The sequence below is a fragment of the Aestuariivirga sp. genome (genome assembly GCF_046093005.1).
In the GTDB taxonomy this organism is placed as follows: Bacteria; Pseudomonadota; Alphaproteobacteria; order Rhizobiales; family Aestuariivirgaceae; genus Aestuariivirga.
In genome coordinates, this window is sequence record NZ_JBJTER010000028.1 from 53,479 (window position 1) to 109,661 (window position 56,183).

General features: G+C 65.3%; 52 protein-coding genes and 2 tRNA genes (2 of these 54 only partly in view). 28 read left to right on the forward strand and 26 right to left on the reverse strand.

Annotated elements, in window-relative coordinates:
- The 3 genes from ACKOED_RS02070 to ACKOED_RS02080 form a co-directional block, all read left to right on the forward strand.
- Window positions 1-583 carry the 3' portion of a Maf family nucleotide pyrophosphatase gene (locus ACKOED_RS02070; protein WP_408914911.1) on the forward strand. 41 nt of this gene lie to the left of the window's left edge, so only the last 583 of its 624 coding nucleotides appear in the window; its start codon lies off the left edge, out of view; its stop codon occupies window positions 581-583.
- A 1-nt stretch (window position 584) separates the two neighbouring features.
- On the forward strand, window positions 585-779 hold the full coding sequence (gene yacG / locus ACKOED_RS02075) for a DNA gyrase inhibitor YacG (RefSeq protein ID WP_408914913.1): 195 nt from the start codon (window positions 585-587) through the stop codon (window positions 777-779).
- Window positions 780-979: 200 nt separating this feature from the next.
- Complete coding sequence (locus ACKOED_RS02080) at window positions 980-1,996, forward strand: LacI family DNA-binding transcriptional regulator (protein ID WP_408914914.1); 1,017 nt, start codon at window positions 980-982, stop codon at window positions 1,994-1,996.
- A 6-nt stretch (window positions 1,997-2,002) separates the two neighbouring features.
- On the opposite strand, the gene ACKOED_RS02085 is transcribed toward ACKOED_RS02080, so the two are convergent.
- Window positions 2,003-3,481: a leucyl aminopeptidase gene (locus ACKOED_RS02085; protein ID WP_408914915.1), complete on the reverse strand. Its 1,479-nt coding sequence runs from the start codon at window positions 3,479-3,481 to the stop codon at window positions 2,003-2,005.
- Window positions 3,482-3,741: 260 nt separating this feature from the next.
- Between ACKOED_RS02085 and ACKOED_RS02090 the strand changes: the two genes are divergently transcribed.
- Genes ACKOED_RS02090 through rsmA form a run of 4 tightly spaced genes read left to right on the forward strand, consistent with a single transcriptional unit; the run spans window position 3,742 to window position 8,831 of the window.
- Window positions 3,742-5,949, forward strand: a complete 2,208-nt coding sequence (locus ACKOED_RS02090; protein ID WP_408914916.1) for an LPS-assembly protein LptD — start codon at window positions 3,742-3,744, stop codon at window positions 5,947-5,949.
- Window positions 5,946-6,962, forward strand: a complete 1,017-nt coding sequence (locus tag ACKOED_RS02095; protein ID WP_408914917.1) for a SurA N-terminal domain-containing protein — start codon at window positions 5,946-5,948, stop codon at window positions 6,960-6,962. The genes ACKOED_RS02090 and ACKOED_RS02095 overlap by 4 nt, the downstream gene beginning before the upstream one ends.
- Entirely contained in the window at window positions 6,925-7,962 is a 1,038-nt protein-coding gene (gene pdxA / locus ACKOED_RS02100) for a 4-hydroxythreonine-4-phosphate dehydrogenase PdxA (protein WP_408914918.1), read from the forward strand. Before ACKOED_RS02095 ends, pdxA begins: the two co-directional genes overlap by 38 nt.
- Window positions 7,959-8,831 (forward strand): 16S rRNA (adenine(1518)-N(6)/adenine(1519)-N(6))-dimethyltransferase RsmA, encoded by an 873-nt coding sequence (gene rsmA, locus ACKOED_RS02105; RefSeq protein WP_408914919.1) that lies wholly within the window; start codon window positions 7,959-7,961, stop codon window positions 8,829-8,831. Before pdxA ends, rsmA begins: the two co-directional genes overlap by 4 nt.
- On the opposite strand, the gene gmk is transcribed toward rsmA, so the two are convergent.
- The 10 genes from gmk to ACKOED_RS02155 form a co-directional block, all read right to left on the reverse strand.
- The gene (gmk, locus tag ACKOED_RS02110; RefSeq protein WP_408914920.1) at window positions 8,794-9,426 is read right to left on the reverse strand and encodes a guanylate kinase; all 633 of its coding nucleotides are present in this window, start codon (window positions 9,424-9,426) and stop codon (window positions 8,794-8,796) included. The genes rsmA and gmk overlap by 38 nt on opposite strands.
- A gap of 10 nt (window positions 9,427-9,436) precedes the next feature.
- Window positions 9,437-10,324: a YicC/YloC family endoribonuclease gene (locus ACKOED_RS02115; protein ID WP_408914921.1), complete on the reverse strand. Its 888-nt coding sequence runs from the start codon at window positions 10,322-10,324 to the stop codon at window positions 9,437-9,439.
- Window positions 10,325-10,407: 83 nt separating this feature from the next.
- Window positions 10,408-11,619, reverse strand: coding sequence for an endolytic transglycosylase MltG (mltG, locus tag ACKOED_RS02120; RefSeq protein ID WP_408914922.1), 1,212 nt, complete (start codon window positions 11,617-11,619; stop codon window positions 10,408-10,410).
- 42 nt (window positions 11,620-11,661) lie between these two features.
- A complete protein-coding gene (gene fabF / locus ACKOED_RS02125; RefSeq protein ID WP_408914924.1) occupies window positions 11,662-12,927 on the reverse strand; it encodes a beta-ketoacyl-ACP synthase II in 1,266 nt (421 codons plus the stop codon).
- A 103-nt stretch (window positions 12,928-13,030) separates the two neighbouring features.
- Window positions 13,031-13,267 (reverse strand): acyl carrier protein, encoded by a 237-nt coding sequence (locus ACKOED_RS02130; RefSeq protein ID WP_111197536.1) that lies wholly within the window; start codon window positions 13,265-13,267, stop codon window positions 13,031-13,033.
- A 229-nt stretch (window positions 13,268-13,496) separates the two neighbouring features.
- Window positions 13,497-13,573: transfer RNA gene (locus tag ACKOED_RS02135), tRNA-Arg, on the reverse strand.
- Between the two features lie 102 nt (window positions 13,574-13,675).
- Window positions 13,676-14,578, reverse strand: coding sequence for a CarD family transcriptional regulator (locus ACKOED_RS02140; RefSeq protein ID WP_408914926.1), 903 nt, complete (start codon window positions 14,576-14,578; stop codon window positions 13,676-13,678).
- Between the two features lie 394 nt (window positions 14,579-14,972).
- Window positions 14,973-15,311, reverse strand: a complete 339-nt coding sequence (gene fdxA, locus ACKOED_RS02145; RefSeq protein WP_408914928.1) for a ferredoxin FdxA — start codon at window positions 15,309-15,311, stop codon at window positions 14,973-14,975.
- 50 nt (window positions 15,312-15,361) lie between these two features.
- Entirely contained in the window at window positions 15,362-15,682 is a 321-nt protein-coding gene (locus ACKOED_RS02150; protein ID WP_408914929.1) for an RNA-binding S4 domain-containing protein, read from the reverse strand.
- Complete coding sequence (locus tag ACKOED_RS02155) at window positions 15,669-18,650, reverse strand: helicase-related protein (protein ID WP_408914930.1); 2,982 nt, start codon at window positions 18,648-18,650, stop codon at window positions 15,669-15,671. The genes ACKOED_RS02150 and ACKOED_RS02155 overlap by 14 nt, the downstream gene beginning before the upstream one ends.
- A gap of 639 nt (window positions 18,651-19,289) precedes the next feature.
- Between ACKOED_RS02155 and rpmB the strand changes: the two genes are divergently transcribed.
- Both rpmB and ACKOED_RS02165 read left to right on the forward strand, forming a co-directional pair.
- Window positions 19,290-19,586, forward strand: coding sequence for a 50S ribosomal protein L28 (gene rpmB / locus ACKOED_RS02160; RefSeq protein ID WP_408914931.1), 297 nt, complete (start codon window positions 19,290-19,292; stop codon window positions 19,584-19,586).
- A 65-nt stretch (window positions 19,587-19,651) separates the two neighbouring features.
- A complete protein-coding gene (locus ACKOED_RS02165; protein ID WP_408914932.1) occupies window positions 19,652-20,314 on the forward strand; it encodes an antibiotic acetyltransferase in 663 nt (220 codons plus the stop codon).
- Here ACKOED_RS02165 and ACKOED_RS02170 read toward each other — a convergent pair.
- The 4 genes from ACKOED_RS02170 to ACKOED_RS02185 all read right to left on the reverse strand — a co-directional run bounded on the left by ACKOED_RS02170 (window position 20,302) and on the right by ACKOED_RS02185 (window position 24,838).
- A complete protein-coding gene (locus ACKOED_RS02170) occupies window positions 20,302-21,249 on the reverse strand; it encodes an esterase-like activity of phytase family protein (protein ID WP_408914933.1) in 948 nt (315 codons plus the stop codon). The two genes, ACKOED_RS02165 and ACKOED_RS02170, sit on opposite strands and share 13 nt — an antisense overlap.
- 14 nt (window positions 21,250-21,263) lie before the next feature.
- On the reverse strand, window positions 21,264-23,156 hold the full coding sequence (gene cobT, locus ACKOED_RS02175) for a cobaltochelatase subunit CobT (RefSeq protein WP_408914934.1): 1,893 nt from the start codon (window positions 23,154-23,156) through the stop codon (window positions 21,264-21,266).
- Window positions 23,157-23,166: 10 nt separating this feature from the next.
- Window positions 23,167-24,156: a cobaltochelatase subunit CobS gene (gene cobS / locus ACKOED_RS02180; protein ID WP_408914935.1), complete on the reverse strand. Its 990-nt coding sequence runs from the start codon at window positions 24,154-24,156 to the stop codon at window positions 23,167-23,169.
- A 79-nt stretch (window positions 24,157-24,235) separates the two neighbouring features.
- Window positions 24,236-24,838, reverse strand: coding sequence for a J domain-containing protein (locus ACKOED_RS02185; RefSeq protein ID WP_408914936.1), 603 nt, complete (start codon window positions 24,836-24,838; stop codon window positions 24,236-24,238).
- Between the two features lie 62 nt (window positions 24,839-24,900).
- Between ACKOED_RS02185 and ACKOED_RS02190 the strand changes: the two genes are divergently transcribed.
- Window positions 24,901-25,185: a BolA family protein gene (locus ACKOED_RS02190; RefSeq protein WP_408914937.1), complete on the forward strand. Its 285-nt coding sequence runs from the start codon at window positions 24,901-24,903 to the stop codon at window positions 25,183-25,185.
- On the opposite strand, the gene ACKOED_RS02195 is transcribed toward ACKOED_RS02190, so the two are convergent.
- From ACKOED_RS02195 to ACKOED_RS02205, 3 genes are read right to left on the reverse strand one after another with little or no spacing between them, the layout of a single operon-like run.
- The gene (locus ACKOED_RS02195; RefSeq protein WP_408914938.1) at window positions 25,164-26,465 is read right to left on the reverse strand and encodes an HlyC/CorC family transporter; all 1,302 of its coding nucleotides are present in this window, start codon (window positions 26,463-26,465) and stop codon (window positions 25,164-25,166) included. The genes ACKOED_RS02190 and ACKOED_RS02195 overlap by 22 nt on opposite strands.
- Window positions 26,462-27,592, reverse strand: a complete 1,131-nt coding sequence (aroB, locus tag ACKOED_RS02200) for a 3-dehydroquinate synthase (protein WP_408914939.1) — start codon at window positions 27,590-27,592, stop codon at window positions 26,462-26,464. The genes ACKOED_RS02195 and aroB overlap by 4 nt, the downstream gene beginning before the upstream one ends.
- Window positions 27,589-28,173, reverse strand: coding sequence for a shikimate kinase (locus ACKOED_RS02205; RefSeq protein WP_408914940.1), 585 nt, complete (start codon window positions 28,171-28,173; stop codon window positions 27,589-27,591). Before ACKOED_RS02205 ends, aroB begins: the two co-directional genes overlap by 4 nt.
- Before the next feature lie 108 nt (window positions 28,174-28,281).
- Between ACKOED_RS02205 and ACKOED_RS02210 the strand changes: the two genes are divergently transcribed.
- From ACKOED_RS02210 to ACKOED_RS02235, 6 genes are all read left to right on the forward strand, one after another.
- Window positions 28,282-28,413 (forward strand): hypothetical protein, encoded by a 132-nt coding sequence (locus ACKOED_RS02210; RefSeq protein WP_408914941.1) that lies wholly within the window; start codon window positions 28,282-28,284, stop codon window positions 28,411-28,413.
- Window positions 28,403-29,335, forward strand: a complete 933-nt coding sequence (locus ACKOED_RS02215) for a site-specific tyrosine recombinase XerD (RefSeq protein ID WP_408914942.1) — start codon at window positions 28,403-28,405, stop codon at window positions 29,333-29,335. Before ACKOED_RS02210 ends, ACKOED_RS02215 begins: the two co-directional genes overlap by 11 nt.
- A 56-nt stretch (window positions 29,336-29,391) precedes the next feature.
- Window positions 29,392-30,345 carry an acetyl-CoA carboxylase carboxyltransferase subunit alpha gene (locus ACKOED_RS02220; protein ID WP_408914943.1) on the forward strand — a complete coding sequence of 318 codons (954 nt, stop codon included), beginning with the start codon at window positions 29,392-29,394 and terminating at the stop codon, window positions 30,343-30,345.
- Window positions 30,346-30,439: 94 nt separating this feature from the next.
- A complete protein-coding gene (locus ACKOED_RS02225; protein WP_408914944.1) occupies window positions 30,440-30,835 on the forward strand; it encodes a RidA family protein in 396 nt (131 codons plus the stop codon).
- Window positions 30,836-30,967: 132 nt separating this feature from the next.
- Window positions 30,968-31,654 (forward strand): helix-turn-helix transcriptional regulator, encoded by a 687-nt coding sequence (locus ACKOED_RS02230; RefSeq protein ID WP_408914945.1) that lies wholly within the window; start codon window positions 30,968-30,970, stop codon window positions 31,652-31,654.
- A 79-nt stretch (window positions 31,655-31,733) separates the two neighbouring features.
- Window positions 31,734-33,188: a multicopper oxidase family protein gene (locus tag ACKOED_RS02235; RefSeq protein ID WP_408914946.1), complete on the forward strand. Its 1,455-nt coding sequence runs from the start codon at window positions 31,734-31,736 to the stop codon at window positions 33,186-33,188.
- 64 nt (window positions 33,189-33,252) lie between these two features.
- Here the strand turns inward: ACKOED_RS02235 and ACKOED_RS02240 are convergent, their stop codons facing one another.
- A complete protein-coding gene (locus ACKOED_RS02240) occupies window positions 33,253-34,302 on the reverse strand; it encodes an ABC transporter ATP-binding protein (protein WP_408914947.1) in 1,050 nt (349 codons plus the stop codon).
- Between the two features lie 328 nt (window positions 34,303-34,630).
- Here ACKOED_RS02240 and ACKOED_RS02245 point away from each other — a divergent pair, with 328 nt between their 5' ends.
- From ACKOED_RS02245 to ACKOED_RS02265, 5 genes are read left to right on the forward strand one after another with little or no spacing between them, the layout of a single operon-like run.
- Window positions 34,631-35,986 carry an NAD(P)H-dependent oxidoreductase gene (locus ACKOED_RS02245; protein WP_408914948.1) on the forward strand — a complete coding sequence of 452 codons (1,356 nt, stop codon included), beginning with the start codon at window positions 34,631-34,633 and terminating at the stop codon, window positions 35,984-35,986.
- Window positions 35,983-37,002 (forward strand): thiamine pyrophosphate-dependent dehydrogenase E1 component subunit alpha, encoded by a 1,020-nt coding sequence (locus ACKOED_RS02250; protein ID WP_408914949.1) that lies wholly within the window; start codon window positions 35,983-35,985, stop codon window positions 37,000-37,002. Before ACKOED_RS02245 ends, ACKOED_RS02250 begins: the two co-directional genes overlap by 4 nt.
- Window positions 36,999-37,991: an alpha-ketoacid dehydrogenase subunit beta gene (locus ACKOED_RS02255; RefSeq protein WP_408914950.1), complete on the forward strand. Its 993-nt coding sequence runs from the start codon at window positions 36,999-37,001 to the stop codon at window positions 37,989-37,991. The genes ACKOED_RS02250 and ACKOED_RS02255 overlap by 4 nt, the downstream gene beginning before the upstream one ends.
- Window position 37,992: 1 nt before the next feature.
- On the forward strand, window positions 37,993-39,234 hold the full coding sequence (locus ACKOED_RS02260; RefSeq protein WP_408914952.1) for a dihydrolipoamide acetyltransferase family protein: 1,242 nt from the start codon (window positions 37,993-37,995) through the stop codon (window positions 39,232-39,234).
- Between the two features lie 34 nt (window positions 39,235-39,268).
- Window positions 39,269-40,216 (forward strand): carbohydrate kinase family protein, encoded by a 948-nt coding sequence (locus ACKOED_RS02265; protein WP_408914953.1) that lies wholly within the window; start codon window positions 39,269-39,271, stop codon window positions 40,214-40,216.
- Between the two features lie 8 nt (window positions 40,217-40,224).
- On the opposite strand, the gene ACKOED_RS02270 is transcribed toward ACKOED_RS02265, so the two are convergent.
- The 3 genes from ACKOED_RS02270 to ACKOED_RS02280 all read right to left on the reverse strand — a co-directional run bounded on the left by ACKOED_RS02270 (window position 40,225) and on the right by ACKOED_RS02280 (window position 43,622).
- Window positions 40,225-41,052, reverse strand: a complete 828-nt coding sequence (locus ACKOED_RS02270) for a carbohydrate ABC transporter permease (RefSeq protein ID WP_408914954.1) — start codon at window positions 41,050-41,052, stop codon at window positions 40,225-40,227.
- A complete protein-coding gene (locus tag ACKOED_RS02275; protein WP_408914955.1) occupies window positions 41,052-41,966 on the reverse strand; it encodes a carbohydrate ABC transporter permease in 915 nt (304 codons plus the stop codon). The genes ACKOED_RS02270 and ACKOED_RS02275 overlap by 1 nt, the downstream gene beginning before the upstream one ends.
- An 81-nt stretch (window positions 41,967-42,047) precedes the next feature.
- Window positions 42,048-43,622, reverse strand: a complete 1,575-nt coding sequence (locus ACKOED_RS02280; RefSeq protein WP_408914956.1) for an ABC transporter substrate-binding protein — start codon at window positions 43,620-43,622, stop codon at window positions 42,048-42,050.
- A gap of 465 nt (window positions 43,623-44,087) precedes the next feature.
- On the opposite strand from ACKOED_RS02280, the gene ACKOED_RS02285 reads away from it, so the two are divergent.
- Window positions 44,088-45,080 carry a sugar-binding transcriptional regulator gene (locus ACKOED_RS02285; RefSeq protein ID WP_408914957.1) on the forward strand — a complete coding sequence of 331 codons (993 nt, stop codon included), beginning with the start codon at window positions 44,088-44,090 and terminating at the stop codon, window positions 45,078-45,080.
- A gap of 57 nt (window positions 45,081-45,137) precedes the next feature.
- The gene (modA, locus tag ACKOED_RS02290; protein ID WP_408914958.1) at window positions 45,138-45,941 is read left to right on the forward strand and encodes a molybdate ABC transporter substrate-binding protein; all 804 of its coding nucleotides are present in this window, start codon (window positions 45,138-45,140) and stop codon (window positions 45,939-45,941) included.
- 177 nt (window positions 45,942-46,118) lie between these two features.
- Here modA and ACKOED_RS02295 read toward each other — a convergent pair whose 3' ends face one another.
- On the reverse strand, window positions 46,119-46,583 hold the full coding sequence (locus tag ACKOED_RS02295) for a phasin family protein (RefSeq protein WP_408914959.1): 465 nt from the start codon (window positions 46,581-46,583) through the stop codon (window positions 46,119-46,121).
- Between the two features lie 183 nt (window positions 46,584-46,766).
- On the opposite strand from ACKOED_RS02295, the gene ACKOED_RS02300 reads away from it, so the two are divergent.
- Both ACKOED_RS02300 and ACKOED_RS02305 read left to right on the forward strand, forming a co-directional pair.
- A complete protein-coding gene (locus tag ACKOED_RS02300; RefSeq protein WP_408914960.1) occupies window positions 46,767-49,259 on the forward strand; it encodes a PAS domain S-box protein in 2,493 nt (830 codons plus the stop codon).
- Window positions 49,260-49,266: 7 nt separating this feature from the next.
- Window positions 49,267-50,946, forward strand: coding sequence for an ABC transporter permease (locus ACKOED_RS02305; RefSeq protein ID WP_408914961.1), 1,680 nt, complete (start codon window positions 49,267-49,269; stop codon window positions 50,944-50,946).
- On the opposite strand, the gene ACKOED_RS02310 is transcribed toward ACKOED_RS02305, so the two are convergent.
- Entirely contained in the window at window positions 50,936-52,876 is a 1,941-nt protein-coding gene (locus ACKOED_RS02310; RefSeq protein WP_408914962.1) for an acetoacetate--CoA ligase, read from the reverse strand. The genes ACKOED_RS02305 and ACKOED_RS02310 overlap by 11 nt on opposite strands.
- A 97-nt stretch (window positions 52,877-52,973) precedes the next feature.
- Between ACKOED_RS02310 and ACKOED_RS02315 the strand changes: the two genes are divergently transcribed.
- From ACKOED_RS02315 to ACKOED_RS02325, 3 genes are all read left to right on the forward strand, one after another.
- A complete protein-coding gene (locus tag ACKOED_RS02315; RefSeq protein ID WP_408914963.1) occupies window positions 52,974-54,737 on the forward strand; it encodes an AsmA family protein in 1,764 nt (587 codons plus the stop codon).
- Between the two features lie 31 nt (window positions 54,738-54,768).
- On the forward strand, window positions 54,769-55,233 hold the full coding sequence (locus tag ACKOED_RS02320) for a molybdenum cofactor biosynthesis protein MoaE (RefSeq protein WP_408914965.1): 465 nt from the start codon (window positions 54,769-54,771) through the stop codon (window positions 55,231-55,233).
- 101 nt (window positions 55,234-55,334) lie between these two features.
- Window positions 55,335-55,411: transfer RNA gene (locus tag ACKOED_RS02325), tRNA-His, on the forward strand.
- An 8-nt stretch (window positions 55,412-55,419) separates the two neighbouring features.
- Here the strand turns inward: ACKOED_RS02325 and ureG are convergent.
- Both ureG and ACKOED_RS02335 read right to left on the reverse strand, forming a co-directional pair.
- Complete coding sequence (gene ureG, locus ACKOED_RS02330) at window positions 55,420-56,043, reverse strand: urease accessory protein UreG (protein ID WP_408914966.1); 624 nt, start codon at window positions 56,041-56,043, stop codon at window positions 55,420-55,422.
- Window positions 56,040-56,183: the 3' end of an urease accessory protein UreF gene (locus ACKOED_RS02335; RefSeq protein ID WP_408914967.1), read on the reverse strand. It continues 501 nt past the right edge of the window; only the last 144 of its 645 coding nucleotides appear in the window; the start codon falls outside the window, past its right edge — the gene reads right to left on this strand; its stop codon occupies window positions 56,040-56,042. The genes ureG and ACKOED_RS02335 overlap by 4 nt, the downstream gene beginning before the upstream one ends.

The following is a 56,183-nucleotide window of genomic DNA, read 5'->3' on the forward strand; positions in this document are numbered from 1 at the left end:
ATTGCTCGAGCGCGCCGGCATCCGCCCGGATCTCCTCAACCCGTCCGACGTCGACGAAACGCCGCACAAGCGGGAAACGCCGCGCGCCCTGTCGATCAGGCTCGCCCGCGCCAAGGTCGACCGGGCCCGTGAAATGCCGCTCGTTCAGGCGCTCGGCCCCAACGCCTTCGTCCTCGCTGCCGATACCGTGGTGGGGCTGGGCCGGCGCATCCTTCCCAAGGCCGAAACCGAGGATGAAGCGCGCGATTGCCTGTCGCTGCTCTCGGGCCGCTCGCACTGGGTCTATTCCACGGTCTGCCTGATCGCGCCCGGCAACCGCGTGTCGCGGCGCTGTGTCGAAACCAAGGTCCGGTTCAAGCGGCTGTCACGCGAGGATGTGGACAGCTACATCGCCTGCGGCGAATGGCGCGGCAAGGCGGGGGGCTATGCCATTCAGGGCCGCGCCGAAGCCTTCGTGCGCTGGCTGTCCGGCTCCCATTCCGCGGTTGTCGGCCTGCCGCTTTATGAGACCGTCCATCTGCTCGAGGGCGCGGGCTATCCGGTGTTCCACAGCTGGATGACGGCGCCCAACTCCGGCCTCTGACATGAGCGACCCGGTCCGGCTGCGGCCGAAACGCCCGTGCCCCATCTGCGCCAAGCCTTCGCAGCAGAAGTTCCACCCGTTCTGTTCGGCGCGCTGCGCCCAGGTCGACCTCAACCGCTGGCTCGGCGGTCACTATGCGATTCCGGCGGCAACGGATGAGCCCGCACCGGACGAGCAACCCCGGGAAGCGACCTGAAGCAGCCGCAAAAGCTTTTTTCCTATCTATTTCAATATCTTAAACATATTTTACACAGAAGTCCACCCCGGCGACCCCATGGGGAAACAATACAACCAAGGAGCGAAAGGTCAATCTTGTCAGGAAAATGTCAGTTTTTCTTGATTTTACGCTTTTCAGTTGTATATTAGAAAACGTTCTTAACGGGGCGGAGCGGTGTTATGAGACCAACCCTGACGGATGTGGCGAAGCTTGCGGGGGTTTCCGTGGCAACGGCGTCACGAGCGCTGAGCAACCCCGACCTGGTGGCTGACAGCACCAGGCGGGCGGTCCGCGAGGCGGCCAATTCCTGCGGTTACAAGATCAATCTGGTGGCGCGCTCATTACGCATTCAACGCACCGATACAATCATGGTGCTCGCCCCCGGCATTGACGACGCCTTTTATCCCGCGGTTCTCGCCAGCATCGAGGACACCGCCATGGCGCTCGGTTATGCGGTGATGGTGGGCTTCACCGCCAAGAGCGAACAACATCGCGCCGCCTATGCTGAGCTTCTTTTCAATGGCCGGGTGGACGGCATGCTCGTCATGGACGGCGGCGCCGCCGTTGACCGTTTCAGCGGCCCTAAGCCTGAGCTGCCGGTGGTGCAGCTGTTCGACCGGGTTTACGGGTCTGGCGTGCCGGTAGTTCGGGTCGACGATCTGGAGGTTGCCGATCTGGCGGTCCGCCACCTCGCCGGCAATGGCCACCGCCGCATCGCCCATATCGCGGGACCGGCTTCCGTCTGGCGGCTGGCGGAACGGCGGCGCGGCTTCGTGGAGGCGATCGAGCGGCTCGGCTTGCTGGCCGACACCAGCCTGATCGCCACCTGCGATGGCGGCTGGAGCAGCGCAGCCCAGGCCATGGCTCAGCTGCTTGCGCAGCCGCAACCGCCCACCGCAGTGTTTTGCGCTACCGACACGATGGCTTGCGCCGCCCTCGCGGTGTGCCGCGATCATGGCCTGGCGGTACCGCGTGATATGGCGCTGATCGGCGCCGACGGCACGGCGGATGCTGAACGGGCCTTTCCCATCCTGCCCACGGTGCGCGTGCCGCGCGCCGAAATCGGGGCGCGGGCCACCGATATGCTGATCGGCCTGATTCGCGGGCACCACGGGCTGGTCAATGAAGCGGTGCTGCCGGTGGAATTGCTGGCGCGCGGCGCCCCGGAGCCGAAGCACGCCGCCGCCGCCGCCTGACCTGCGCTATTTCTCGTAGTACTGGGACACCAGGCGGTCGAGCAGGCGCACGCCCCAGCCCGTTCCCCAGCTCTGGTTGATGGCGTTGCGCGCGGTGTCCGAGGCCGTGCCGGCGACATCGAGATGCGCCCAGGGCACATTGTTCACGAAGCGCTGCAGGAATTGCGCCGCGGTGATTGAGCCCGCGTTGCGGCCGCCGATGTTCTTCACATCCGCGACATCGTGGTCGATCATCTTGTCATATTCGGGCGCCAGCGGCATGCGCCAGACCTTCTCGCCCGTGGCATAGCCGGCTTCCGAGAGCCGTTGCGCCAATTCGTCATTGTTCGAGAACAGCCCGGCGTGTTCCTTGCCGAGCGCCACGAGGATGGCGCCGGTCAGCGTTGCGAGATCGATCATGAACCGCGGCTTGAAGCGCTGCTGGATGTACCAGAGCACATCGGCAAGCACGAGCCGGCCCTCGGCATCGGTGTTCAGCACGGCGATCGTCTGGCCCGACATCGAGGTGACGACATCGCCGGGGCGCTGGGCCTTGCCGTCCGGCATGTTCTCAACCAGCCCGATGGCGCCGACCACATTGACCTTGGCCTTGCGCTTGGCCAGCGCCAGCATCAGACCCGCGACGCTGGCCGCCCCGCCCATGTCGCCCTTCATGTCCTCCATGCCCTGGGCCGGCTTGATCGAGATGCCGCCGGTATCGAAGGTCACGCCCTTGCCGATGAAGGCGAGCGGCGGTTCTCCCGCCTTGCCGCCATGCCATTCCATGATGGCGAGCCGCGCCTCGTGCGCCGAGCCCTGCGCCACGCCGAGGAGGGCGTTCATGCCGAGCTTCCGCATCCGGTCCGGTGTCAGAACCGTGAGCTTGACGCCGAGCTTGGTCAGCGGCTTCATCCGCTCGGCGAAAGCCGCCGGATAGAGCACGTTGGACGGCTCATTGACCAGGTCGCGCGCCAGATGAACGCCCTCCGCCACCGCCTCGCGCCCCAGGTAACGCTTGCGCGCGCCCTCGGCATCGGCGGTGAGGATGGTGGCGGTCTTCAGCAGCTTGGCCTCGGGCTGTTTTGACTTGTAGTGATTGAAGGCATAGGCCCTGAGGCGCATGCCGGACGCGATGAGCGCTGCGGCGTCGCCCGGCGGCAAGTCTGCCAAGGCCACATCGGCGGCGATCGCGCCGGTCTGCGCCTTCATGGCCTGCAGCGATCCCGCCACCGCGCCGCCCAGCATCTCGACATCCAGCGGCCGCAGCGCCGGGGCCGATCCGAGGCCGAACAGCACCACGCGGTCCAGCCCGCCTCCAGGCGCTACAATGTCGAGGCTGCTGTCGCGCCGGCCCGTGAAGCCCGCAGCGGCCATGGCGCGCTTGATCTGGCCGCCGCAGCGCTTGTCGGCCTCGGCCGCCACCCCGGTGAGATCGCCCGCTTCGGGAACCAGCAGGACGAGTATTCCGGCGCGCGGGAGGACAGGCTGAGAAAACACGATTTTCATGATAAGCCCAACGAGTTTCAAAGTGGCTTTCTAGACGGATTCCAGGACTTTGGGAACACCCAGGCGCTGGCCAGACCTGACATGCGTTAACCACGTTTTGCGGCTTTCACAACGAAATCGCCCTCCGGCATGTTTCTCCGCAGGGGGACTTCACGGCCCCGGAGAAAGCCGGTAAGTTCCGCTCAAGGAACGAGTGAGGGTGGGTGCAACCGTACCGTGCTGATCTTTGGGTTTTGAGCACGCTCAGGAGGCAAATCTCCTTGCTGGCGATAACGGCTGCTGTCGTGTTCGCTGCTCCGGCCGCCATCGCCGGAATCGACAATCAACCGCCGCTGGTGCCGCCCCAGAACACGCCCCCGCCGAAGGGAACGCAAGTCGACGTCATCGCCGACCGCCTCACCTATGATGACAGGACCAAGGTGGCGGTTGCCAGCGGCAAGGTGGAGCTGACCTATGGCTCCTATGTGCTGACCGCCAGCGAGGTGGTCTATGACATGGCCAGGAAAACCTTCAAGGCCAATGGATCGATCGTGCTCCGGGAGCCGAACGGTAATGTGTTCGAGGCCGACAGCGCCGAACTGAAAGACACGTTCAGGGAGGGCTTTGCAAATTATGTGCGGGCGTTCCTTACCAACAACGTGACCATTACCGCGCAATATGCCCGCCGCTACGAAAACGGCATCACCATCTATGAACGGGCAAGCTACACCGCCTGCAAGACCTGCGTATCGGCGAACGGCACGCCACTCTGGCAAATCGTGGCCAAAGAGGCCAAGCATGATGAGAAGAAGAAGACCATCTACTACCGCGACCCGGTGTTGAAGTTCGGCAAGGTCCCGGTGTTGTGGAGCCCTTACTTCGCCTATCCGGACCCCACGGTGGAACGGCGCACAGGCTTTCTGTTTCCCGTGTACAAGTCGGGAGATTTCGGTTTTGGCCTTGTGACGCCATTCTTCTGGGCCGCCAGGCCCAACATGGACATGACATTTTCGCCCATGTGGACAACCGAACGCGGCGTGCTGGCCGATCTCGAGTTCCGTCACCGCCTGGCGTCTGGAAGCTACTACCTCCAAGGCTACGGCATCAACGAAACCACTATCAGCCCTGGCAATCCGTCGGATGATTCATGGCGCGGCGGGGGGCGCACCAAGGGCGATTTCCGGATCAACGAGGACTGGACCTGGGGGTGGGATGGCACCATCGTCAGCGACAAGAATTTCCTGTCGAATTATGGACTCGATCCGCGGACCATGATCGCCGATTATGTGCAAGCGACCGGGCTTTCCGGCCGCAACTACACCAAGGCTCAGATTATCGGCTGGCAAAGCCTGGTCGACGGCGAAGACCAGTCCGACATGCCAGTCGCCACGCCGTTCGTGGTTGGAGACTACGTGCTTGACCAGGACGTTTTCGGCGGAGAGATCTCTTTCGGCTTCAACGCCTATGCGCTGCAGCGCCAGGACCCGATCGACCAACCGTCGGAAGGGGTGGTGGTCGGCACCGATCAGACGCATGTGACCGGCTACGCCGACTGGAAACGGCAGATCATATCCGGGGCCGGCCTGCTGTTCACTCCCTTCGCCAATGTCCGGACAGATTTCTTCTATTCCGAAGACGTGCCGGACGCGGCCGGCGAAGCGGACTCAAATATCTATGTCACGCCGACCGCCGGCGCCGATCTCCGCATGCCGTTCGTGAATACCGTTGGCTCGCTGCAAGGCGTGCTGACGCCGGTCGCGCAGATCATCGCAACGCCTGATGAGCCCGATCAGCGGGACAATGGCAATGAGGATGCGATTACCATCAATTTCGACGCAACCAACCTGTTCCTCAGCGACCGCTTCACCGGTTATGACCGCTGGGAGGGCGGCGTTCGCGCCAATGCCGGGCTGATCTACACGCTGATGGGCCCAGAAGGCGGTTTCCTGCGCGCCAGCTTTGGCGAGAGCTTTCATGTCGCTGGCGAGAATAGCTTCCGCGCCGGCTCCGGCCTGAACGGCGACGCCTCGGACCTGGTGGGAGGCCTGGCGCTGCAGATGAACCCCAACCTGCTGCTTGGCTATCAGGCGCGCATCAATGAAGACTTGTCCCGCGTCAATGTTCAGGAGGCGATGATTGGCCTCAATTTTGGCCAGTTTTCGGGGTCTTTTAACTACGCAAATGTCAGCGCGGCGGCCAATTACGGGCGGCCTGACAATGAGAAGCAGGTGTGGGCGGACGGCCGCTACAACCTGTTCGATTCATGGAGTGTGTTCGGCGGCGTGCGATACAATCTGAAAACGGATAAGATGATCGATAACCGGATTGGAGTCGCATTCGACTGCGACTGCATGAAGGCCAGCCTGGTCTACTCGATGTCGCGGACTGACGCGTTTGGGCCGACCGATGGCGGTTATCAGCAGCGCATTGACCTCAGCGTCGAACTGAGAACACTCGGCGCGATTGCCGGCGGGTTTCAGCTGGAATGAGACGGTGCCGGAACGCCATACTGGCCGCCGCCATTGCGGCCAGCCTGACGTGGGCGGCCGGGGCCGGTTGGCCCGGCGCCGCGCGCGCCGACACCACCAGCATTATTGCCGTGGTCAATGACCAGCCGATCACCGAGCTCGACTTGAGGCAGCGCATCATTCTGCTTGAAATCCTGGGAAGCCTGCCGCGCGGTGGAATGAACAAGCAGCAGGCCCTGCAGGCGCTGATCGACGATCAGGCGAAGCTTGCGGAAGCCACGCGTTTCGCCATGGTGCCAACCGACACCGAAATCTCCCAGCAGATCACCCGCGTCGCCAAGGGAATGGGTCTCAGCCGCGAGCAGCTTCTGGCGAAGCTGAAGGAGAGGGGCATCAGCGAGGCGACTTTCCGCCGCTATGTGCAAACCACGACCGCGTTCAACCGCCTTTCCAGCGCCAGGTTCCGGGAAGACGTGAAGGTTACCGATGCCGAGGTGGACGCCAAGCTGGCGGAAGTCAAGAGTGAGATCAGCGCCCAGACTCAGAAGGTCATGAACGATCCGCGGATGAAGCCGGTCACCATCTATTCGCTGATGGAAATCTCGCTTCCGGTGGACAGCGAAGACCCGATGCTGCTGCAATCGCGCGCCATGGAAGCCCAGCAGGTTCTGCAGCGCTTCAAGGGGTGCGATTCGCTGAGAGCCGCGTCAAAAGGCGTGTTCGACGTGAGGCCCGGCAAGAAGATGGAGGCGGATGCCTCCAAGTTGCCAAAGCCGATGAAGACGGCGCTCGACAAGGCCGGTGTCGGGCGCGCCATCGGGCCGATGCGCGGTAAGGATGGCATCCAGCTCATTGCGTTTTGCGGCGTGCGCACCATCACCCCGCCCAAGCCCGATTTTGAGATGCCATCCCGCGAGCAGGTGGAGCAGATGGTGATCAATCAGAAATACGATAAGCTTGAGCAGGGTTACCTGGAACAGATCCGCGACAGAGTCTATGTCGAGTACCGCGACCCCAGCTTTGCCCAGCCATAATCGCGGCGCAGCCGCACCCCTGCTGCTGACCTGCGGTGAACCCGCGGGGATTGCGCCCGAGATCACCGCTGAGGCCTGGAAAGCCCTGCACCGGAGCCCCGATTGCTGCTTCGCGCTGATCGGCGATGCGGCCTACTGGCGGTCACGAAACCCGGGCTTGCCGGTGCAGGACATTGCCGAGCCATCCGAGGCGGCCGGCGTCTTTCCGACTGACCTGCCGGTTCTCCACCGGCCGCTGCCCACTCAGCCGAAGCCCGGCATGATCGCGCCCGGCACCGCGGGACAGGTGATCGCCGCCATCACCGAGGCTGTTGACTTCGCCTTTGCCGGCCTGGCGTCTGGCATCGTCACCAACCCGATCCAGAAGGAGGCGCTTTATGGCGCCGGCTTCCGCCACCAGGGGCACACGGATTTCCTGGCGCATCTCGCCGCGGCCCGTGGCCATAAGGTGCAGGAAGTGATGATGCTGGTGGCGGCAGACCTCCGCGCCATTCCGGTTACCGTGCACATCCCGCTGAAGGACGTGCCGGCGCGCCTGACGCAGCAGGCGATCCTCTCCCAGGCGCGGGTTACAGCGCGCGATCTCAGCGGGTTCTTCGGCATCGCCCAACCGCGCCTCGCCTTCACCGGCCTCAACCCGCATGCCGGCGAGAACGGCGCCATGGGCCGCGAGGAGATCGACATCATCAGGCCGGCGCTCGAAATCCTCAAGCAGGAAGGCTACACGGTGCTCGGCCCCCTGTCCGCCGACACCGCCTTCCACGCCGAAGCGAGAGCCGCCTATGACGCCATCCTCTGCATGTATCATGATCAGGCACTGATCCCGGTGAAGACGCTGGATTTCCATGGCGGGGTCAATGTCAGCCTCGGCCTGCCCTTCATCCGCACCTCGCCTGACCATGGCACGGCGCTGGCCATTGCCGGCCAGGGCAAAGCCAATCCGCAAAGCCTGATCGCGGCGATCCGCCTCGCCGCCCGGATGGCCGGAACCCGGAGGTGAGCGAGGATTCGCTGCCGCCCCTGCGCGAGGTGATCGCGCGCCACGGTCTTGCGGCACGCAAGGCGCTCGGCCAGAATTTTCTGTTCGATCTCAACCTCACGCGGCGGATCGCCCGCGCCGCTGCTCCTCTCGCGGGCTTCACGGTGATCGAGGTGGGCCCGGGTCCCGGTGGGCTGACGCGGGCGCTGCTCATGGAAGGCGCGCCCCATATCATTGCAATCGAGCGCGATGCGCGCGCCCTGGCGGCGCTGGAGGAAATCGCTTCGGCCTATCCCGGGCGGCTCACAGTGATTGCCGGCGACGCGCTTGAGGCCGATTATGCGCAACTCACCGGCGGCCGGCCGGCAAAGATCATCGCCAACCTGCCCTACAACATTGCAACGCCGCTGCTCACCGGCTGGCTGAGCGGCGCCGCATGGCCGCCCTTCTATGCCTCGCTCACCCTGATGTTCCAGAAGGAAGTGGCCGAGCGCATCGTGGCGGCGCCGGGCAGCAAGGACTATGGGCGGCTGGCGGTGCTGAGCCAATACCGCTGCGAAGCGCGCAAACTGTTCGACGTCAACCGCGCGGCCTTCACGCCGCCGCCCAAGGTAACATCGAGCATCGTGCAGCTGACCCCCATTGCCGCGCCGCGGCCCGCCTGCCGCATCGAGGACTTGTCACGGGTCACCGCCGCGGCCTTCGGCCAGCGCCGCAAGATGCTGCGCAGCAGCCTGAAGAGTGTCGCCGATGATCCGGAGCGGCTGCTCGCCGCGTTGGGCCTTGATCCCCAGCTGCGCGCCGAACAGCTCCCGGTTGCCGATTTCGCGGCGATGGCCGCGCGGCTTGGGCCTACAGGCTCTTCGTCAGACGGCGGACGAACTGCGTGAGTCCGGTGCGGCGGCGGCGGCGCAGCCGTTCGGCGCGGACGATTGCCGCGATCTCGGCGCTGGCCACGTCGAGATTGTCGTTGACGATCACATAATCATATTCCGGCCAGTGGCTGATCTCGTCGGCCGCCCGGGCCATGCGCTTGGCCACCGTCGAGGCCGAATCCTGGGCGCGGCCGATCAGCCGCTCGCGAAGCTCCTCGGCGGATGGCGGCAGGATGAAGATGCGCACCAGATCTTCTTCCATGGCCTGGGCGAGCTGCTGGGTGCCCTGCCAGTCGATGTCAAACAGCACATCGCGCCCTGCCTGCAGCGCCTCCAGTACCGGGCGTTTTGGCGTGCCGTAGAAATTGCCGAACACCTCGGCATATTCCAGAAGCTCGCCGCGGTCCCGAAGCCGTGCGAATTCCTCCTGCGGAATGAAGTGATAATCCTTGCCATCGACCTCGCCGGGCCGCGGCGCCCGGGTGGTGACGGAAACTGACATGATCACGTTCGGATCGGCGGCGAGAAGCCTGCGGGACAGCGTGGTCTTGCCCGCCCCGGAAGGCGAGGACAGCACCAGCAACAGGCCGCGGCGTGGAATTTCTGTCATGGCGCGCCCTTCATTCGATGTTCTGGACCTGCTCGCGCAGCTGGTCGATCACGGTCTTGAGCTCGAGGCCGATGGCAGTGAGCGCGCGGTCAGAGGCCTTGGAGCACAGCGTATTGGCTTCGCGGTTGAATTCCTGCGCCAGGAAATCGAACTTGCGGCCCACCGCCTCGCCGGAAGCCAGAAGATCGTTGGCCGCCTCGACATGGGCCTGCAGCCGGTCGAGTTCCTCCTGGATGTCGGCGCGGGTGGCGGCGATCACCGCCTCCTGATGCAGGCGGTCCGGGTCGAGCGCCGCGCCGGTTTCCAGAAGCCGTGACACCTGGTCGGCCAGGCGGGCGCGGATCGCCTCCGGGCTGCGCGCCGGGCTCGTCCGCGCGGCGCCGGCAAGCGCGGCAATCCGCGTGATCTGGGCCGCCACCACCGCTTCGAGTCTTTCGCCTTCGGCGCGGCGGGCCGCGGCGAGCGCGGTGAGCGCCTCGCCGAAATTCGCCAGCATGGCGGCATTGCGGCGGTCAGCTTCCGCCTCGTCGGCGCCGGTTTCCGCCACCTCGACCACGCCCTTGATCGACAGCAGCACGTCGGCGCGCAATGGTTCGCCGCCGATGCGGCCGCGCAACTCCTCACCGGCCGCCACCAGCTGATCCAGCACTTCGCGGTTAAGGCGGAGCGTTTCGCGCCCGGTGGCGCCGCTCACGGTCAGCGAGACCTGCAGGTTGCCGCGCCGGAAGCCCGAAGCAAGCGCCGCCCTCACCGGAAGATCAAGCGCCTCGAAGCCAGGCGGCAGCTTCACCCGCACATCCAGCGCCTTGCCGTTGACGCTCTTGACCTCCCATTGCCAGAACAGCCCCTGGCGCTCGCCCGAGGCGCGGGCAAATCCGGTCATACTGGCAATCGGCATGGCCCCGCGTCCTGGCAATGAGAATCAATCACCACGGTTTAGAACAGTTGCGCGCCGCCGCGCAACGAACCGCCGGGAACCGCTCAGCGTGGCGGCTTGGGCCGCGGGATCACCGCCGGCCGGCCTTCGACCGTCACGATGGTGCCCGGGGGCAGCGCGGCCACGGGGACCTCCGCGGCGGGCTCACCGGCCTCGGGAGCCGTGTCAGCCAGCGGCAGATCCCCCGCCTCCTGTGCCGGCTGCTCGTCAGGTGATGCGGCGGCAGCCGTGGCCGCGGCATTGCCGGCAATCTTCCGCCACGTCTTCACATTGCGGTTGTGTTCCTCGAGTGTCACCGCGAAGGCGTGGCCTCCCGAGCCATCGGCGACGAAATAGAGATAGTCGGTCTGTTGCGGGTTCAGCACCGCCTCGATGGCCGCCCGGCCCGGACTGGCGATCGGGCCCGGCGGCAGGCCGTCGATCCGGTAGGTGTTGTAGGGCGTCTCGGCATTGATGTCGGCCCTGGTCAGCGGCCGGTCCAAACGGCCTTTGCCGCCGACGATGCCATAGATGATCGTCGGGTCTGATTGCAGGCGCATGCCCTTGGACAGCCGGTTCAGGAACACCGCGGCGATCAGCGGCCGCTCAGCCGGAACGGCCGTTTCCTTCTCGACGATCGAGGCCAGCGTCACCGCCTGTTCGCGGGTGGTGATTTCCGGCACCGGCCGCCGTTTGGGCCACAGCTCATCCAGAAGTCTGGTTTGCGCGGTCTGCATGTCCGCGATGAGCTTCTCCCGGGTCATGCCGCGCTGGAACACATAGGTGTCGGGCAGGATCGTCCCCTCCGGCGGTGCCGCGGCGGGAGGCCCGGTGAGCACCTCATTGGCGTTGACCCGCGCCACTGCCATGTCACTGGTGAAGCCCTCGGGGATCGAGATCTTGTAGGTCACGGCCTTGCCGCTGGCGATCAGCGCCATCACATCGCGCATCGAGGCAGCGGCGGGGAAGGCATATTCGCCGGCCTTGAGCCGGGCGCGCTGGCCGGTGGCCTGCGCCATCACGGCAAACAGGTTGCCGCTGGAGATGATGCCGTTGCGGGCCAGCGCATCGCCGATCTCCGAAACCGAAAGCCCAGGCTCGATGATGAACACCTTCTCCCCGGCCAGCGGGCCTGGCGCGGCATATTCGCCGCGCAGATAGAAGGCGGCGCCGGCAAGCCCGATGCCAGCCGCCAGCACAATCAGAAGCGTCCTGCTCAGCACGCGGTACAGGGCCGAGGCCCGCCGTTTCGATTGCCGGGGCTCCGGCACTTTCACGGATGGCTTCGGTATGCGCAACCGGTCCCTACCTCACAAGCTTCACGCCGCGTAGCGGCGCATGATCAGCGATGCGTTGGTTCCGCCAAAACCAAAGGAATTGGACAGAACTGTGTTGATCTCTTTCTTCTTCGCGGCCTTGGGCACGAGGTCGATCGCCGTCTCGACCGATGGATTGTCGAGATTGATGGTGGGCGGCGCCACATTGTCGCGAATGGCGAGCAGCGAGAAGATCGCCTCCACCGCGCCGGCCGCGCCGAGCAGGTGGCCGACGGAGGATTTGGTGGATGACATGGTAAGGTCGGCGGCGCGGTTGCCCATCAGGCGTTCAACCGCCCGCAGCTCGATTTCGTCGCCGAGCGGCGTGGAGGTGCCATGGGCGTTCACATAATCGATGTCATGGGCCTGCAGCCCGGCGCGCTTGAGCGCCGCCTTCATGCAACGGAAGGCGCCGTCGCCATCGGATGACGGGGCGGTGACATGATAGGCGTCGCCCGACATGCCATAGCCGACGATCTCGCCATGGATGCGGGCGCCGCGGGCCTTGGCATGCTCAAGCTCCTCCAGCACCAGAATGCCGGCGCCTTCGCCCATCACGAAGCCGTCACGGTCCTTGTCATAGGGGCGGGAGCCCTGTTCCGGCCGGTCGTTGAACTTGGTGGCCAGCGCCTTGCAGGCGATGAAGCCGGCAATTCCGATGCGGCAGATGGCGGACTCGGCGCCCCCCGCCACCATGATGTCGGCATCGTCGCACGCAATGATGCGCGCCGCATCGCCGATCGCATGCGAGCCGGTGGAGCAGGCGGTGACCACCGCGTGGTTGGGGCCCTTGAGGCCGAACTCGATCGACACCAGCCCGGAGGCGAGGTTGATGAGCGAACCGGGAATGAAGAACGGGCTCACACGCCGCGGGCCTTTCTCCTGCAGAAGCAGGGTGGTGTCCGCGATATTGCTCAGGCCGCCGATGCCCGAGCCGATCAGCACGCCGGCGCGGCATTTCTGGTCTTCGGTCGCGAGTGTGACGCCGGAATCAGCCATCGCCTGCTTGGCGGCGGACATGGCGTAGATGATGAAGTCGTCGTAGCGGCGGATTTCCTTGGCATCCATCCACTGCTCGGGATTGAAGGTGCCGTTGCCGCCATCGCCGCGCTTGACCTCGCAAGCGATCTGGCAGGGCATGTCGGAGGCATCGAAGCGGGTGATCCGCCCGGCGCCGGATTGTCCGGCGATCAGCCGGCTCCAGCTTTCCTCGATCCCCGTTCCAAGAGGGGAAACCATGCCGATCCCGGTGACGACAACTCGCCGCATGTGGTGCTCTTTCCATAAAAAACGCGGCGGCAGGTTTTTGGTCCCCTGCCTCCGCGCCGGTCCTCAATGCGACCGTCCTTCGCGGACGATCCAACGCGATGGCTTAAGCCGCGCTCTTTTCGATGAACTTGACCGCGTCGCCGACGGTCTGGATCGACTCGGCCGCGTCATCGGGAATCTCGATGCCGAATTCCTCCTCGAAGGCCATGACCAGCTCGACCGTGTCGAGGCTGTCCGCCCCGAGGTCGTCGATGAAGCTCGCCTCAGCCTTCACCTTGTCGGCGTCAACGCCGAGATGCTCGACGACGATCTTCTTCACCCGCTCAGCCACGTCACTCATTTTCTCTTCGTCCTTGATTGATTTCAGAACCACTCGGCCCGGCGGCAGGACCGCCCTGCGCCTCGCATTCGCCGAGGTCTCCCTAGCACAAATCCAATGCAGGTCAAAAGGGGAGTGGAATGCGGCTACCTCCCGCGCCAAGGCCGCCACCGCGCGAATGGCGGTCAACCTCAGCCTGCGCCCCCGGCACGACGCCAAATCAGCAGCGGCGGGATGGACCCTTTGAAAATGGCGTCCCGGAAGGGATTCGAACCCCTGACCCCAGGTTTAGGAAACCTGTGCTCTATCCTGCTGAGCTACCGGGACCAGTCGCAAGCCTAGCCGCCCGCGGCCGATTTGGGAAGCGGCGCAAAGTGAAAGGCCCGGCTTTCCAGCCGGGACCTTCAAGACCGTTGATTGCTTGCGAAGCTAAGCTGCCTGCTCTGTAGCCACGTCGTCCTCGGCCTTTTCGCCGGGACCGGGGCGCTTGGCGTTCTTGGCGAGGTAATCCTCGAGTTCCTTCACCGCCTGGTCATCGTCGATCTTCTTGACGGCGGCGATCTCGCGGGCCATCCGGTCCAGCGCCTGTTCGAACAGCTGGCGTTCCGAATAGGACTGCTCCGGCTGGCGGTCAGACCGGTAAAGGTCGCGCACCACCTCGGCCACCGCCATGATGTCACCGGAGTTGATCTTCGCGTCATACTCCTGGGCGCGCCTTGACCACATGGTGCGCTTGATGCGCGCCCGGCCGCGCAGTGTCTTGAGTGCCGCCTCGATCTGGGTCTTATCGGACAGGCGGCGCATGCCTTTCTGCTCGGCGCGGCTGGTTGGCACCTTGAGGCGCAGCTTTTCCTTTTCGAAATCGACGATGTAGAGCTCAAGCTTGGCGCCGGCGATTTCCTGCTCCTCGATCTGGCTGATCCTGCCCACGCCATGCGCCGGGTAGACGACCAGTTCATTCACCTTGAACATCAGCTTGCGCACGGCTGGCGCGGCAGAGACCGGCGCCGCAGCCGGCTTTGCGGCGGCGGGAGCGGCAGCCGCGGGCTGCGCTGCGGCTGCCTTCGGGGCAGGGGCCGGAGCCGGCTTGACGGCGGCCTTCCTGGCTTCGGGCTTGGCAGCCGCGGCCGGCTTCGCCGGAACTGGCTTGGCGGGTGCGGCTTTCGCCTGCGCCTTGGCAACCGGCCTGGCGGGCGCGGCTTTCGCCTGCGCCTTTGCAACGGGTTTCGCCTTTGCGGCGGCGGCTGGCTTCGAGATGTTTTTCGGGGCTGATTTAGCCTTGGCTTTCGCCTGGGGCTTCTTTGCCGTCACGGTCTTGCTCTTCTTGGTCATTCTTGTCCTTACGCCTCTTGCCCAATCGTCTCGCGAGCATGCCCAGGACTGCCGGTGCACAACTCCGGAGGTGCACGGCCCGCAGTATTGTCCTGTGACCGTAACCGATGCCTGATCTCATCCACCGGAAGGGTGCCCGCGGGCCCCGTTCATCTTGTGTGGACAAGCCGGCCGTCTGTGCGAAAAAATCGAGCCTACCAGCCCGGTTCTTAACAGTTGACGCGGCCTACATACTCATAAATGCTTAAATAACACAAGTTTACGGATTTTTAAAGTCCGATATGTCCGTGTACGGCGGAATTAGGCGCGGATGGCGGAGAATTCCCCGTGAAAAGGTTAACGGCTCTCCATTCAATGCATATAAGTCTTGCAAAAGGCGCATGGGTTCCCCCGCTCAGTCGCCTTCGCCGGGGTTGGGAGAGAAATATTTCTCCAGCTTACCTTCCACACCGTCGAACTCCTTGGCATCGGGCGGAGCTTCCCGCTTGCTGGTGATGTTCGGCCACTGGCTGGCATATTCGGTGTTGAGCTTCAGCCATGATTCGAGGCCCGCGACGGTATCGGGCTTGATGGCCTCGGCCGGGCATTCGGGTTCGCAAACCCCGCAATCGATGCACTCGTCAGGGTGAATGACCAGCATGTTCTCGCCCTCGTAGAAGCAGTCTACGGGGCACACCTCCACGCAGTCCATGTATTTGCATTTGATGCAGTTTTCGGTGACGATATAGGTCATGAGCGAAGCTACCGTTCTTTATTCCGAACGGTTGAATAGCAAGTTCTGGGTCACCTTGCACCTGATTTTTGCGGGATCTCGATGTTGATGTTTCCGGCCCCCTGTTCCTGAAACAAGGCAGTGGACGCCGCCGGTCCGCGCCGCTGGGCCAGGCCCGCAATCCGCAGCACCCGGACTTCGCGGTCGAGCACGACAGTCAGCACATCGCCCGGCTTGACGCCGTGGCCGGGCTTCAGGGTCTTGTGGCCGTTGATCCTGACGTGGCCCGCGGCCGCCAGCGCTGCGGCCGCCTCGCGCGTTCGGACGATACGGGCGAACCACAGCCATTTGTCGAGGCGCTGGCGGCTCGCCGGCTGGTCACTGGCCGGCAAGCTTCGCCTTCAGGGCGCCCAGCACCGCAAAGGGCGAATCCGGGTCGATGGGTTTTTCCGGCCGCGGCGCGCGTTCGGGCTTCGGCGGCTTTTGGCCACCATCGGTACGGGGCTTGCGATCATGGCGAGTCTCTTGGCCCGGCGGCCGGCCGTGGCGGCGCGTCTGGCTGTCATGGCGCGGCGGCCTCGAGGACTCCCCGGTTTCGCCCGGAGGTTTGGATGCATCGGCCGCGGTTGCCGCCACAGCGGCGGGGCGCGGTTCCGGGCGCCGGCGCTGTGGCCGCTCGCCGCGGTGCCGGAACGGACCGGTATCCTTCGGCCACCAGACCTCGATTTCCACCTCTTCCAAGGCGATCGCGGGTTCCGGGCTGGGTTCCGGAACGCCTTCCGGCGCGGATGCGGTCTCCGAAGCTGGCTCCGCGGCCGGTTCCGGGGCTGGCGGTTCGGGCGGAGCTTCGGCAGCGGTCTCAGGCGCGGTTTCCGGCGCTGCCTCTGGCGGGGTCGCGGCAGCAGCCGGAGCTACCGGACGCTTCACTTTCTTCTTCTGCATGCGGTAGTCGAGGCTCCGGAGGATGCCCAGGAAATCCTCGCCAGAACAGCCGACCAGCGACATCATGTCGGGTACCACGGTGAAGCCGCCGCCCTCGATCGATCCGGCGGGCCTCGCTTCCTCGGGAAACCGCGCTCGCCAGAACACCCGGTCGCGGATCAGGTCGGCGAGCCGTTCCAGCATGTCGATGCGCACCACCCGGCTGCCGCAGATGCGGTAGCCGCAGACGCCATAGAAACCTCTGGGCGTCGAGCGGTCGAAGGCGGCGGAGGTCAGGCCCTGGCCCGGCGGCTGGGGCAGCGCGGCGGGGTCGAGCTTGCCCTCTTTCTGCAGACCGAGCGCCCAGAGCAGGAGACGCAGTTCGGTGGGCGCCGGCTTGAGAAGGGCAGGAACATAGACGTTGAAGGCGCCGAACCGGGCCCCCAGGGCGCGCAGCTTGGCGCGTTCCTCCTGGCTCAGGGCCTTCACTTCCTCGGCCACCTGGTCGCGCGGCAGCACGCCCAGCGTCTCGACCAGCCGGTAGGCGATGCCGCGCGAGATGCCTTCGAGCCCTTCGCCCTCCTCAAGCTTGACCAGCGGTTCCAGCGCCGCCGCGATGTGCCGGTCGGCGAATTTCTGCAGCCGCTGCTGCACCTCTTCGCGTTCCGCGCCCGAAAGCTGTTCGCCGGCGATCACCGCGGCGCGCGGCTTGAGCGGTGTGTTGCCGGGCTCGAGCCTGCCCACCGGGGCATGGTTCCAGATAATCTGTCCGTCCCGGGTGAGCTTGAGGTCGGTATCGGCCGAGGCCGCCACCGCCTTGGCCCGGGCGGCGACTTCGGCGGCCACCGCCGACAGCGCGGCGGTCTTCAGGGCGCGGGCCTCGGCGCCGTCGGCGGCGCCGTCCGGCAGGAACAGGAAGCCCTTGATCCGGCCAATGTACTCGCCCTCCACGCGGATGGCGCCGTCTTCCTCAACTGTCGACATCAGTTCTTCCTTCTGGGCCAGCCGCTTCATCAGCACGCTGGTACGCCGGTCGATAAAACGCTGCGTCAGCCGCTCATGCAAGGCATCAGACAGCTTGTCCTCTATCTCTCTGGCGCGGGCTTGCCAATAGATGGGCGCCTTCAGCCAGTCCGGCCGGTTGGCCACGAAGGTCCAGGTGCGGATGTGGCTGATGCGGTTGGACAGCGTGTCAAGGTCGCCATGGGTGTTCTCGCAGAAGCGCAGTTGCCGCACGAACCAGTCTTCGTCGATGAAGCCGTTACCGGTCTCCAGGAACTGGTAGATGCGGGATACGATCGCCGCGTGCTCGGAATTGGAGATATTGCGGTAGTCGGGGATCTGGCAGACTTCCCACAGCCGCTCCACCTCGCGCCGGCTTCTTGCGAGATCGCGGGTTGAGGGCTCCCGGGCGAGCGCCTCCAGGGCCAGAAGATCGGGGTTGGGCTGGGCCCGGGTCAGGCCCTGCGCCTGCGGCAGCTGGTTGAGTGATTGCCGCAGCCGGTCGAGCGATGAAAAATCGAGATCGCGGTTGCGCCATTGCAGCATGCGGACGCTCTCGAAGACATGGCCCTCCAGGCGTTCGACAGTTTCGGGGTCGAAAGGATCGGCCTCGCCGGTGACGCCAAAGGTGCCATCGTTCATGTAGCGGCCGGCGCGCCCCGCCACCTGGCCCAGTTCGGAGGGGTTGAGCTGGCGGTACTGGAAGCCGTCGAACTTGCGCGTCGAGGCGAAGGCCACATGGTCAACATCCATGTTGAGGCCCATGCCGATGGCGTCGGTGGCCACGATGTAGTCAACGTCGCCGGACTGGTAGAGCGCCACCTGCGCGTTGCGGGTGCGTGGCGAAAGCGCCCCGAGCACGACGGCGGCGCCGCCGCGCTGGCGGCGGATCAGCTCGGCGGTGGCGTAAACCATCTCGGCCGAGAAGGCGACGATGGCGGTGCGCGGCGGCAGGCGGGTGATCTTCTTCTGGCCGGCATAGAGAAGCTGAGAGAAGCGCGGCCGCGACACGAAGCTGGTGCCGGGCAGCAGCCGTTCCAGGATCGGCCGCATCGTGGCCGCACCCAAAAGCATGGTTTCCTCGCGGCCGCGGCGGTGCAGCACCCTGTCCGTGAAGATGTGGCCACGCTCGAAATCAGCGCAGAGCTGCACCTCGTCGATGGCCAGAAACGGCACCTCGACATCAGTGGGCATGGCCTCGACGGTGCAAACCCAGTAGCGCGCCTGGGCCGGTATGATTTTTTCCTCGCCCGTCACGAGCGCCACCGCGGCATCGCCGGCGCGCTGGCGCACCCGCTCATAGATCTCGCGGGCGAGAAGGCGGAGCGGCAGGCCGATCATGCCGCTGCCATGGCCCAGCATGCGCTCGACCGCGAGGTGGGTCTTGCCGGTGTTGGTCGGGCCTAACACGGCGGTGACGGTCTTGGCGGCGGGCATGAGATGAAATCAAATAATTCCAAGCCAACAGTTGGGGCGGACGGTGGTGGAGGTCAAGCCCTGTTGGCTCATTACGAACCGCTGCGTTAGGGAGTGGATTCAAAGCGGAACGAAGCTGGCCCGAATCGCGTCAGCCCGTCATTTCTTCATTTGTTCCAAACTTAGATAATTGAAATCATTGAGAATTGTCATCAGACGCCCTCACAGCCGGCGGTGGCATCGACGAGCTTTCCCGCCATCATTGGCAGGCTATGGTTTACAGCTGATGGCCTATGGTTGATGAAGTCTTGCCCTTCACCGATGCTCCCGCGCGGAGATGTTAACGAAGTGGACCAGTTGCGGAACGGAGCATGCCCGAATCGCTCCGCCACGGATTTTCGGGTTTTGTTCTCACAAGGGGTTGTGGTTCTCCGTTGTTGTATCTACCAGGAACCCTTCGAAATCGGCTGCCAGGCACCGCGGCTCCTGGCCCTCCGTTAACACCCATGTCCCACCCCGGGACAGCAGGTCTTGCTCGCCGCTGCGAAGGAAATCCGCGTCCCTCGGCTTGACCAGCCGGGCGCCAGCCAGTATAGACGCCGACAACATGCCGGAGGCTGTCTGCCATCCGGAAAAACCTCGTTTATTGGAGTTCTGCCCATGGCCCGCCGTTGTGAGTTGACGGGAAAGAATGCGCTGGTTGGCAACAAGGTCAGCCATGCCAACAACAAGACCAAGACCCGTTTCATGCCTAACCTGTGCGACGTCAGCCTGATGAGTGATGCGATGGGCCTCACCTACCGGCTGCGCATCTCGGCAATCGCGCTGAAGTCGGTGGAGCATGTGGGCGGCCTCGATAATTTCCTGATCAAGGCGAAGGACGGCCAGCTCTCGGAGAAGGCGCTGCGCCTGAAGCGCGCGGTGGCCCGCAAGCGGGACGCCGCCAAGGCCGCTTGATCGCGGCAACCACCTTTTGCGCAAGCCGCTCCAAACGGGGCGGCTTTTGCGTTATGTGACGGGTCATGACCGATCATCGCGGCGCTCAGCCGGCCCCGCCCTCCGGCCCTCGTGACGGGTCGCCGCGGGTGCATGGCTCCGCCAGCCTGCGCAACGCCAGGCTGGGCCGCTTCACGGAACTCAAGGAACGCGTGCAGGTCCTCGATTCCACGCTCGGTGATTATTCCTATATCGAGCGAGACAGCGAGGTGATCTATTCCGAGATCGGCAAGTTCTGCGCCATTGCCGCAGCCTGCCGCATCAACGCCCTGAACCACCCGGTCTCGCGCATCAGCCAGCACAAGATCACCTACCGCCCGAACGAGTATTTCGCGGGAGCCAGGCTCGACAAGGCGTTCCGTGAACAGCGCATCAAGGCCGCCGTCGAGATCGGGCATGACGTGTGGATCGGACACGGCGTCACCATATTGCCAAGCGTCAAGATCGGCCATGGCGCGGTGCTGGCGGCGGGCGCGGTGGTGACACGCGACGTGCCGGCCTATGCCGTGGTCGGCGGCGTGCCGGCCCGCTTTCTGAAGTGGCGCTTCTCCCCGGACATTGGCGAACGCATCGTCAGGCTCGGCTGGTGGAACTGGGAGCATGAACGGATCGGACAGGCCGTCGATGACATGCGCCGCCTGTCCGTTGAGGAATTTCTCGCGAAATACGAAGCCGCTCAGGGCTTGTAGGCAAACTGCAGCAGAATGGTGCTCTGCACCGCGTGGTTGAAGTTGTCGTCCGATATCAGGGTGACCCGGGTCTCGCCGCCGCGCCGGCAGGCGGCGATACCTTCCATGTTGTCGATCACATAAAGCGGCGCCGTCGCCTCAAGCAGCAGCTCCGGCGCGACAATGCCGCCGCTTGCGATGGCCGCGGCCGGAAAACGGCGCACCGCCATGCCGGGAAGCGAACTCGGCTCAAAACGGCGCTCGAGGGTCAGAATGCTGCCGTCGTCCAGCACCGCGAGATCGGTGACGCGGTAGTCGCCGAAACGCGCGATCTTGAAGGCCGCCGTCTGACCGCCCTTCCATGCCCAGGCGCGGATGTTGCCATCACCGCCGAACTGGCTCTCGGCGATGGCGATCAGGCGGCCGTCAGCGAGTTCGCCCAGCGCTTCGATCTCGCCGTTGTCGGGACCGGTGTCGATGTCCTTGGGGTGCGGCACGGCGCGAAAGCGGGCCTTGAAGCCGTCACGCGCCAGATCGTAGCGGCCAACCCGGACCAGGCTTTCGAACCCAACCAGCACCGCGCCGTCCTTCAGCTGAGTCAGCGCCTCCGCATCGCCCGCAAGCTTGCTGCGGGGCGGCTCCCCTTTGCGGTTCAGCATGGCGGCGAGTTGCGCATCGGCGAGGCCAGAGAGTTTATCGCCATCATAGCTGAGCCGCGCCTTCAGCCAGGCGCCGCGGTCGCTCACCGCCAGCAGTTCGCCGCAGTCCTTGCCCATGATCAGGCCGGAAAAGCCCCCGAAACCTTCATCGTCCGAAGTGAGCGTCAGACCGCCGCGCCAGGTGAAGGGACCGAAGCTGTCCTGCGAGGGAAGACGCTGAAAGGACGCGATAGGTTCAGTGGCGACGGTGACTGGCCCGGCCTGCGCTGCCGCCGCGCCGGCGAGGCCAATGAACAAGGCAATCAACCGCCTCACGCCGGGGCCTTGCGCCTTGCCGGCGCGGGCTTGGCCGGTGCGCGCGGCGCCTGGGCGCGTTCCGAAAACAGTTCGGCCAGCTTCTCGGTCATGGCGCCGCCCAGCTCCTCGGCGTCGACGATGGTCACCGCGCGCTTGTAATAGCGGGTCACGTCATGGCCGATGCCGATGGCGATCAGCTCGACCGGCGAGCGCTGCTCGATGTCGTGGATCACCTGGCGCAGGTGCTTCTCGAGATAATTGCCGGAATTCACCGACAGCGTTGAATCATCCACCGGCGCCCCGTCCGAGATCACCATCAGGATGCGGCGCTGCTCGCGGCGGGCCAACAGGCGGTTGTGGGCCCAGATCAGCGCCTCGCCGTCGATGTTCTCCTTGAGCAGGCCCTCGCGCATCATCAGGCCAAGGTTGCGCCGGGCGCGCCGCCACGGGCTGTCGGCGGATTTATAGATGATGTGGCGCAGGTCGTTGAGGCGGCCGGGATTGGCGGGCTTGTTGGCGGCAAGCCACTTCTCCCGCGATTGTCCGCCCTTCCAGGTTCTGGTGGTGAAGCCCAGGATTTCGACCTTGACGCCGCAGCGCTCGAGGGTGCGGGCCAGGATGTCGGCGCAGGTCGCCGCCACGGTGATCGGCCGGCCGCGCATCGAGCCGGAATTGTCAAGCAGCAGGCTCACCACCGTGTCGCGGAACTCGGTGTCCTGCTCGATCTTGAACGACAGCGGATGCATCGGGTCGATCACCACGCGGGTGAGCCTGGCCGCGTCAAGCACGCCTTCCTCGAGGTCGAAATCCCACGAGCGGTTCTGCTGCGCCATCAGGCGGCGCTGCAGCCGGTTGGCGAGCCGCGCCACGACGCCTTGCAGGTTGGAGAGCTGCTTGTCCAGGTAGTTGCGCAGCCGGTTCAGCTCCTCGGCGTCGCAGAGGTCCTCGGCGTCGATCTCCTCGTCGAACTGGTTGGTGAAGACCTTGTAGAAATCCTCGTTGGAAAGCGACGAGAACGGCAGCTGCGGCCGCCACGGCTCTTCGCCTTCCTGTTCTTCCTCGCCGTCCTGGTCGTCCGGCTGCTCGTCCACGTCCATCTGCTGGGCGTCCATCTCGGCGGCTTCGGTCTCGCCTTCGGCGTCCTGCATTTCCTCCATGGACTGCTGCGAGCTTTCCTGCTCCTCGCTGTCGGGGGTTTCCTGGCGCTCGCCGGATTCCTCCTCGGGCTCGTTCTCCTGCTCGCTTTCCTCGGCCTGGTCGGGGTCCTCGCCCAGTTCCTCGGCCATGTCGAGGGCGGCGATGATGTCGCGCGACATGCGCGCGAAGGCGGCCTGGTCGTGGATGCTTTCCGTGAGATGCGAAAGCTGTGCTTCAGCCTTCTCCTCGATCCACGGCCGCCACAGATCGACCATGGTGCGCGCGCCCTCCGGCGGCAGTTCGCCAGTGAGCTTTTCGCGGACCAGCAGCGCCACCGCCTCGTCGAGCGGGGCCTCCTTGCGGTCGGTGTAGCGGGCCACGTCCTTCTTGCGGTAGCGGTCGTCCAGCATGGCGGCGAGATTGGACTTCATGCCCGGCATGGCGTTGGCGCCCAGCGCCTCGATGCGCGCCTGCTCCACGGCCTCGAACACGGCGCGCGCATTCTTGCCCTGCGGCTGGTAGCGGGAATGGACCTTGTCGTTGTGGTTGGAGAGGCGGAGCGCGAAACTGTCCGACAGCCCGCGCACGATGGCGATCTCGGAGGCCTTCAGTTCGGCGCTGACCTGCGGCAGCCTGGCGCGGTTGCCGGCAAGCGCGGGGTTCTCGTTTCCGAAGGCGACCGTGAGTTCGGGGTCCTCGGCGATGGTCTTCATCGTCACGGTCAGGACGCGCTTGAACTCGTTGGCTGGCGTATCCTTCTCCTTGGCCACCGCGGCGGCCTCAGGCGATGGCGATGTGCGCGGAGGACTCCGGCAGTTCCTCGCCGAAGCAGCGCTGATAGAACTCCGCCACCACGCTGCGCTCGAGTTCGTCGCATTTGTTGAGGAAGGTGACCCGGAAAGCGAAGCCGACGTCGCCGAAGATTTCCGCGTTCTGCGCCCAGGTGATGACGGTGCGCGGCGACATGACCGTCGAGAGATCGCCCTGCATGAAGGCGTTGCGCGTGAGATCGGCAACCCGCACCATGTTGGAGACGGTCTTGCGGCCCTTGTCATTGTCGAAGTGCTTCGACTTGGCCAGCACGATGCCCACTTCCTGCGCATGCGGCAGGTAGTTGAGCGCGGTGATAATCGACCAGCGGTCCATCTGCGCCTGGTTGATCTGCTGGGTGCCGTGATAGAGGCCGGTGGTGTCGCCGAGCCCGATGGTGTTGGCGGTGGCGAACAGCCGGAAAGCCGGGTGCGGGCGGATCACCTTCGACTGGTCGAGCAGCGTGAGCTTGCCCGAGCTTTCGAGAATGCGCTGGATCACGAACATCACGTCCGGCCGGCCGGCGTCGTATTCGTCGAACACCAGCGCCACATTGTGCTGATAGGCCCAGGGCAGGATGCCCTCGCGGAATTCGGTGACCTGCTTTCCCTCCTGCAGGACGATGGCGTCCTTGCCGATGAGGTCGATACGGCTGATGTGGCTGTCAAGGTTGACGCGCACGCAGGGCCAGTTCAGCCGCGCCGCCACCTGCTCGATGTGGGTGGATTTGCCGGTGCCGTGATAGCCGGTCACCATGACGCGCCGGTTGTAGGCAAAGCCGGCCAGGATGGCGAGCGTGGTCTCGCGGTTGAACAGGTAATCAGGGTCGATCTCCGGCACATGTTCGGAGGTCTTGGAATAGGCGGGAACTTCAATCGTGGTGTCAAAGCCGAAAAGCTGCTTCGCCGACACCTTGATGTCGGGCATGCCGTTGGCCTCTGCGGTGGCCTTTGCGTTCATATGGGGAATTCTTCTTGGTCCGGAGTTGAGCGGGCGAGTCTTAGACGTTTGAGACCTAGCGGGCAAGGCTTTGCGCCCATCAGCAGAAACCGCTGGCGCGCAGGTGGTCATAGGCCTGAATCACCGCCTTGAGGGTGTCTTCGTTGGCCCGGCTGCCGCCATTGGCGTCGGGGTGGAGGCGCTTCACCAGCGTCTTGTAGCGGGTTTTCACTTCCTCGCCCGTGGCGCTGTCGTCGAGGCCCAGGGTTTGCAGCGCCTTGATCTCGGTGGCGCGCAGGGCCCGGCCGGACGGATGACGGCCCGGCTGCTTGGCGCCCCCCGGGTTGACGCCGAACGGGTCATCACGCATCTGGGTGGCCTTGCGGCGCACGCTGGAGGCGCTGAAGGTGGCGTTCTGGCCCAGTTTCCAGGTCGGGCGGTCGCCCAGGCGGGAGTTCTTCTGGAACTCCGCCATCTCGTCGTCCTTCATGCCGGCGAAATAATTATAGGTCTTGTTGTATTCCTGCACATGCTGGGTGCAGTAATTGTAGAACTTGCCTTCATGGCCGCGGCCCATCGGCGCCTTGTGGCGGCCCGGGCGCGGGCAATCCGGCCAGTCGCATTGCGGAACCCGTTCCTCAACGGGCTTGCCGCTGGAAGGTTTCACCCGGATCTTGTCGAAGTATTTTGAATCGAGCTTCATTGGCGTGGACTATGATGATACAGCGCCTAACAGACAAGCCTCATGGGGGCAAGAGAGACACAATGACACCGGATAACGCGCTGGGCCCCGTTGGCCAAAGAATCTCCGCAAAGCTGGTTCACAATTTTTCGCCGCAGGCGCTGGAGATCATCGACGAGTCGCATCATCATGCGGGCCATGCCGGCGCGAGCGCCAATGGCGAGAGCCATTTCCGGGTGCGCATCGTTGCGGAAGCCTTCCGCGGCAAATCGCGCGTCGAACAGCACCGCATGATCAACGCCGCGCTGGCGGAGGAATTGAGAGAGCGCGTCCACGCGCTGGCGATTCAGTCCTCCGCGCCGGGCTGAGGCGCGGCGGCGTCATCTGCCTCCCGCTTCTGCGGGCTCACGCGCAACGCCGTGATCTGGTGGCGGCGCTTCTTCAGGACCTCGAAGCGGAAGCCGTGAAAATTGAATACCTGCCCCACCTCCGGGATCATCCGCGCTTCATGGATGACGAGCCCGGCGATGGTGTTGGCCTCGTCGTCGGGAAGCGACCAGTCGAAGGCGCGGTTCAGGTCACGGATCGGCACCGCGCCATCGATGAGGTATGAACCATCGGGTTTGGGGCGCACGCCGCTTGCCACCGCGTCATGCTCATCCTTGATGTCGCCGACGATCTCCTCGATGATGTCTTCCAGCGTGACCAGGCCCTGCACCTCGCCATATTCATCGACGACGATGGCGAAATGGCTCTTGCGCTTCAGGAAAGCGTTGAGCTGGTCGGGGATCGCCCGCGTGTCGGGCACGAACCACGGCGGCAGCAGGATGTCCTCGATGTCGATCTTCGCGGCGTCGCCGCCGTGTTTCTGCAGCGCCGCGAACAGGTTCTTGGCATGCAGAACGCCGATGATGTTGTCGGGCGAATCGTTCCATACGGGGATGCGGGTGTGACCGCTCTTCAGCACCTTGGCGACGATCTCTTCGGGCGGCTCGGCGCCGTCGATCGTGGTCATCTTGGTGCGATGGACCATGATGTCGGCAATCGTCAGGTCCTGCATCGCCAGGATGCCGCTCAGCATGTCGCGGTCGTTCTTGAAGACCGTGCCTTCCTTGGCGTGGAGATCGATGGTTTCGCGCAACTCTTCATGCACGCTGTGGCTGCCGTCGCCGCCGTTGACGCCGGCATTGCGCATCGCCGAGGCTGCGAGACTGTCCAGCAGCATGGCGGGTGGACCCAGCGCCGCCACCGCCACGGCGGCTGGCGCGGCCAGCGCCACCGCCACGCGCTCGGGGCGCTTTCTGGCATAGGCGCGGGGCAGGAGCAGGCCGAGGAAACCGAACCCCGCCGCCAGCCCCGCCGCCGCGACAATGGCCGCCACCGGGGCGAGGCCGCGCAACAGGAGAAAGGCGGCCGCACCGGCAAGCGCCGCCACCAGCATCTTCCCCAGTGACAAAGCGGCCTCCGTGCGCTCCTCGCTGTCACGCAGGCGAAGGGCGGTCGCCGCGCCCTTGACGCCGCGCTTGTGGAGTTCGCCGAGCCTTGTGCGCGAGGCGTCCGACAGCGCCACGCGCGCCGCCGCGAGGAAGGCCAGAACGAGGAGCAGGACGAGAATCGCGGCGCCGGTCAATCCGGTTTCGTGGTTCATCGCTGGCGGAGGTCCTCGGTGAGGAAATTGAGCACGTCATGGTCGGCCACATCGCGGGCGATGAAGGCGTCGCCGATGCCGCGCACCAGGATGAAGGTGAGCTTGCCGCCTTGCGCCTTCTTGTCCTGGCGCATGATCTCGAGGAGTGTGGCGGGCGGTGGCAGCTGGCCCGGAATCTGGCTGGCATGCACGGGAAGGCCCACGCCCTTGAGGTGCTTCGCCACGCGCTCGGCCAGGCCCGGCGCGCACAGCTGCTGGCGCTCCGAAAAGCGGAAGGCCTGCACCATGCCGATCGCCACCGCCTCGCCATGCAGCAGGCGCTGCGAATAGCCGGTCGCGGCTTCCAGCGCATGTCCGAAAGTGTGGCCGAGGTTGAGCAGGGCGCGCACCCCGGTTTCGGTTTCGTCCTCGGCCACGATCCGCGCCTTGGCCTCGCAGGAGGTGCGGATCGCCCGGATGCGCGCCTCCGGATTGCCGCGCATGATTTGTTCCGCGGAGCCTTCCAGCCATTCGAAGAACGGCTTATCGCCGAGCAGGCCATATTTCGCCACCTCGGCATAGCCCGCCGCCAGCTCGCGGCGCGGCAGTGTGTTCAGCAGGCTGATGTCGGCGATCACCGCCAGCGGCTGGTGGAAGGCGCCGATCAGGTTCTTGCCATGCGGCGAATTGATGCCGGTCTTGCCGCCCACCGAGGAATCGACCTGGGCGAGCAGGCTCGCCGGGATCTGGATGAAATCAACCCCGCGCCGCAGGATTGCCGCCGCGAAGCCCGCCAGATCGCCAATCACGCCGCCGCCAAAGGCGATGATCCTGTCGCGCCGCTCGATGCCCGCCACCAGCAGCCGGTCGCAGAGATCGCCCAGATGCTGGTAGCTCTTGGTCGCTTCGCCGGGCGGCATGATGATGGCGGTGGAGCGGATGCCTTTGGCGGCCAGCGCCCGCTCGAGGCTGGCGAGATGCGCCTGCGCCACGTTCTCATCGGTGACGATGGCGGTGAGCGGCCGCTTCAGGAACGGCGCCACGATGTCGCCGGCCTTGGCCAGCAGCCCCTCGCCGATGTGAATGTCATAGCTGCGCGCGCCCAGCGGCACGGTGATCAGGGCGCGGCCCGGCGTGGTTCCGGTCATGATGCCCGCCTCTCCCAGCCGTCCCAGAGCGCAAGCGCTCGGATCACGTCATTCACCATCTGTCCGTGCTGCACATCGCGGCTTTCCACCGTCACATCGGCCTCCGCATAGATCGGGTAGCGCTTGTCGATGAGCGCGCGCATCACCGCTTCCGGGTCCTCGGTCTGCAGCAGCGGCCGGTCGTGGCGCTTGGCCACCCGCTTCATGAGAAGGGGCAGCGGCGCCTTGAGCCACACCGAAACGCCCTCGGCCCTGATCCTTGCCCGGGTCTCATCGTTCATATAGGCGCCGCCCCCGGTGGCCAGCACCTGGGCGCCATTGCCAAGCAGCCGCTGGATCACCCGCCGCTCGCCCTCGCGGAAATAGGCCTCGCCATGTTCGGCGAAAATGTCCTTGATCGGCTGGCCGGCGGCGGCCTCGATTTCCTGGTCGGCATCGACGAAGGCAATGCCCAGTTTTTCGGCAAGCCTCCGGCCGACGCTGGTTTTGCCAGCGCCCATCAGCCCCACCAGCACGATGGGGCGGTTGCCCAGCCGCTGGCGCACCAGCGCTGTATCCTTGGCGATCGACCGGCGTGCCATTCCTCGAACCTCAAAGCGGGCCCGGTTCTATCGCGCATGCCGGTTTGCCGCAAAGCCTTTCCGAAGCGGCAGTCAGCCGCTACACTTGCTTGTGAAATGCCCGATACGGTGAAATTTGTACTGGTTGTGGGGATGATCGGGGCTCTGCTCTACGGCGGCCTGTGGACGCTCGCCCATGTGCCGCCGGAACAGTCCGAAATCGTCAAGCCGCTGCCCAGCGAGAAACTGCGTGCCCGCTGACCGCTCGCAACGCCTGATCGAGCGTTTTCTCGAAATGATGGCGGCCGAGCGCGGCGCTTCCGTCAACACGCTCACGGCGTATCGGCGCGATCTCGAAGCCTATGCGGCCGACATCGCCCGGCGGCAGCGGGACATCGCGGTGGCGGGCCCCGAGGATATCCGCCGCCATCTCGACGGCCTCGAGGCCGATGGCCTGGCCCGCAGTTCCGCCGCGCGGAAACTCTCCGCCATCCGCCAGTTCCATCGCTTTCTGCATGGTGATGGGCTGGCCGCCGACAATCCGGCCACCGCCATCGACAGCCCGCGCGCCGCGCGGCCGCTGCCGCGCATGATTTCGCCCGAGGACGTTGAGAGGCTGGCGCAAACGGCGCGGGCGCGGGTGGCGGCGGCCAAGGAAAACCGGCGCGCCAAGGCCTGGCGGCTGGTCTGCCTGATCGAACTCCTGGCTGCGACGGGTCTTCGGGTCTCGGAGCTGGTCGGCCTTACCGTGCAGGCGGCCACCGCGGAGCGGGATTTCATCCTGGTGCGCGGCAAGGGCGGGCGGGAAAGGCTGGTGCCGGTTTCCGCCGCGGCACGGGCGGCGATGGACGATTATCTCGCCTGCCTCAAGGCCGGGGCGAAGCCCGCTTCGAAATGGCTGTTTCCGTCCGCGGGCGCCTCCGGCCATCTGACGCGGCAGCATTTCGCGTTGGAACTCAAAGGCTTGGCGCGGGAGGCGGGGCTTGATGCCGGGGCCCTGTCGCCGCATGTGCTGCGCCATGGTTTCGCCAGCCAGCTCTTGGCGGCGGGGGCTGACCTGCGCGCCGTGCAGCAGATGCTGGGCCATGCCGACATCGCCACCACCCAGATCTACACCCATGTCCAGGACCGCCGCCTGCGCGAGGCGGTCGAGGCTTTTCACCCGCTTGCCAAGAAAAGTTGACTTCCGGCCCCCCAGGGGTCAGTTTCCGCGCCGACGCTGACCCGGTTCGAGGCCCAATGCCCAGTTTTCTCGATTTCGAAGCCCCCATCGCCGAGCTTGAAGGCAAGATCGCCGAACTGCGCACCCTTGCCGCCGGCGACAAGGCGGTGGCGATCGGCGAGGAGATCAAGGGGCTCGAGAAAAAGGCCTCCAAACTGCTCACCGATCTCTATGCCAACCTCGATCCGTGGCAGAAGGCCCAGGTGGCGCGCCACCCGGAGCGGCCGCATGCGCTGGATTTCGTGGGCCAGCTGATCACCGAGTTCACGCCGCTGGCGGGCGACCGCAAATTCGCCGAGGACTATGCCGTGGTCGGCGGGCCCGGCCGGTTCCGCGGCCAGGCGGTGATGGTGATCGGCCAGGAAAAAGGCAATGACACCGCCTCGCGGCTCAAGCGCAATTTCGGCATGGCCCGGCCGGAGGGCTACCGCAAGGCGGTGCGGCTCATGGAAATGGCTGACCGCTTCGGCCTTCCCGTCATCAGCTTCATCGACACGGCGGGCGCCTACCCCGGCATCGACGCCGAGGAGCGCGGCCAGGCGGAGGCTATCGCCCGCTCCACCGATTGCTGCCTGTCGCTGGGCGTTCCCAGCGTTTCGGTGGTGGTGGGCGAGGGCGGGTCCGGCGGGGCCATCGCGCTCGCCACCGCCAATGTGGTGCTGATGCTGGAACACGCGATCTACAGCGTGATCTCGCCCGAGGGCGCGGCTTCGATCCTGTGGCGCGACGCCGCCCGCGCCAGGGATGCCGCCGCCGCCATGAAGATCACCGCCCAGGACCTCAAGAAGCTTGGCGTCATTGACGAAATCGTTCCGGAACCCAAGGGCGGCGCGCACCGCGGCGCCAGGGAGGCGATTGCCGCCACCGGCGAGGCCATTGCCCGCGCCCTCAAGGCTTTCGACGGCGTCTCCGGCGAGGTGCTGCGCACCCAGCGCCGCGAGAAGTTCCTGGCGATTGGCCGGAGCCTGTGATCCTGCGGAACGGCCGATAACACTCCTGCCACAACGCTGTCAGCAGCGGTGTGCTTTAGCAATGCGCATAAGCACAACGCGGAGGAGTCTCATCATGATTAGATCGCCGGTAAACCCATGGCCATGGTCCTTGAAGCTGGGCTTTAACCAGGGCGAAGTGCTGGAAGGCGTGCAACGGCAACTGGTCTGTGCGGGCCAGACGGCGGTCGACGCGAATGGCAACCCACAGCACCCCGGTGATATGCGGAAGCAATTCGTGCTCGCGCTTGACAATCTTGAGGCCGTCTTGAGCGCCGCCGGCATGGGCCTTGCCCACATCACCCGCCTCAATGTCTATACGACCGACATGGACGAAGCCTTGAAGCACTTCGATGTTCTGGGCTCGCGGATGGGTCCAGCTGCGGTGGCCCCTCCAATGACGGTTCTCGGCGTCACGCGCCTCGCCATCCCCCCACTGTTGATCGAACTCGAGGCAACGGCCGCAAGTTGATCCACAACGATATTCGGCATAGTGTTTGACTTGTTCAACCATGAAGCTGGCAGGACCTCGTCAAGCGGGCGATTGGGTGGTATTCCGTGTGCGGGTTGCTAATTGTCCGGACCGGATTGGCAGGCAAAGCTTATGCGCCGCGCGGAAAGATTGTTCATGCTGGTCAAGGAATTGCGGGTTCGCGGCGTAAGCCGGGCCTGTGACCTTGCCTCAGCGCTGGAAGTGAGCGTCCGGACGATCTACCGGGATATTGCGCATCTGCAGGGATCGGGTCTGCCGATCGATGGCGAAGCAGGAGTTGGCTACATGCTGCGGCCTGGCTTCGATCTGCCAAACGTCACATTTACAAGTGAACAGGTGGATGCGTTGGCGGTCGGACTGTCATTTGCCGAAAGCCTCGACGATCCGGAACTGGTGGCGGCGGCGCGTGAGGTGCGGGCCAAGATTCAGGCAAGCATGCCCCACCCGGAGGCGCGGAAGCTCACCGATGCGCCCTATTTTTCGCTTCGGCGCAGGACGGGTGCTCCGGCCTATGCGAGCTTGCTCCGGCGGGCGATCCGCAAGCGGCTGATCGTGAAACTCACGTATAGGGACGCGGAAGGGCGGCGCTCCGACCGCCTGGTCCGGCCACTCGCCATCTGGAGCTTCACGGAAGGCTGGATGTTTTCCGGTTGGTGCGAACTGCGATATGGGTTCCGCACCTTCCGGTTCGACCGCATCGCGGAACTGGCTCTGACGGACGAAGTGTTTGCGGACGACGAAGCAAGAGGCCTGCGGGCCTTCATGGAACTTGAGCGATGCGAGCGGCGGGCATCGTGAGGGGTGATTTGTTCTGGACGGCCCGCTTCCTGCCGCAATGACGGTGTTTAAGCTCCATGGAGTTTGAGAGGAAGCCACCATGAACCGTCGTCAACTTCTCGCAGGCCTGTCGGGAACCGCGCTGCTGGGCATTCCGCGCCGGTCGGTCGCGGCGGAACCTAAGCTTCTCACCGTCTCCCGCCGCACGCTCGAGGTCAAGGGCAAGGCGGCCAGCGTCTATGGCATCACCGGGCCGGGCGGCAAGCCGGGCCTCGACCTGCTGCTGGGCGAGCCGTTCCGGGTGCGCCTGGTCAACCAGACGGACGGCGACACCATCGTGCACTGGCACGGGCTCACGCCGCCCTATGGCCAGGACGGCGTCGCCATGCTCGGCGAGGACCCGATCGCCCCCCGCCAGTCCAGGGACTATGAGTTTCCCAACACGCGATCCGGCACCCACTGGATGCATTCGCACCTCGGTTTGCAGGAGCAGCAGATGCTGGCGGCGCCGCTCATCGTGCGCGAGACGGCGGAGCCTCTGTTCGATGAACAGGAGCATGTGGTGCTGCTCCATGACTTCACCTTCCGCAACCCGCAGGACATTCTCGCCGAGCTCATGGCGGGCGGCGGCGCGCATGCCGGCCATGGCATGCAGCACGGCATGATGAACCACTCCGGGATGGGCCATGGCGGCATGAACCATGGCGGCATGAACCATGGCGGCATGGGCAACATGATGGGCGGCATGCTGAACGACGTCGTCTATGACGCTTATCTCGCCAATGACCGCGCGCTCGACGACCCGGAGATCGTCACGGTGGAGAAGGGCGGAACGATCCGCCTGCGCATCATCAACGCCGCCGCCGCCTCCAACATGTGGATCGATCTGGGCGCTCTTGAAGGCGAGCGGATCGCGGTCGACGGCAACGCCATCCATCCCTTCAGGGGCAGCCTGTTCCCGCTGGCCGTCGCCCAGCGGGCGGATGTCCGTTTGACCATGCCGGCGGCGGGCGGCGCGTTTCCGGTGCTGTTCCGGCCGGAGGGTGTGGCGGCGCGCACCGGTATCGTGCTGGCCAGCCCGGGCGCCGCTGTCGCGCGGGTGGCCGAGGAGGGCGAGGCGCCGCCGCCGCTCAATCTTTCGCAGGAACTGCTTTACCGCGCCGTTGCCAAGCTACGCGACGAACCCGTGAACCGCACCGAGATGCTGATGCTCACCGGCGGCGGGCCGGATTACAGCTGGGGCCTCAACGGCAAGCCGATGATGCACGAGACGCTATTCACCGTGCGTGAGGGTGAGCGCATCGCGGTGATGATGCACAACATGACCGGCATGGCCCATCCCATGCATCTGCACGGGCACTACTTCAAGGTGATGGCCATTGGCGGCACGGCGATCGACGGCGCCATCCGCGACGTGGTGCTGGTGCCGCCCATGGAGACGGTGACGGTCGCCTTCGACGCCGACAACCCCGGCTCATGGGCCTTCCACTGCCACCACCTCTACCACATGAACGCCGGCATGATGGGAGCCATCGCCTACACCAGCGCCGCGTAAAAACGGTTTTCGCTCCCGCGTTTGCCAGGCGCCATCATTCGCCGCCCGGAGCAAAACGCCGGTGCTAGATCCGCTCTCCGCTTGCGGCGTCGAACAGGAAGCAGCGGGCAACGTCAAAGGTAAATCCGATGGGTGTTTCGAGGGTCTGGCGGAAACTGCGTGACCCTTTGGCGACCACCATCTGTTCGCCGGCCAGCGCCGAGACCAGCGTCTGGTCTCCCGTCGGTTCGAGTGAGTAGAGCACCGAGTTCAAGTGCCCGTGGCCAGGCTCGGCAACCGAGATGTCTTCCGGCCTGACACCGAGGATGACGTTCTTGCGGCTGCCCTGTCCGATGCCTGGCACGCGGGTTGAGGCGCCGGTGAACGCGCCGTTGTCGAGATCGCCCTTGATCAGGTTCATGGGCGGCGAGCCGATGAAGCCCGCGACAAAGACATTGGCGGGATTGTTGTAGACTTCATCCGGCGTGCCGAGCTGCTGGATCTTGCCCTTGTTCATGATGGCGATCCGGTCGGCCAGCGTCATCGCCTCGATCTGGTCATGGGTCACGTAGACCGTGGTGGTTTCGAGGCGGCGCTGGATGTGCTTCAGCTGCGCGCGCATGGTGAGCCGGAGCTTGGCGTCCAGGTTGGACAAGGGTTCGTCCATCAGGAACACCCGTGGATGGCGCACCACGGCGCGGGCCAGCGCGGCGCGCTGGCGCTGCCCGCCCGAGAGCGCGCGCGGCTTGCGGTCAAGATAGTCTCCGAGCTCGACAATATCCGCCGCCTCGCGCACCATCTTATCGTGCTTGTCCCGGGGAATGCCGCGCATGCGCAACGGGAAACGGATGTTCTCGTATATCGTCATGTTGGGGTAGAGCGCGTAGCTCTGGAACACCATCGCCACGTCCCGGTCGCGGGCGTCGACATCGTTCACTTTCTCGCCATCGATCAGAATGTCGCCGCCGGTGGGATCTTCGAGCCCGGCGATCATCCGCATCGTCGTGGTTTTGCCGCAACCGGAAGGCCCAAGGAACACCATGAATTCCTTGTCGCGAATGTCCAGATCGACCGCATCGACGCCAACCACCGGACCCCAGGCTTTGCTAATGCTCTTCAGGCTGATGGATGCCATGACCGCGCTTGCTCTCCCACACTGTTGCCAATCGCCTGGCTATCCCGGAGGCTCTCGGACGTGCCGCTGCGTGCCCTTGGACCGAAAAACCGCCATCTGTACATGACTTTCACAAAACTGAAACAATTGCAAGATCGAACGCCATATGTTTCGTATTAAATGCGCTCCGGGGTGACCGATTTACGCCACTATGCGTGCCGTAAAGCGCTTCGCAGTCGCCAAAACCACTTTTGCAACTGCGAAGTATTCCAGGATCGCGCAAATAATACTTATTGACTTTGGAGAGGATAAAAGTATCTTATTCCAACTGTCACTCGAGGAGCCCTGCATGGCAGCCTATGACGTTTCGCGCGGCCAACGGCCGATCGGTGCTGCCACGGGACTCGCCGCCGACCTTGCGCGCCGTCTTGATGAGACCGGCCTTCCGATCCGGGTGGGGCTGATCGGCTGCGGCGAAATGGGCACCGACATCGTGACCCAATGCCAGCAAATGACCGGCATCACGGTGGCGGCGATCGCCGAAATCAACGTCGACGCCGCCAGAAAGGCGCTGCGGATCGCCGGCCGCTCCGACGGCGGCCATGCCGTGGCCGGGACGGCGGCCGGTTTCGCCGCCGCGCTCGAGGGTGGCAAGGTGGCGGTCACCCAGGATGCGCAACTGGTCTGCGCTTCGCCCCACATCGACGTGGTGATCGACGCCACCGGCAAGCCCGCCGTCGGCGCGGAAATCGGCCTTGCCGCCATGGAGCATGGCAAGCACCTGGTGATGATGAACGTCGAGGCGGACGTGACCATCGGCGCCTATCTGGCGCGCGAGGCGAAACGGCTCGGGGTCGTCTATACGCTGGGCGCGGGCGACGAGCCGTCCTCCACCATGGAACTCGTCAATTTCGTCACCGGGCTGGGCTACCCGATCGTCGCCGCCGGCAAGGGCAAGAACAATCCGCTCAACATCGACGCGACGCCCGATCACTACATGGAAGAAGCCAGGCGCCGCAACATGAACCCGCGCATGCTGGTGGAGTTCGTCGACGGTTCCAAGACCATGGTCGAAATGGCCGCCGTCGCCAACGCCACGGGCCTTGTGCCTGATTGCCCAGGCATGCACGGCCCCGCCGCAACGCTCGCCGATCTCGACAAGGTGCTCTGCCCGCGCGAAGACGGCGGGGTATTGTCGCGCAAGGGCGTCGTCGACTACTCGGTCGGCAAGGGTGTTGCGCCCGGGGTTTTCGTGATCGCCGAGATGGCGCATCCGCGGGTGCGCGAACGCATGCATGATCTGAAACTGGGGGCCGGGCCCTACTACACCTTCTACCGGCCCTATCATTTGACCAGCCTCGAAGTGCCGCTCTCCTGCGCGCGCGCGGTTCTCTACCGCACGGCGGACATGCAGCCGCTTGACGTACCCTCGGCCGAGGTCTGCGCCGTTGCAAAGCGGGATCTGGCGCCCGGTGACCGGCTGGACGCCATCGGCGAATATGCCTACCGCGCCTGGATCATGACCGTGTCCGGCGCCGAACAGGCGCGCGCCGTGCCTTGCGGCCTTCTCGAGGGCGGCGCCGTCACCAAACCTGTCCGCAAGGGCGAACTCCTCACCTATGGCAACTGCGCCCCGGATGCGTCATCCCGCATCGTGGCGCTGCGCAAGCGCCAGGACGGCATGCTGAAAGGAAACAGCGCGTGAATGCGATCACCGGCATCAAGCCGAATGCGCGGCCCTTCTACCAGAAATATTCCGCCGCGGCCCTGAAGGAGGCGCTGCGCAAGATGTATCTGATCCGCCGCTTCGAGGAAGGGGCGGAAGAAGCCTATATGCGCGGGCTCATTCACGGCACCATGCATCTGTCGATCGGGCAGGAGGCGTCCGCCGTCGGCGCCACCATGGCGCTGCGCAATGGCGACTACATTACCTCAACCCATCGCGGCCACGGCCATTGCATCGGCAAGGGCGCGGACCCCAAGCTGATGTTCGCCGAGTTCTTCGGCAAAGAGGAAGGCTACTGCCGCGGCCGCGGCGGCTCCATGCACATCGCCGACGTGGCGACCGGCAATCTGGGCGCCAACGGCATCGTCGGCGGCGGACTGCCGATCGCGGTGGGCGCCGCACTCGCCATCAAGAAACAAAAACGCGGCGATGTCGCGATGTGCTTCTTCGGCGATGGCGCCTCGAACGAAGGCGCCTTCCACGAGTCGCTCAACATGGCGTCGGTGTGGAAACTGCCGGTGGTATTCGTGTGCGAGAACAACAAATACGGCATGTCGGTGTCGACCGAGCGCTCGATGGCGGTGGCCAATGTCGCCGACCGCGCCGCCGCTTACAACATGCCGGGCGTGATTGCCGACGGCAATTCCATCGCCGATGTCGAAGAGGCCATCGCCATTGCCGTTGAACGCGCCCGCGCCGGCCTGGGGCCGACGCTCGTCGAATGCAAGACCTACCGGACGCGCGGCCACTCCCGCTCCGACCGTAACCGTTACCGCAGCAAGGAAGAGATCGAGGAATGGCAGGGCCGCGACCCCATTCCGCGCTTCGAGGCGGAGCTCACGGCGCATGGCATCGCGACCGAGGCCGATATCGCGGAGATCCGCGCCGCCGCCGAGGCTGAGATCGCGGCGGGCATCGAATTCGCCCGTAACGGCACCGACCCCAATCCGGCGGAGGTGACCCGCGACGTCTATTCGCCGGAGGCGCTCGGATGAGCGCGCGCGAGCTGAGTTACGCCCAGGCCATTCAGGAAGCGCTGGCCCAGGCGATGGATGCCGATCCAAGCGTGTTCCTGATGGGCGAGGACATTGGCGTCTATGGCGGCGCCTTCCAGGTTACCGGCGATCTCGTCCACCGTTATGGCGAAGACCGGGTGATGGACGCGCCGATCTCGGAACTGGGGCAGGCCGGCATCGCCGTTGGCGCCGCTCTGGCGGGCTGCAGGCCGGTGCTGGAGTTCCAGTTCTCGGATTTCGCGACGCTGGCCATGGAGCAGATCGTGAACCAGGCGGCGAAGCTGCGCTTCATGCTGGGCGGCAAGGTGAATGTGCCGCTGGTGATGCGCTTTCCGGCGGGTTCCGGCACCGGCGCCGCCGCCCAGCACTCGCAATCGCTCGATGCCTGGCTCGCCCATGTGCCGGGCCTCAAGGTGGTGCAGCCCGCCACACCCGCCGACGCCAAGGGTCTGCTGCTCGCCGCCATCGACGACCCTGACCCGGTGATGGTGTTCGAGCACAAGCTTCTTTACAAAATGAAAGGCAGCGTGCCCGAAGAGCCTTACCGCCTGCCGATCGGCAAGGCGCATGTGGCGCGCGAGGGCCGGGACGTGACGGTGGTCGCCACCTCGATCATGGTGCACAAGTCGCTTGACGCCGCCGAGGCGCTCGCCGCCGAAGGCATTGACGCCGAAGTGATCGATTTGCGCACCCTGCGCCCCATCGACACCGCAACCATCATCGCCAGCGTGAAAAAGACCACGCGGCTCGTCTGCGTGTACGAAGGCGTCAAGACGCTGGGCATCGGCGCCGAGATCAGCGCCCGCATTGCCGAGAGCGAGGCTTTCGAGTATCTCGATGCGCCGGTCCTGCGGCTGGGCGGGGTGGAAGCTCCCATCCCCTATAGTCCCCAGCTGGAGAAGGCCGCCGTGCCGCAGGTGCCGGACATCATCGAAGCGCTGCGCAATCTGGCCACGGGGCGCGCCTAGCATGGCCGTCGAAGTGATTCTTCCGCGCGTCGACATGGACATGGCGGAAGGCAAGATCAGCAAGTGGCATGTCAGGGACGGCGAGAAGGTCGCCAAGGGCGCATTGCTGTTCGAGATCGAAACCGACAAGGCGGCGATGGAGATCGATTCGCCCGCCGACGGCATTTTGCGCAACATCCTGGTGCATGAAGGCGGCATTGCGCCGGTGGGCTCGGCTGTGGCCTATATCTATGCCGAAGGTGAAACCGCGCGCGCTCCGTCCATGGCCGCGGCAGCCATGCCGCCGCCGCCGAAGGCAGAGGGGCCCGTTGCCAGCGCCGCCAGGGTGGCCGCGCCAGCCCTGAACGGCGAAGCGCCGCGCGCCACGCCTCTTGCCCGCCGCCTGGCGAGGGACGCGGGGGTGGGCCTCGCGGGACTCGCCGGTACAGGTCCACGCGGCCGCGTGACGGCAGCCGATGTGCGCAAGGCCGCGGAGCGCGCCGCCGCTCCCGTGCCGCGGCAGCCGGCCAGTCAATCCGTATACGGACTCTATGCGCCAGGGAGCTTCGCTGTGCTGCCGGCCGATGGCATGCGCCGCACCATCGCGGCGCGGCTCACCGAGTCCAAACAGACGGTTCCGCATTTCTATCTCTCGGTCACTTGCCGGATCGACCGACTCAAGGCGGCGCGCGAACGGCTCAATGGCGCGGCGCCCGCGGATGCCGGCGGAAGGCCGAAGTGGAGGCTCTCGATCAATGATTTCGTGATCAAGGCGATGGGCCTTGCGCTGCAGCAGGTGCCGGAAGCCAATGTCACCTGGGCCGGCGACGCCATCCTGCAACACAAGGCGAGCGACATCGGCGTGGCTGTCGCCGTGGACGGCGGGCTTTTCACGCCAGTCCTGCGCGGCGCCGAGACAAAGACGCTGGCGGCGATCTCCGCCGAAATGAAGGACCTCGCGGCCCGCGCCCGCGCCCGCAAACTGGCGCCCGCCGAATATCAGGGCGGCACGGCCGCCATCTCTAATCTCGGCATGTATGGGATCGAGCAGTTCACGGCCATCATCAACCCGCCGCATGCTTCGATTCTCGCGGTCGGCGCGGCTGTGGAGCGTTTCGTGCCGGTCAACGGCCAGCCGGTTCTGGCAACCGAGATGGCCTGCACGCTCTCCTGCGATCACCGGGCGGTGGACGGCGCCGCCGGCGCCGCCTTGCTGCAGGCGTTCCGCGGCTTTATTGAGGAGCCGCTGCTGATGCTGGCCTGAGCGGGGACAGGCGGCAAAAACGGGGGAGGAATGCGTGCCGCGCTACGACTATGTCTCTATGGGCTTTTATACCTATGACTGCCTGGGCTGGCCATTCACCGAAGTGCCGCCCGGCGGCGGCACCGTGCTGATCGACGAGTTGACGCTCGCCGTGTCGGGGGCCGGCGGCACGGCGGCGATCGCCGCAGCCAGGATGGGTCTGAAAACCCTCGCCGTCGCCGGCGTCGGCGACGATCTGATGGGAGATTGGGTGCTGCAGCGCCTCAAGCATTTCGGCGTCGATACCTCCGGAGTCCAGCGCCGGCCAGGATGGAAAACCTCCTCCTCGATCGTGCTGACCCGCCAGGACGGCTCCCGCCCGGCCCTGCACCGCGGCGGGGCCACGGCGGACTTCTTCGTGACCGAGGACCTGTTTTCACAAACCACGGATACGGCCGTGTTCCATGCCGGCGGCGTCGGCTTGATGGACGCGATGGACAAGGGGCAGAGCGCCAGACTGATGAAGGCCGCCAAGGCGGCCGGCGCCATCACCACCGTTGACGTGTTCGCCGGCAGCCCGAAGGACCTGCCGGCAATCGCTCAGGTCTTGCCTTACACCGATTACTTTATGCCCTCCATCGAAGAGGCGCAGGCGCTGTGCGGCCTTGCGAGCCATGGCGATACCGCGAAATTCTTTCTCGATATGGGGGTCGGCGCCTGCGTGCTGACGCTGGGCGGCGACGGCGCCTATTACCATGACAGGAGCGGCGTGAAATTCCACATTCCAGCCTTCGACATTCACGTCAAATGCACCTGCGGCTGCGGCGACGCGTTCGACGCGGGCTTCGCGGTCGGTCTGGTCAAGGGCTTCGATGCCGAAACCTGCGTGCGCTTCGCTCAGGCGACATCGGCCCTGAACGCCACGGGGCTCGGCTCGCAAGCCGGCGTGGAGAGCTTCGAACATACGCTGGCCTTCATGAAGAACACGAAGACGCGGCGCTGAAGCCCCGCTCAGCCCTTGACGGCGCCCATGGTGAGACCGCGCGACAAGTGGTTCTGAATCAGGATCACCAGCAGCAGCGCGGGGAAGAAGGCGAGGAAGGCGACGAGCGCGATGGCGTTGTAGATGATGCCGTCGGAACCGCCGGAGAAATTGGCCAAGGCCACCGACAGCGGATAGGCGTTCTTGGTGGCGATGATCAGCGTGAACAGATATTCGTTCATCGCGAAAATCGCCGCGATCACCGCCGCGGTGATGATGCCCGGCAAGCACATGGGAATGATGATCGACCAGAGAATGCGGAGGTCCGAGGCGCCGTCGGTGCGCGCCGCGTCCTCAATCTCATGCGGAATGTCGATCATGTAGGAGCGGATGATCCACACCACGATTGACAGGTTCATGGCGGCGTAGACCAGCATCAGCGCCCAGACCGTGTCGAGCAGGCCCAGCGCGCGGAACAGAAAGAAGATCGGGATCGCCACGGCGGCGGGCGCCATCATCTTGGTGGAAAGAATGTAGAAGCCGATATCCTCGCGGCCGCGGTATTGGTAGCGGGCCAGCGAATAGGCGGCGGGGATGCCGAGCACGAGGCAGATCACCACACTTCCAGAGACCGCAATCACCGAATTCATGAAATAGGTCATGATCGGCCATTCGGCCCAGATCTTGGCCCAGGTCTCGATTGAGATGGTGGGGAAGTAGATGGGCTGCGGCGCGATGATTTCGTTGCGCGGCCGCAGGGCGATGGTGGCGAAGAAAATGATGGGCAGCAGGCAGAACAGGCCCCAGACGCCGAGCAGAAGCGTGCGGCCCGCGGAGAATCTGGCGGTCTCTGACATCAATCCCTCCCCGACCTGAAGAAGCGGCGCACGAAGAGCTGCGCCAAAGCGATGGTGAGGATCAGCACGATGACGGACGCGGCGGACGCGTAGCCGAATTCGAAGCTCTTGAAGCCGGTGCGGTAGATGAAATAGCTCAAAGTCTCGGTGTCGCCCGCCGGCGCGCCCTGGGTGATGATGTGCGGCGAGGCGAACATTGTGAGGATGTCGATGCCGCGCAACACCAGCGCGATGGCGATCACCGGCCGCATCATCGGCAGCGAGATCGAGAAGAACACCTGCCGCCAGCGGGCGCCGTCGAGCCGTGCCGCTTCCTCGATCTCCCGGTCCTGGCCCTGGAGAGCGGCGACAAAGATGATGAACAGGAATGGCGTCCATTGCCAGACGTCGGTGACGATGAGCACGCTCCGCGCCGCCCAGGTGGATCCCATGAAGTCGATGTTGGAGTCGGCAAGCCCCACCCGCATGAGGAGATCGCTGATCACCCGGCCATCGTTGAACAAGAGCTTCCACAGGAAAGCCACCGCCGAGGGCATGAACAGCATGGGCAGCAGGAAGATGATGCGCCAGCCCTTGACCAGCGGGTCGCGGTAGACGAGTGCCGCAAGCCCCAGCGCAATGGCGAATTCGATGGTGAGAGTGAGGCCGCCGATAATCAGCGTGTTCGACAGGCTGTGCCAGAAGGCCTCGTCCCGGAACAGGGCGATGTATTGTTCGAAGCCGACATAGTTGAGCTGGAAGCGGCCCGCGTAAAAGCTGCGCCACAAAGCGAAAATGCCGGGGTACAGCGTGATGGCGAGCAGATAGACGACGGCCGGCGCGATCAGCAGGTAAGGAAACGCCTTGCGCATGAAAGGGCTGCGGCGGCGGCGCAGCGCCCGGGCCGGGGCGGCGGAAAGAGCGGCGTCTGTCATGGCTCCTGCTGCAAATCGGAAGCCTCCTCCCCCGGCCAAGGCAAGCCATGGCGCGGGGGAAGAGGCCGGAGGAGTTGGAAATCAGAACGGCAGCGGCTTGCCCTTGCCGATCCACAGGCCGGGCTCGGTGGCCGCGAAGTTCATCGGGTCCTTGCCCTGATAGAAGCCGTTCTTGGACATGATGTCCCTGACCTTCACGACGGCCTCGTCGAGCGCCGCTTTTGGCTGCATCTCGCCGACCACCACCTTGTTGATCAGGAAGCCGATCTCCTGGTCGATCTGGAAGCCCGACGGCACGCGCGGCGCGCACCAGGCAAAATCCAGCGACTCGGACCACACCTTGGCCGGCTGCGAGACCTTGCGCAGCTTTTCGTTGGTCAGCACCGACCGGTAGCCCGGCGCCACGCCATTGGCGTTGGCTTCGTTGATGGCCATGATCGAGGCGGTGGTCAGATAGGCGAGCATCAGGAAGGCCGCCTCCGGCTCCGGCGAGGTTGCCGTGACGCAGGAGGTGGAGCCCGCGATGTTCGGCGGCGCGAAAGTGCCGCCTTCGACGCGCGGGGTGTAGATGGTGAGCACGTCCTCGCCGATCTTGGACTGGTCGGCGCGCGTCGCCTGGGTGCCGGAGTCCTGCCAGGAAATGTTGCAGGCGATCTGGCCGCCGAGCCATGCGGCGCGGTTGGTCGGCCAGTCGGCCGCCGCGATGCCTTCGATGGCGCTCTTGGACAGCGCCACGATGGTCTCGAGCCCCTTCACGCCGGCGTCGCCGTTGAAGATCGGCTCCCAGTTCTGGTCGAACAGCATCATGCCGTATTGCGCGGAGATGTGCTGCCAGGTGTAGGTGGCCCAGAAACCGCGGCCGCACATCATGCCGATGCCGGCCACGCCCGGCTCCGCCTTGTTGAGCTCCGGCGCGATGCGGATCATCTCTTCATAGGACGGAATGGTCTTCACGCGGTCGGCGTCAATGCCAACCTTCTTGAAGATCGAGGGCCGGATGTGAACCTGCTGGATGTCGCAGTCGAAGGGGATGCCCAGTATGCCCTTATCCGCCCAGTGGCCATAGTTGCGCTGATAGGTTTCGTAGAAGTCGTCAAACGGCAGCTTCCACTTCGCGACATATTCATCGAGCGGCTTCAGGAAGCCCTGCGCCGCGAAGTCGCCGAGCCATGGCGAGAAGAACTGGATGGCGTCGAAGCTGGCGTTGCCCGAAAGGAACTCGGCGACCACCTTGTCATACATCGAATCGTCGGGAATGGCGACGAGCTCGATCTTGATGCCGGACAGCTGCGCGAAGGGCTCGATCTGCTCCTGGGCCGATTCGCGGTCAGCGGCGCCGATGGCGAAGCGCACCGTCTTGCCGGCGTGTTCCTTGCGCACGGCTTCCCAGTCAACCGTGCGGATCCAGTCCTTCGTGGGATCCCACAGTTCGTCGTTGTCTCCCAAGCCATATTGGTCGCGGTATTCCTTCTTCACCATATTGCCGACGTTGATCTTGGCCAGCACATCGGCGGGGTTGGGAAGATTCTGCGCATAGGCGCTGCGCACGTTGAACAGCGAAACGCCGCCCGTGCCCGCCGCAAGGGCCGCGCCCGCGGCCGCGGTGGATTTGAGCAGCGACCGGCGCGACATGACGCCCGTCTTGGTAGTCAGCATGAAGTTCCTCCATTGATGCGGCCCTGGGTCTGGAGCTCCCACCTCGCCTCAGGCCGTAGGCGGGCGGAGTTTTTCTGATTGATCCGGACGATGGCAAGTGCGCGGACCCCGGTCCGGTACAGCCGGGAGGAAGGCTTGGTCGAGAGGAGTTGCAACCGCGTCCGCACGTCCGAACCTCCCTTTGTGATGGCTCCCGTTCTGACGCGGGAGTGCCGCAAGCTTCAGAGCTTCAATGATGTACTAAATTATTGTGAAGAGTGCAAATGTTTCGTATTATGGCGGCGCAACAAAGTTTTGCACCGCAATAACATGGCGCGATGACCCATGCGGAGACGGCATCCCCTTGACAAGTTGCTAAATTCAAAAGGCTTTCGGCTTTTCCAGATCAATGCAACAAAACCGCGCCCTTGAACAGTTTAGTATCCTGCTCCAGAATGCCCAATCACCGTGAAGCAGTCTGAGACCATGACGGACAAGCCGCTGACACGCAAATCGCGCCCGCTTTCGCCTGAGCGCGGGGCCGGGCGGATTGCCCGTAACCGGATGCGGATCGCCTGGATGTATTACGTCGAGGGCCTCACGCAGAACGAAATCGCCGACCGGCTGGGGATCGGCCGCGTCACCGTGGTGCGCAACATCAACGAGGCCATCAGGCAGCGCGAGGTCAAGATCTGGATCGAGGGCGAAGTTTCGGAATGCTTCGAACTCGAAGCCCAGCTGAAACAGGCCTTCGGCTTCAAGGAGGCCGTGGTGGTGCCCGAGCCGGTGATGCCGGAGAACGTGACAAAGGCGATCGGGGCGGCGGCGGGCATGCACGTTTCAGACACGCTGGCGGACGACATGACGGTGGGCGTGGGATGGGGCGCCACCCTCTATGAGTCGCTGGCGACACTCGCCCCGCGCGAACTTGAGAATGTGCAGGTCATTTCGCTCCTCGGCGGCATCGTGCAGGCGCGCAAGTTCAACCCGGCGGAGTTCGCCTGGCAGTTCGCGCGCATGATGGGCGCCGATTGCTACCTGTTTCAGGCCCCGGCCGTGGTCGATTCGCCCGAAACCCGCGAGGCGCTGATCGAACGTTGCGGGCTGCGCGATATCTTTCGGCGCGCCGAACGTCTTGACATGGCGCTGCTGAGCGTTGGCACCCTCGCCCCCTCCGCGACCGCGTTCCGCTTCAACCTGATCAGCGATGAGGAACGGGCGTCGCTGTTGAAGATGGGAGCGGTGGGAGACCTGCTGTTCAATTTCTACGACCGCGACGGCCATCTCGTCGGTCATCCGGTCAATCAGCGCGTCATGTCGCTGCCCATTGCCCAGCTCAGAAGCGTTCCGCTGCGCGTCATTGCCTCGGGCGGCAACGACAAGGTGGAAAGCCTGCTGGGGGCCATCCGCCTCATCGGCTGCAACGTGCTGATCACCAACGAGGCCACCGCGCGGGAACTCCTCATCCGCAAAGGCTAGCGCGGCGCAGGAGGAGCCTTGACTTCGTTATTGTCCATTGGATATAACGGGCCCCGCATGATTTTATCGACCCATGGCATGATGAACCGCCGCAACCTGCTTCACGCGCTGGCCGCCGGCCTGGTGGCCACCAGCGCACCGGTGGCCGGGGCCGCCCAGCGGGTCACCGTCTTCGCCGCCGCAAGCCTCAAGAACGCGCTCGACGAGGTCGGCGCCGCCTGGACCTCCGCGACCGGCAAGGAGGCGGCCATGGCCTATGCCGGCAGCGCCGCCCTGGCGCGGCAGATTGAGGCCGGCGCCCCCGCCGATATCTTCATCCCGGCCGATATGGATTGGATGGATTATCTCGAGACCCGCAAGCTGATCGCGCCCGGGAGCGGGAAGAAACTTCTCGGCAACCGGCTGGTGCTGATCCTGCCGGCGGAGAGCGAGGCACGGGTCAGCATTGCGCCCGGCTTTGATCTTGCCGGGGTTCTGGGCGGCGGCAAGCTGGCCATGGGCCATGTCAAATCGGTCCCCGCCGGAAAATATGGACAGGCGGCGCTGGAGAGCCTTGGCGTGTGGCACAAGGTGGAAGCCAATGTGGCGCAGGCGGAGAATGTACGCGCCGCGCTGAAGCTGGTGGCCACCGGCGAGGCGGCGGCCGGGATCGTCTATGAGACCGACGCCCTGGCTGAACCCAAGGTCAGGGTGGCCGGCGTGTTTCCGGCCTCCAGCCACCCCGAGATCGTCTATCCGGCGGCGCTGACCGCGGCATCGCGGAATCCGGATGCCCCGCAATTTCTCGCCTTTCTGCAATCCGCCGCCGCACGGGACATTTTTGCCAAACACGGCTTTCCGGTTATTTCCAGCCAGAACTGATCTTGACTTTAATCCTAATATGTGCCATTAGTCCGCCACGCCTTCCGGAGGCGGCTGATTGACATTGTGAAAAATTTCCCGGGGGCCGGATGCCGGGCGGAGCTTGCGCCGGGGGGGCCATGAAAAATGCCCGGAACCGGTCCGGGCATGATGGGCGTTGGAAGCCGGGGCCGGCCCTCAGGCGGCGATCGACTTCGAAAGGCTGGCGAAGGACTTGGTGAAGGTTTCCTGCACCGGCTTCAGCGATTCCTTGGCCAGCGCCACGGACAGCTCGTTGAGCTCGCCCGCCTGGCGCTGCATGGCCTCGGCCTGCGCCTTGAAGAAATCCTGGTGCAGCGCCATGGCCGCGGCGGGATCGCTGAGCGAGAAGCACTTGCGCACGAAGGCGAAGCCGGAATTGACGTTGGCCTGGGCGAATTCCATCGCCTTCAGCTGAATGTCGGTCATGCGGTTCTTGCAGGCATTTGCCGCGGCATCCATCATCTGCACATTGCCATGCGCCAGTTCGCTCGCCTTCTCGAAGGCGGCCTGGGCGTCATCGACGGTCTTCTGCGCGAAATTGGCCACCTGATCGGCAACCTGCCCGGTCACTTTCTCGGCCTTGGCGGAATTCATCTGGGCTTTCGCCTTCTTCATCGGCATCGCTGATCTCCTGTTGTGGCGGTCAACCGCCCATACTGGCGGCTATAACCCGGATTATTGTGCATCGCAACATAAATATTGCGGTGCGCTACCCGGCACGGGAGAGATGGACGCCCGGCCCCGAATTCGTTTATTTTCTTGGTTAAGTCTTGGTAAAGTCATCGCGGATTGAGAGGCACGCATTTGGCTGACGCGGCAACACCGACGCTTGAGGATCTGCGGAACGTTCCGGAGGCGGCCTGGCTGTGGGACGGGGCGCAGGCCCGTATCGTGTGGGCAAATGCGGCGGGCATTGCGTTTTTCGGCGGCGCCTCGCTGTTTGACCTGATCGACCGGCCCTTCGATTTCCAGGAACCCGGCGTCGAGGAGATCCTGCGCTTGTCTCGCAGCCTGCAGCGCGGCCAGGTGGAGAGCGTGCAATTGCATTTCCCGTCGGCCGGGGTTTCCGCGCCGCTGGCCTGCCGCTGCATGGTCCACGCGCTCGCCGATGGCCGGCCGGGGATACTGGCCGTCGCCCGCCATTCGACAGCCGACGAGACCGGCCGGGTGGCCGCCGACATCGCCGCCGCCTTCGATCTCCTGCCCTCCGCCGCCCTGCTGGTCGGCCGCGACGGCAGCCTGCGCCACGTCAACGCCGCCGCGCTGGTGATGCTGGATGCCGGCCATCGCGCCAGCCTCGCGGCGCTCACCGGGGATGCGGGTTTCACGGAACAACTGCTCGCCCGGATCGAAGCGGCGGGCACTGCCGTCGTCAACAGGCAGCTGAGCGCGCGGCTCGGCATGCGCGATATCCGGATCACGGCGCGGCGGCTCGGCCTCAAGACGGAGGATTCATCCTTCGCGCTCGTGCTGCTCGACGATGTCACGGAACGCCGGGCGCTGGAGCGCAAGCTGGCCGGCGCCACGCCCGCGGCAGACCCGGTTCCCGCCACGCCGAAAGCCGAAAGCGCGGCCAAGCCGGGCGCGCTGTCCGAGGCCGATGCCGCCACCTTCGAGAAGATCGGCAAGACCCTGAAGGATGACATCCGGCAGGCCGCGCCGCCGCCTGAAGCTCCGCCGGCTCCGCCAGCCCCGCCGCCGCGGCGCAAGCTGCCGCGCATTCCCGATCAGGTGCGCCTGCCGCTCGAGAACCGCGCCGAGGCGGTGCTGGTCGCCAAGGACGGCGAATTGCTGTTCGCCAATCCCGCCGCCGCCCGCTTCTTCGCCTATGAAACCGGCGAGGACGTGATCAACGATGCCGCGCTCGCCGATCGTTTCGGCCAGCTGGGCCAGGCGCTGCCGGAATGCGAGATCACCGCCATGAACGGCCACGCGGTGGAAGCCAGCGTGCTGATGACCGTCATCCCCTGGCTCGGCGGACCGGCCCGGCAATTCGTGCTGCAAAAGACCGGCAAGCCAAGGGCTGACCGGGCGGAGCTGAGGCTTGCGCCAGCCCCGCCCCGGGACCCCAGCGAAGCGCAAGCGAAGGACGCCGCGCCGCCACCCACGCCGGAACCGGCGGCGCCGCCGCGGCCGAGCGCCACGGTGATTCCGATGCCGCAGCGCCAGCAGCCCTCCGACAGCGACGAGGAGCTGCGGGCCATTCTCGACACCGCGGCGGACGGCATCATCACCCTCGATCACGAGGCCCGCATCCATACTTTCAGCGCCGGGGCGGAGGCGATCTTCGGCTACCGGATCGCCGAGGTGGCGGGCCGGCCGTTCATCGACCTGCTGGCGCCGCACAGCCGGGGCACCGTGCGGGATTATCTCGCGGCGCTGCAGGGCTCGGGCCTCGCGTCGGTGTTCAACGACGGCCGCGAGGTGACCGCGGAAGTGCGCCAGGGCGGCACGGTGCCGCTGTTTCTCACCATTGGCAGGCTGCAGGCGCCGCGCGCGCAGGCGGCCTTCTGCGCGGTGGTGCGCGACATCACCCAGTGGAAAAAGACCGAGGCCGAGCTGCGCGAGGCGAAGGAGCGCGCCGAAGCGACGAGCCGCCAGAAATCGGAATTCCTGGCCAGCGTCAGCCATGAGCTGCGAACCCCCCTCAACGCCATCATGGGGTTCTCGGAGGTGATGCGGCTCGGCCGCTTCGGCGAGATCGGCAACGAGAAATACCGCGGCTATGTGCAGGACATCCACGCCAGCGGCGCGCACCTCCTGTCGCTGATCAACGACCTGCTCGATCTCTCGAAGGTGGAAGCCGGCAAGCTCGAGCTCAATTTCACCGCCGTCAATCTGGGCGAGGTCGCCGATTATGCGCTGCGCATGCTGCAGGAGCAGGCGGCGGCGGCGCGCGTGGTGCTGCGCAAGTCGCTGCCGTCCGATCTTCCCAATGTGGTGGCTGATCTGCGCGCCATGCGCCAGGTGATGATCAATCTCGTCTCCAACGCCATCAAGTTCACCAATCCCGGCGGCCAGGTCATCATCTCGGCCCAGCTGACGGAGACGGGCGAGCTCAAACTGCGGATCAGGGACAGCGGCATCGGCATGGATGAAGAGCAGTTGCGCGGCGCCCTCGAACCCTTCGGCCGGATCGCCACCGAAGGCCGTGACGCGCAGGGCACGGGCCTCGGCCTGCCGCTGACCAAGGCGCTGGTCGAGGCCAACCGCGCCAGCCTCATGCTGTCGAGCGAGCCGAACAAGGGCACGCTCGCCGAGATCACTTTCCCCACGCCGCGCGTTCTGGCGGACTAGCAAGCCGATGTCCGCTTCCGTCACCGGCGCCCGGTTCCAGGGCCCGCCGCGCACCCTGGGCGACCGGCTGCTGAGCCTCGCGGCGCTGATCACCGGGCTGGCGCTGGCGATGCCGGTGCTGACCATCATCCTGCTGGCGCTCACCCCCACCGAGAATGTCTGGCCGCATCTGATCAGCACCGTGCTGCCCGGCTATGTGCTGCGCACCTTGCTGCTGATGGCGGGCGTGGGGCTCATCACCTTCGTGGTTGGAACCGCGGTGGCCTGGCTCGTCACCATGTGCCGGTTTCCGCTGCGGCCGCTGTTCCTCTGGGCCTCGCTGCTGCCACTCGCCATGCCGGGCTATATCGTGGCCTACGCCTATGTCGATTTCCTCAGCTATGCCGGGCCGCTTCAGACCTGGCTGCGCGGCGTGTTCGGCTGGACCAGCCCCGGCGATTACTGGTTTCCGGAAATCCGCTCGCTGGGCGGCGCGGTGTTCGTTCTGTCGATGGTGCTCTATCCTTACGTCTTCCTCACCGCGCGGGCGAGCTTCATCCGCCAGCCGGCCACCCAGCTTGAGGTGGCGCGCGCGCTCGGCCGCACGCCATGGGGTGCTTTCCGCGCCGTGGCGCTGCCGCTGGCCCGGCCCGGCATCGCGGTGGGGGTATCGCTGGCGCTGATGGAATGCCTGAACGACATCGGCGCCGCCGGCTTCTTCGGGGTGAGAACCCTCACCCTCGGCGTCTATACGACCTGGCTTTCCCAAGGCAATCTCGGCGGCGCGGCGCAGATCTCCGCGGTGATGCTGCTGTTCATCTTTCTCCTTGTATGGTTCGAGCGCACGGCGCGGCGCAAACAGTCCTTCGTGCTGCCGGCCCAGCGCCCGCGCCAGCCGGACCGCATCCGCCTCAATGGCTGGCAACGGGTACTCGCGGTGGTGGTCTGCGCGCTGCCGGTCATCATCGGTTTCGTGGCGCCGGCGCTGATCCTTCTGAGCTTCGCCGCCTCGCGCCTCGAAGATGCGCTGTCCGTGGCCTATCTGCGCGCCGTCTATCACTCGCTTCTGCTGGCCAGCCTGGCGGCGGCGGCGGCGGTGGCGCTGGGGCTGGTGCTGGGCTACGCCAACCGCGCCATGCGCAAGGGCTTCACCCGCAAGGTGATCAGGCTTGCATCCTTGGGCTATGCCATTCCCGGCACGGTGCTGGGCATCGGCGTGCTGATTCCGCTCGCCGGCTTCGACAACGCGCTCGACAGTTTCCTGCGGGCGTATTTCGGCATCTCGACCGGGCTTCTGCTGTCAGGCTCGATCGCCGCCATCATCTTCGCCTATGTGGTGCGCTTCCTCGCGGTGTCGTTCGGCGCCATCGAGACCGGGCTTCAGAAAGTAACGCCCAATGTGGCCGCCGCCGCCCGCACGCTTGGCCGCGGCCCGATCAGCGCCTTCTTCGAGGTTCACTTGCCACTGTTGCGCCCGGCCCTGGTGTCGGCGGCGCTTCTCGTGTTCGTTGACTGCATGAAGGAGCTTCCGGCCACGCTGATCCTGCGGCCCTTCGATTTCGAAACGCTGGCCACCAGCGTGTTCCTGCTGGCCTCGCTCGATCAGCTGGAGGAAAGCGCGCTTCCCGCCCTCACCATCGTCGCCGTGGGCCTCTTGCCGGTGATCCTCCTGTCACGCACGCTGCACGAGCCGCATATCACGTCCTGAGTTCGCCGAGGCCGCGGTAAAGCTCAAGCGCTTCCGGATTGGCCAGCGCCTCCTTGTTTTTCACGTCGCGTCCATGCACCACGTCGCGCACCGCAAGCTCGGTGATCTTGCCGGACTTGGTGCGCGGAATATCGGCCACCGCCACGATCTTGGCCGGCACATGGCGCGGCGAGGCGCCGTCGCGGATCTGCTTTCTGATCCTGGCGACCAGAGCATCGTCAAGCGCAACGCCGGGCCGCAGCCTGACGAACAGCACCACCCGCACATCATTGTCCCAGTCCTGGCCGATGGCGAGCGCCTCGATCACCTCCGGCACCTGCTCGACCTGGGCGTAGATCTCGGCGGTGCCGATCCGCACGCCGCCGGGGTTGAGCGTCGCATCCGACCGGCCGTGGATGATCATGCCGCCATGCGCGGTGACCTCCGCGAAATCGCCATGGCACCAGATATTGGCAAAGCGCGCGAAATAGGCAGTGTGGTATTTGGCGCCGTCAGGATCGTTCCAGAACATGACCGGCATCGACGGAAACGGCCTGACGCAGACGAGCTCGCCTTTTTCTCCGTGCACGGACTTTCCGGATTCATCGTACACATCCACCGCCATGCCCAGCATCGGGCCCTGGATTTCGCCGCGCCACACCGGGGAGAGCGGATTGCCGCCCACAAAGCAGCCGCAGATGTCGGTGCCGCCGGAGATCGAGGCGAGCTGCATGTCGGGCTTGATGCCGGAATAAACGAAATCGAAACTCTCGGCGCTGAGCGGCGAGCCGGTGGAGAGCATGCTGCGCAAGGCGCTCAGCCGGTGCGTCTCGCGTGGCTTGAGCCCGCTCTTCTTCACCGCGTCGATGTATTTGGCGGACGTGCCGAAGATGGTCATGTGCTCGGCGTCGGCATAATCGAACAGCGCGCGCTCCGACGGGTGGAAGGGCGAGCCGTCATAGAGCAGCAGCGTGGCGCCGGCCGCGAGGCCAGACACCAGCCAGTTCCACATCATCCAGCCGCAGGTGGAGAAATAGAACAACCGGTCGCCGGGCTTGGTGTCGGTGTTCAGCACATGCTCGCAGAGATGCTTGAGCAGAATGCCACCCGCGCCATGCACGATGCATTTGGGAATGCCCGTGGTGCCCGAGGAATAGAGGATATAGAGCGGGTGATCGACCGGCAGCTGGGCGAAGGCGATGGGCGAGGCGTCATGCCCGGCCATGAAGCCGGCGAGGGTCTCGCCGTTCCGGAGCCCCGCCGCCACCTGCTGCGCCTCGCCGATATAGTCGATGACGAGGCAGCGCTCGACGCTGGCAAGCGCGGCCAGCACCGCGGCGGTCTTCTCGCCGGTCCGGATGGTTTTGCCGGCATAGTAATAGCCGTCGCAGGCGATCAGGATTCTGGGCGCGATCTGGCCAAAACGGTCAAGGATGCCGCGTTCGCCGAAATCCGGCGAACAGCTGGACCAGATGGCGCCCAGCGAGGCCGCCGCCAGAAAACAGATGATGGCCTCCGGCATGTTGGGCACGATGGCGCAGATGCGGTCGCCAGGCCTGACGCCGGCGGCCGCGAAGGCCCGGCTCAGCCGCGCCACCGCCTGGTTGAGTTCAGCCCAGCTCATGCGGCGGGAGACCTTGTCCTCGCCGCGGAACACCAGCGCCTCGCCATCATCGGCGCGCCGCAACAGGTTTTCGGCATAGTTCAGCCGGGCCTCGGGAAAGAACTTGGCGCCAGGCATCCGGCCGCCGTCGGCGAGCACGCGCGCGCCGCGGCTTTCGGCCTTCACCGCGCAGAAATCCCATAGCGCCGTCCAGAAGGCCTCCGGCTGGTCCACGGAGAAGGCAAGTACCTCCGCAAAACTCCGAAAGCCGAGGGGCGCCATGAAATGGCTGAGGTTCGATGCGGCGATGCGGGCGGCATCGGGGGTCCACAACGGGCGATCGGTCATGGTAGGCACTCCAGACAGGGCGGAGATTCGGGGTCTAGTCATGTCACAGAAGAGCCGCAAGTCCCGCCCAGAGGTGGCCTGATTTCTGGAGTTTCCGATGCGAGATCGATGGCTGATTGCGGGCGGCGGCGCCGTCGCCCTGTTGCTGGCGGGATTGCTGGCCTATGTCACCGTTTTCCCGCATTGGGCGGCGGCGGCGCTTGGCGAACTGGCGCGCCAGCATCTGGGACGCAGCTTCGAAGCCGGCGGCACGCATCTCGATTTTTCGCCACTGGCGATCCGCATCGACCATCCCAGGCTTTCGGCCGGCGGCGAGGCGGGTGAAAGCCTGGTGTCCGCGACGTCGCTCATCATACCCGTCACCTTCAATCAGCTGCTGTCGCGTCAGCCCGGCCTTTCCACCCTCACGCTCGAGGAGGCCGAGATCGCGCTGCTGATCGACGAGCGCGGCGAGGCGAGCTGGGACTTTGCCGGCGCGGCCGTGGCGGGGCCGGCGAAAATTCTGCTGGAGCGGGCGACGGTCCGCTTTTTCGATGCGCGCAACGGCCAGTCGCTGTCGCTGGCCGCCGTCACCGGCCTGCTCGAATTGAGAGCCGATGGCGGGCTTGCCTTCAACGGCAGCGCGGTGATCAATTCGCAGCTGGTGCGGATCGATGCCGATCTGAAGTCGCTCTCCCGGGTCAATGGCGATGGCTCACCGCTCGATGTTGTTCTCAGCGCCGATGTCGGGGCGGCGAGTTTCAGCGGCCGGCTGTCAACGGACCGGGCCCTGAGTCTCGCGGGCCCCGTCAGCCTCAGCGGCACGGCCTCGCCCGAGCTGATGCGCTTTTTGGGTCTGCCGGCCACCGCGGCCGCCGGTGGTTCCGTGCCACTCGCCATTGATGCCGGGCTGGACAGCGCCGGCCGCGCCTATGCCTTGCGCAAGGCGGTTCTCACGCTGGGTCAGTTCCGCGGCGCGGGCGATATCACGCTTGATCTGCGCGATGAGCGTCCCATGCTGCAGGTCAACCTCAAGTCCAGCGCCTTGTCGCTCGAATCTCTGATCCCGGCGTCCGGCGCGGCAGCCGGCGAATGGGGACGGCAGCCGATTTCCTTTGGCGTGCTGAACGGCTTTGATGCCGAAATCGCGCTGCTGGCCGAGAAGCTGAGCTACCGGGGCTTCACCGCAACCGGCGCGCAGCTGGCCTTGAGCCTCAAGGATGGCAATCTCAGCACCTTCGGCGTCGCGCAGCCGGCTGGCGGTGGCGCGGTGCGGTTCACATTCGATGCCGCATCCGTCACCCTGCCGCCGCGGCTTTCGCTCAGCATCGCGGCGGAGAATGTCAGTGCGCAGCCCTTGCTTGCGGCCCTGACCGGGATCGGTGAGATCAGCGGCAGCGGCAGCTTCTCCGCCGAGCTCAGCGCCGAGGGCACGACGCAGGAAGAAATGATCGGCACGCTCAGGGGGAAGGCCAGGCTGGCGCTCGCCGATGGCGCGATCGCGAAGATCGACCTGCCGGGACTGTTTGCCGCCGTGCGCGAGAAGATCCTGGATGGCTGGCCCGATGCCGCCGGCGCCGCCGCATTCAAGAGCCTGTCGGCGGAGGTGGCGATCGCCGATGGCGAAGCCGGGATCAAGACGCTCAACATGGTGAGCGCGGAACGGGATGTCTCGGTCACCGGCGCGGTAGACCTGCTGCGCCGCGCGCTGGGCGTGTCGGTCGTCGCCTTCCAGGGCAATGAACCGGTACTGCCGGTGCCGGTGGTCATCGACGGCTTCTGGAACAAGCCGCGCATCTACCCCGATGTGCTGGACATCCTGAAAGACCCCGCCGCCGGTTTCGCCCGGCTCAAGGAGCTCTCCCCCGCGCCGGGCAATTGAACCTGAAGCGGAAGGAGGGCATGTTGCAGCCATGATCCGCGTTCAGCAGGAAGTCTTCGACCCCGGCCGCGAACTGGCCGCGCTCACCAGTGGCCGCACCGACATCGGCGGCACGGTGATGTTCCTCGGCAGCGTGCGGGAGTTCTCGGGCGGCGGCAGCATCACCGCCATGACGCTCGAACATTATCCCGGCATGACCGAGAAGGCGCTGGCCGACATCGAGCAGGAGGCCTTGCGGCGCTGGCCCATCGACGCCTCGCTGATCATCCACCGCTATGGACGGCTGGAGCCCGGCGAGGACATCGTGCTGGTGATCACCGCCTCGGCGCACCGTGAGGCCGCCTTCGCGGCCTGCCACTTCCTGATCGACTGGCTCAAGACCAAGGCACCGTTCTGGAAGCTTGAGGAGAGTGGAAACGGGGCCAGCTGGGTGGCCGCCAGGGACAGCGACGACCAGGCCGCCGCCCGCTGGGAGGCGGGCAAGGACCAGCGATGATGACCTGATCCGGCGATCATCGGGACAGCCTGGCGCCCTTCCGGGTTTTCGAGTCCGCTTGAAATCGCCGCCGAGTGCGGCTAGGAACGCGCTCGGAAGTTGCCGCCTTAGCTCAGTTGGTTAGAGCACTAGATTGTGGATCTAGGGGTCCCCCGTTCGAGCCGGGGAGGCGGTACCATCCCTCAATTACGCCGTGAGCCCGCCCGCCGTTTCGATGAAGGCGATCACCTGATCGAGGCCTTTCTGGCGCAGCATGTCGGTGAAAAGATAGGGCCGCCCGCCGCGCACCTGCCGGGTGTCGCGCTCCATGACATCGAGATCGGCCATCACATGCGGCGCGAGATCGGCCTTGTTGATGATCAGCAGGTCCGAGCGGGTGATGGCGGGGCCGCCCTTGCGCGGAATCTTTTCGCCCTGGCAGACCGAAATCACATAGAGCGAAATGTCGGCAAGGTCCGGCGAGAAGGTGGCGGCCAGATTGTCGCCGCCTGACTCGATGAAGATGATGTCAAGGCCGGGATGGCGCTTCACCATCTCATCGACCGCCGCCAGATTGATCGAGGCGTCTTCGCGGATCGCGGTGTGCGGGCAGCCGCCGGTTTCCACGCCCATGATGCGGTCCTCGGGCAGCGCCTGCAGGCGGTTGAGGATCAGCGCGTCCTCACGCGTGTAGATATCGTTGGTGATGGCGGCGACCGAGTATTTCTCCCGCATCGCCTTGCACAGCTTCTCGGTGAGCGTGGTCTTGCCGGACCCGACCGGGCCGCCGATGCCCACCCGCAGGGGGCCATGGGATGACGCTTTACTCATGAGCGGAACACGCGGCTGTGCTGGGTTTCGTGGCGCATCGCGGCGATATCCGCCGCGATGGTGATGGCGCCGAGATCGGCGAGGCTGGCGCTTAACGCCCGCGAGGCGACCGACGCAATGACCGGGGCAAGATCACGCAG

Coding starts and splice junctions, on each gene's coding strand:
- yacG (WP_408914913.1), top strand. CDS start 585: ATGAGCGACCCGGTCCGGCTGCGGCCGAAACGCCCGTGCCCCATCTGC.
- ACKOED_RS02080 (WP_408914914.1), top strand. CDS start 980: ATGAGACCAACCCTGACGGATGTGGCGAAGCTTGCGGGGGTTTCCGTG.
- ACKOED_RS02085 (WP_408914915.1), bottom strand. CDS start 3,481: ATGAAAATCGTGTTTTCTCAGCCTGTCCTCCCGCGCGCCGGAATACTC.
- ACKOED_RS02095 (WP_408914917.1), top strand. CDS start 5,946: ATGAGACGGTGCCGGAACGCCATACTGGCCGCCGCCATTGCGGCCAGC.
- pdxA (WP_408914918.1), top strand. CDS start 6,925: ATGTCGAGTACCGCGACCCCAGCTTTGCCCAGCCATAATCGCGGCGCA.
- gmk (WP_408914920.1), bottom strand. CDS start 9,426: ATGACAGAAATTCCACGCCGCGGCCTGTTGCTGGTGCTGTCCTCGCCT.
- ACKOED_RS02115 (WP_408914921.1), bottom strand. CDS start 10,324: ATGCCGATTGCCAGTATGACCGGATTTGCCCGCGCCTCGGGCGAGCGC.
- fabF (WP_408914924.1), bottom strand. CDS start 12,927: ATGCGGCGAGTTGTCGTCACCGGGATCGGCATGGTTTCCCCTCTTGGA.
- ACKOED_RS02130 (WP_111197536.1), bottom strand. CDS start 13,267: ATGAGTGACGTGGCTGAGCGGGTGAAGAAGATCGTCGTCGAGCATCTC.
- ACKOED_RS02140 (WP_408914926.1), bottom strand. CDS start 14,578: ATGACCAAGAAGAGCAAGACCGTGACGGCAAAGAAGCCCCAGGCGAAA.
- fdxA (WP_408914928.1), bottom strand. CDS start 15,311: ATGACCTATATCGTCACCGAAAACTGCATCAAATGCAAATACATGGAC.
- ACKOED_RS02155 (WP_408914930.1), bottom strand. CDS start 18,650: ATGCCCGCCGCCAAGACCGTCACCGCCGTGTTAGGCCCGACCAACACC.
- rpmB (WP_408914931.1), top strand. CDS start 19,290: ATGGCCCGCCGTTGTGAGTTGACGGGAAAGAATGCGCTGGTTGGCAAC.
- ACKOED_RS02165 (WP_408914932.1), top strand. CDS start 19,652: ATGACCGATCATCGCGGCGCTCAGCCGGCCCCGCCCTCCGGCCCTCGT.
- cobS (WP_408914935.1), bottom strand. CDS start 24,156: ATGAACGCAAAGGCCACCGCAGAGGCCAACGGCATGCCCGACATCAAG.
- ACKOED_RS02185 (WP_408914936.1), bottom strand. CDS start 24,838: ATGAAGCTCGATTCAAAATACTTCGACAAGATCCGGGTGAAACCTTCC.
- ACKOED_RS02190 (WP_408914937.1), top strand. CDS start 24,901: ATGACACCGGATAACGCGCTGGGCCCCGTTGGCCAAAGAATCTCCGCA.
- ACKOED_RS02195 (WP_408914938.1), bottom strand. CDS start 26,465: ATGAACCACGAAACCGGATTGACCGGCGCCGCGATTCTCGTCCTGCTC.
- aroB (WP_408914939.1), bottom strand. CDS start 27,592: ATGACCGGAACCACGCCGGGCCGCGCCCTGATCACCGTGCCGCTGGGC.
- ACKOED_RS02205 (WP_408914940.1), bottom strand. CDS start 28,173: ATGGCACGCCGGTCGATCGCCAAGGATACAGCGCTGGTGCGCCAGCGG.
- ACKOED_RS02220 (WP_408914943.1), top strand. CDS start 29,392: ATGCCCAGTTTTCTCGATTTCGAAGCCCCCATCGCCGAGCTTGAAGGC.
- ACKOED_RS02225 (WP_408914944.1), top strand. CDS start 30,440: ATGATTAGATCGCCGGTAAACCCATGGCCATGGTCCTTGAAGCTGGGC.
- ACKOED_RS02230 (WP_408914945.1), top strand. CDS start 30,968: ATGCGCCGCGCGGAAAGATTGTTCATGCTGGTCAAGGAATTGCGGGTT.
- ACKOED_RS02235 (WP_408914946.1), top strand. CDS start 31,734: ATGAACCGTCGTCAACTTCTCGCAGGCCTGTCGGGAACCGCGCTGCTG.
- ACKOED_RS02240 (WP_408914947.1), bottom strand. CDS start 34,302: ATGGCATCCATCAGCCTGAAGAGCATTAGCAAAGCCTGGGGTCCGGTG.
- ACKOED_RS02245 (WP_408914948.1), top strand. CDS start 34,631: ATGGCAGCCTATGACGTTTCGCGCGGCCAACGGCCGATCGGTGCTGCC.
- ACKOED_RS02255 (WP_408914950.1), top strand. CDS start 36,999: ATGAGCGCGCGCGAGCTGAGTTACGCCCAGGCCATTCAGGAAGCGCTG.
- ACKOED_RS02260 (WP_408914952.1), top strand. CDS start 37,993: ATGGCCGTCGAAGTGATTCTTCCGCGCGTCGACATGGACATGGCGGAA.
- ACKOED_RS02270 (WP_408914954.1), bottom strand. CDS start 41,052: ATGTCAGAGACCGCCAGATTCTCCGCGGGCCGCACGCTTCTGCTCGGC.
- ACKOED_RS02275 (WP_408914955.1), bottom strand. CDS start 41,966: ATGACAGACGCCGCTCTTTCCGCCGCCCCGGCCCGGGCGCTGCGCCGC.
- ACKOED_RS02280 (WP_408914956.1), bottom strand. CDS start 43,622: ATGCTGACTACCAAGACGGGCGTCATGTCGCGCCGGTCGCTGCTCAAA.
- ACKOED_RS02285 (WP_408914957.1), top strand. CDS start 44,088: ATGACGGACAAGCCGCTGACACGCAAATCGCGCCCGCTTTCGCCTGAG.
- modA (WP_408914958.1), top strand. CDS start 45,138: ATGATTTTATCGACCCATGGCATGATGAACCGCCGCAACCTGCTTCAC.
- ACKOED_RS02295 (WP_408914959.1), bottom strand. CDS start 46,583: ATGCCGATGAAGAAGGCGAAAGCCCAGATGAATTCCGCCAAGGCCGAG.
- ACKOED_RS02305 (WP_408914961.1), top strand. CDS start 49,267: ATGTCCGCTTCCGTCACCGGCGCCCGGTTCCAGGGCCCGCCGCGCACC.
- ACKOED_RS02310 (WP_408914962.1), bottom strand. CDS start 52,876: ATGACCGATCGCCCGTTGTGGACCCCCGATGCCGCCCGCATCGCCGCA.
- ACKOED_RS02315 (WP_408914963.1), top strand. CDS start 52,974: ATGCGAGATCGATGGCTGATTGCGGGCGGCGGCGCCGTCGCCCTGTTG.
- ACKOED_RS02320 (WP_408914965.1), top strand. CDS start 54,769: ATGATCCGCGTTCAGCAGGAAGTCTTCGACCCCGGCCGCGAACTGGCC.
- ureG (WP_408914966.1), bottom strand. CDS start 56,043: ATGAGTAAAGCGTCATCCCATGGCCCCCTGCGGGTGGGCATCGGCGGC.